General features: G+C 43.4%; 45 protein-coding genes and 3 tRNA genes (2 of these 48 running past the window's edge). 17 read left to right on the forward strand and 31 right to left on the reverse strand.

Annotated elements, in window-relative coordinates; genetic code table 11:
• Together cydB and JMW90_RS14035 are read left to right on the forward strand one after the other, a co-directional pair.
• Nucleotides 1–62: the final stretch of a cytochrome d ubiquinol oxidase subunit II gene (gene cydB, locus JMW90_RS01835; RefSeq protein ID WP_201561417.1), read on the forward strand. It extends 955 nt beyond the left edge of the window; only the last 62 of its 1,017 coding nucleotides appear in the window; the start codon falls outside the window, past its left edge; the stop codon is at nucleotides 60–62.
• 61 nt (nucleotides 63–123) lie between these two features.
• Entirely contained in the window at nucleotides 124–240 is a 117-nt protein-coding gene (locus JMW90_RS14035; RefSeq protein WP_020443792.1) for a hypothetical protein, read from the forward strand.
• Nucleotides 241–495: 255 nt separating this feature from the next.
• Here the strand turns inward: JMW90_RS14035 and murU are convergent, their stop codons facing one another.
• Both murU and JMW90_RS01845 read right to left on the reverse strand, forming a co-directional pair.
• Nucleotides 496–1,224, reverse strand: coding sequence for an N-acetylmuramate alpha-1-phosphate uridylyltransferase MurU (gene murU, locus JMW90_RS01840; protein WP_201561418.1), 729 nt, complete (start codon nucleotides 1,222–1,224; stop codon nucleotides 496–498).
• A gap of 83 nt (nucleotides 1,225–1,307) precedes the next feature.
• Entirely contained in the window at nucleotides 1,308–2,435 is a 1,128-nt protein-coding gene (locus tag JMW90_RS01845; RefSeq protein ID WP_227691827.1) for an aminoglycoside phosphotransferase family protein, read from the reverse strand.
• A 326-nt stretch (nucleotides 2,436–2,761) separates the two neighbouring features.
• Here JMW90_RS01845 and JMW90_RS01850 point away from each other — a divergent pair, with 326 nt between their 5' ends.
• A complete protein-coding gene (locus tag JMW90_RS01850; RefSeq protein WP_201561420.1) occupies nucleotides 2,762–5,731 on the forward strand; it encodes an LPS-assembly protein LptD in 2,970 nt (989 codons plus the stop codon).
• Between the two features lie 192 nt (nucleotides 5,732–5,923).
• The gene (locus tag JMW90_RS01855; RefSeq protein ID WP_201561421.1) at nucleotides 5,924–7,321 is read left to right on the forward strand and encodes a peptidylprolyl isomerase; all 1,398 of its coding nucleotides are present in this window, start codon (nucleotides 5,924–5,926) and stop codon (nucleotides 7,319–7,321) included.
• A 454-nt stretch (nucleotides 7,322–7,775) separates the two neighbouring features.
• On the opposite strand, the gene JMW90_RS01860 is transcribed toward JMW90_RS01855, so the two are convergent.
• Nucleotides 7,776–8,906, reverse strand: a complete 1,131-nt coding sequence (locus JMW90_RS01860) for an endonuclease/exonuclease/phosphatase family protein (RefSeq protein WP_201561422.1) — start codon at nucleotides 8,904–8,906, stop codon at nucleotides 7,776–7,778.
• Between the two features lie 584 nt (nucleotides 8,907–9,490).
• On the opposite strand from JMW90_RS01860, the gene asd reads away from it, so the two are divergent.
• On the forward strand, nucleotides 9,491–10,624 hold the full coding sequence (gene asd / locus JMW90_RS01865) for an aspartate-semialdehyde dehydrogenase (protein ID WP_201561423.1): 1,134 nt from the start codon (nucleotides 9,491–9,493) through the stop codon (nucleotides 10,622–10,624).
• A 77-nt stretch (nucleotides 10,625–10,701) separates the two neighbouring features.
• Here asd and JMW90_RS01870 read toward each other — a convergent pair whose 3' ends face one another.
• Nucleotides 10,702–11,322, reverse strand: a complete 621-nt coding sequence (locus tag JMW90_RS01870; protein ID WP_265089211.1) for an SOUL family heme-binding protein — start codon at nucleotides 11,320–11,322, stop codon at nucleotides 10,702–10,704.
• A gap of 288 nt (nucleotides 11,323–11,610) precedes the next feature.
• On the opposite strand from JMW90_RS01870, the gene tgt reads away from it, so the two are divergent.
• Both tgt and JMW90_RS01880 read left to right on the forward strand, forming a co-directional pair.
• A complete protein-coding gene (gene tgt, locus JMW90_RS01875; protein ID WP_201561425.1) occupies nucleotides 11,611–12,762 on the forward strand; it encodes a tRNA guanosine(34) transglycosylase Tgt in 1,152 nt (383 codons plus the stop codon).
• A 124-nt stretch (nucleotides 12,763–12,886) separates the two neighbouring features.
• Nucleotides 12,887–13,588, forward strand: coding sequence for an IS1 family transposase (locus tag JMW90_RS01880; protein ID WP_201561426.1), 702 nt, complete (start codon nucleotides 12,887–12,889; stop codon nucleotides 13,586–13,588).
• Between the two features lie 127 nt (nucleotides 13,589–13,715).
• On the opposite strand, the gene JMW90_RS01885 is transcribed toward JMW90_RS01880, so the two are convergent.
• From JMW90_RS01885 to rimO, 13 genes are all read right to left on the reverse strand, one after another.
• Nucleotides 13,716–13,847 carry a methionine/alanine import family NSS transporter small subunit gene (locus tag JMW90_RS01885; protein ID WP_201543419.1) on the reverse strand — a complete coding sequence of 44 codons (132 nt, stop codon included), beginning with the start codon at nucleotides 13,845–13,847 and terminating at the stop codon, nucleotides 13,716–13,718.
• 52 nt (nucleotides 13,848–13,899) lie between these two features.
• Nucleotides 13,900–15,417: a sodium-dependent transporter gene (locus JMW90_RS01890; RefSeq protein WP_201561427.1), complete on the reverse strand. Its 1,518-nt coding sequence runs from the start codon at nucleotides 15,415–15,417 to the stop codon at nucleotides 13,900–13,902.
• Between the two features lie 299 nt (nucleotides 15,418–15,716).
• On the reverse strand, nucleotides 15,717–16,496 hold the full coding sequence (lpxA, locus tag JMW90_RS01895; RefSeq protein ID WP_201561428.1) for an acyl-ACP--UDP-N-acetylglucosamine O-acyltransferase: 780 nt from the start codon (nucleotides 16,494–16,496) through the stop codon (nucleotides 15,717–15,719).
• 177 nt (nucleotides 16,497–16,673) lie between these two features.
• Nucleotides 16,674–17,183, reverse strand: a complete 510-nt coding sequence (fabZ, locus tag JMW90_RS01900) for a 3-hydroxyacyl-ACP dehydratase FabZ (RefSeq protein ID WP_227691829.1) — start codon at nucleotides 17,181–17,183, stop codon at nucleotides 16,674–16,676.
• A gap of 113 nt (nucleotides 17,184–17,296) precedes the next feature.
• Nucleotides 17,297–18,313 (reverse strand): UDP-3-O-(3-hydroxymyristoyl)glucosamine N-acyltransferase, encoded by a 1,017-nt coding sequence (gene lpxD, locus JMW90_RS01905; protein ID WP_201561486.1) that lies wholly within the window; start codon nucleotides 18,311–18,313, stop codon nucleotides 17,297–17,299.
• Between the two features lie 139 nt (nucleotides 18,314–18,452).
• A complete protein-coding gene (gene bamA / locus JMW90_RS01910) occupies nucleotides 18,453–20,876 on the reverse strand; it encodes an outer membrane protein assembly factor BamA (RefSeq protein ID WP_201561429.1) in 2,424 nt (807 codons plus the stop codon).
• A gap of 261 nt (nucleotides 20,877–21,137) precedes the next feature.
• Nucleotides 21,138–22,511, reverse strand: a complete 1,374-nt coding sequence (gene rseP, locus JMW90_RS01915; protein WP_201561430.1) for an RIP metalloprotease RseP — start codon at nucleotides 22,509–22,511, stop codon at nucleotides 21,138–21,140.
• Between the two features lie 58 nt (nucleotides 22,512–22,569).
• Nucleotides 22,570–23,778 carry a 1-deoxy-D-xylulose-5-phosphate reductoisomerase gene (gene ispC, locus JMW90_RS01920; RefSeq protein WP_201561431.1) on the reverse strand — a complete coding sequence of 403 codons (1,209 nt, stop codon included), beginning with the start codon at nucleotides 23,776–23,778 and terminating at the stop codon, nucleotides 22,570–22,572.
• 107 nt (nucleotides 23,779–23,885) lie between these two features.
• Complete coding sequence (locus JMW90_RS01925) at nucleotides 23,886–24,695, reverse strand: phosphatidate cytidylyltransferase (RefSeq protein WP_201561432.1); 810 nt, start codon at nucleotides 24,693–24,695, stop codon at nucleotides 23,886–23,888.
• 175 nt (nucleotides 24,696–24,870) lie between these two features.
• Nucleotides 24,871–25,629: a polyprenyl diphosphate synthase gene (gene uppS / locus JMW90_RS01930; protein WP_379607490.1), complete on the reverse strand. Its 759-nt coding sequence runs from the start codon at nucleotides 25,627–25,629 to the stop codon at nucleotides 24,871–24,873.
• 233 nt (nucleotides 25,630–25,862) lie between these two features.
• The gene (gene frr, locus JMW90_RS01935; protein WP_201561433.1) at nucleotides 25,863–26,417 is read right to left on the reverse strand and encodes a ribosome recycling factor; all 555 of its coding nucleotides are present in this window, start codon (nucleotides 26,415–26,417) and stop codon (nucleotides 25,863–25,865) included.
• A 126-nt stretch (nucleotides 26,418–26,543) separates the two neighbouring features.
• Nucleotides 26,544–27,269, reverse strand: a complete 726-nt coding sequence (pyrH, locus tag JMW90_RS01940; protein ID WP_011280800.1) for a UMP kinase — start codon at nucleotides 27,267–27,269, stop codon at nucleotides 26,544–26,546.
• Nucleotides 27,270–27,452: 183 nt separating this feature from the next.
• The gene (rimO, locus tag JMW90_RS01945) at nucleotides 27,453–29,042 is read right to left on the reverse strand and encodes a 30S ribosomal protein S12 methylthiotransferase RimO (protein ID WP_201561434.1); all 1,590 of its coding nucleotides are present in this window, start codon (nucleotides 29,040–29,042) and stop codon (nucleotides 27,453–27,455) included.
• A 134-nt stretch (nucleotides 29,043–29,176) separates the two neighbouring features.
• Between rimO and JMW90_RS01950 the strand changes: the two genes are divergently transcribed.
• The 3 genes from JMW90_RS01950 to JMW90_RS01960 all read left to right on the forward strand — a co-directional run bounded on the left by JMW90_RS01950 (nucleotide 29,177) and on the right by JMW90_RS01960 (nucleotide 32,785).
• A complete protein-coding gene (locus tag JMW90_RS01950; RefSeq protein WP_201561435.1) occupies nucleotides 29,177–30,553 on the forward strand; it encodes a two-component system sensor histidine kinase NtrB in 1,377 nt (458 codons plus the stop codon).
• Nucleotides 30,554–30,730: 177 nt separating this feature from the next.
• Nucleotides 30,731–32,470 carry a sigma 54-interacting transcriptional regulator gene (locus tag JMW90_RS01955; protein WP_201561436.1) on the forward strand — a complete coding sequence of 580 codons (1,740 nt, stop codon included), beginning with the start codon at nucleotides 30,731–30,733 and terminating at the stop codon, nucleotides 32,468–32,470.
• Between the two features lie 230 nt (nucleotides 32,471–32,700).
• Nucleotides 32,701–32,785, forward strand: a tRNA-Leu gene (locus tag JMW90_RS01960).
• 366 nt (nucleotides 32,786–33,151) lie between these two features.
• On the opposite strand, the gene JMW90_RS01965 is transcribed toward JMW90_RS01960, so the two are convergent.
• Nucleotides 33,152–34,171: a serine/threonine protein kinase gene (locus JMW90_RS01965; protein WP_201561437.1), complete on the reverse strand. Its 1,020-nt coding sequence runs from the start codon at nucleotides 34,169–34,171 to the stop codon at nucleotides 33,152–33,154.
• A 68-nt stretch (nucleotides 34,172–34,239) separates the two neighbouring features.
• On the opposite strand from JMW90_RS01965, the gene JMW90_RS01970 reads away from it, so the two are divergent.
• Entirely contained in the window at nucleotides 34,240–35,214 is a 975-nt protein-coding gene (locus tag JMW90_RS01970; protein WP_201561438.1) for an ATP-binding protein, read from the forward strand.
• Between the two features lie 14 nt (nucleotides 35,215–35,228).
• Here JMW90_RS01970 and JMW90_RS01975 read toward each other — a convergent pair whose 3' ends face one another.
• The 5 genes from JMW90_RS01975 to gyrA all read right to left on the reverse strand — a co-directional run bounded on the left by JMW90_RS01975 (nucleotide 35,229) and on the right by gyrA (nucleotide 41,705).
• Nucleotides 35,229–36,374 carry a ribonuclease Z gene (locus tag JMW90_RS01975; protein WP_201561439.1) on the reverse strand — a complete coding sequence of 382 codons (1,146 nt, stop codon included), beginning with the start codon at nucleotides 36,372–36,374 and terminating at the stop codon, nucleotides 35,229–35,231.
• A gap of 32 nt (nucleotides 36,375–36,406) precedes the next feature.
• On the reverse strand, nucleotides 36,407–36,715 hold the full coding sequence (locus tag JMW90_RS01980) for a hypothetical protein (protein ID WP_201561440.1): 309 nt from the start codon (nucleotides 36,713–36,715) through the stop codon (nucleotides 36,407–36,409).
• A gap of 86 nt (nucleotides 36,716–36,801) precedes the next feature.
• The gene (locus tag JMW90_RS01985) at nucleotides 36,802–37,470 is read right to left on the reverse strand and encodes a glutathione S-transferase (RefSeq protein ID WP_201561441.1); all 669 of its coding nucleotides are present in this window, start codon (nucleotides 37,468–37,470) and stop codon (nucleotides 36,802–36,804) included.
• A 243-nt stretch (nucleotides 37,471–37,713) separates the two neighbouring features.
• Nucleotides 37,714–38,784 (reverse strand): EamA family transporter RarD, encoded by a 1,071-nt coding sequence (gene rarD / locus JMW90_RS01990; protein ID WP_201561442.1) that lies wholly within the window; start codon nucleotides 38,782–38,784, stop codon nucleotides 37,714–37,716.
• Nucleotides 38,785–38,894: 110 nt separating this feature from the next.
• Nucleotides 38,895–41,705 carry a DNA gyrase subunit A gene (gyrA, locus tag JMW90_RS01995; RefSeq protein WP_201561443.1) on the reverse strand — a complete coding sequence of 937 codons (2,811 nt, stop codon included), beginning with the start codon at nucleotides 41,703–41,705 and terminating at the stop codon, nucleotides 38,895–38,897.
• Nucleotides 41,706–42,232: 527 nt separating this feature from the next.
• On the opposite strand from gyrA, the gene JMW90_RS02000 reads away from it, so the two are divergent.
• The gene (locus JMW90_RS02000) at nucleotides 42,233–43,129 is read left to right on the forward strand and encodes a methyltransferase domain-containing protein (RefSeq protein ID WP_201561444.1); all 897 of its coding nucleotides are present in this window, start codon (nucleotides 42,233–42,235) and stop codon (nucleotides 43,127–43,129) included.
• A gap of 64 nt (nucleotides 43,130–43,193) precedes the next feature.
• Here JMW90_RS02000 and JMW90_RS02005 read toward each other — a convergent pair whose 3' ends face one another.
• From JMW90_RS02005 to JMW90_RS02035, 7 genes are all read right to left on the reverse strand, one after another.
• The gene (locus tag JMW90_RS02005; RefSeq protein ID WP_379607496.1) at nucleotides 43,194–44,540 is read right to left on the reverse strand and encodes an ABC transporter ATP-binding protein; all 1,347 of its coding nucleotides are present in this window, start codon (nucleotides 44,538–44,540) and stop codon (nucleotides 43,194–43,196) included.
• Between the two features lie 158 nt (nucleotides 44,541–44,698).
• Nucleotides 44,699–46,384, reverse strand: coding sequence for an ABC transporter permease (locus JMW90_RS02010; RefSeq protein ID WP_201561446.1), 1,686 nt, complete (start codon nucleotides 46,382–46,384; stop codon nucleotides 44,699–44,701).
• A 69-nt stretch (nucleotides 46,385–46,453) separates the two neighbouring features.
• On the reverse strand, nucleotides 46,454–47,578 hold the full coding sequence (locus tag JMW90_RS02015; protein ID WP_201561447.1) for an extracellular solute-binding protein: 1,125 nt from the start codon (nucleotides 47,576–47,578) through the stop codon (nucleotides 46,454–46,456).
• A 393-nt stretch (nucleotides 47,579–47,971) separates the two neighbouring features.
• Entirely contained in the window at nucleotides 47,972–48,721 is a 750-nt protein-coding gene (locus JMW90_RS02020) for a 16S rRNA (uracil(1498)-N(3))-methyltransferase (protein WP_201561448.1), read from the reverse strand.
• 20 nt (nucleotides 48,722–48,741) lie between these two features.
• Nucleotides 48,742–50,337 carry a 3-deoxy-D-manno-octulosonic acid transferase gene (locus JMW90_RS02025; protein WP_201561449.1) on the reverse strand — a complete coding sequence of 532 codons (1,596 nt, stop codon included), beginning with the start codon at nucleotides 50,335–50,337 and terminating at the stop codon, nucleotides 48,742–48,744.
• Between the two features lie 122 nt (nucleotides 50,338–50,459).
• Entirely contained in the window at nucleotides 50,460–52,001 is a 1,542-nt protein-coding gene (locus JMW90_RS02030; protein ID WP_201561450.1) for a tetratricopeptide repeat protein, read from the reverse strand.
• Nucleotides 52,002–52,103: 102 nt separating this feature from the next.
• Nucleotides 52,104–53,747 (reverse strand): cardiolipin synthase, encoded by a 1,644-nt coding sequence (locus tag JMW90_RS02035; RefSeq protein WP_201561451.1) that lies wholly within the window; start codon nucleotides 53,745–53,747, stop codon nucleotides 52,104–52,106.
• 281 nt (nucleotides 53,748–54,028) lie between these two features.
• Here JMW90_RS02035 and JMW90_RS02040 point away from each other — a divergent pair.
• The 3 genes from JMW90_RS02040 to JMW90_RS02050 all read left to right on the forward strand — a co-directional run bounded on the left by JMW90_RS02040 (nucleotide 54,029) and on the right by JMW90_RS02050 (nucleotide 55,224).
• A tRNA-Val gene (locus JMW90_RS02040) sits at nucleotides 54,029–54,104 on the forward strand.
• 54 nt (nucleotides 54,105–54,158) lie between these two features.
• Nucleotides 54,159–54,235: transfer RNA gene (locus JMW90_RS02045), tRNA-Asp, on the forward strand.
• A 509-nt stretch (nucleotides 54,236–54,744) separates the two neighbouring features.
• Nucleotides 54,745–55,224: a hemerythrin domain-containing protein gene (locus tag JMW90_RS02050; protein ID WP_201561452.1), complete on the forward strand. Its 480-nt coding sequence runs from the start codon at nucleotides 54,745–54,747 to the stop codon at nucleotides 55,222–55,224.
• 274 nt (nucleotides 55,225–55,498) lie between these two features.
• Here JMW90_RS02050 and orn read toward each other — a convergent pair whose 3' ends face one another.
• Nucleotides 55,499–56,086, reverse strand: a complete 588-nt coding sequence (gene orn, locus JMW90_RS02055; RefSeq protein WP_201561453.1) for an oligoribonuclease — start codon at nucleotides 56,084–56,086, stop codon at nucleotides 55,499–55,501.
• A gap of 220 nt (nucleotides 56,087–56,306) precedes the next feature.
• Here orn and rsgA point away from each other — a divergent pair, with 220 nt between their 5' ends.
• Nucleotides 56,307–57,410: a ribosome small subunit-dependent GTPase A gene (gene rsgA / locus JMW90_RS02060; RefSeq protein WP_201561454.1), complete on the forward strand. Its 1,104-nt coding sequence runs from the start codon at nucleotides 56,307–56,309 to the stop codon at nucleotides 57,408–57,410.
• 146 nt (nucleotides 57,411–57,556) lie between these two features.
• Nucleotides 57,557–57,671, forward strand: partial view of a rhodanese-like domain-containing protein gene (locus JMW90_RS02065; RefSeq protein WP_201561455.1) — the start only. 335 nt of this gene lie beyond the right edge of the window; the window shows 115 of its 450 coding nt (coding positions 1–115); it begins with the start codon at nucleotides 57,557–57,559; its stop codon lies off the right edge, out of view.

The following is a 57,671-nucleotide window of genomic DNA, read 5'->3' on the forward strand; positions in this document are numbered from 1 at the left end:
GTTATACCGCCTTTGCCTACTATACGTTTAAAGGTAAAACCGGTCACGAGCACATGTATTAATAGCTATTAAGCAGTATTCTATATTCTAAGTTTTCAGGAGAACACTGTTTAGGAGAATGTCATGAAAAATCTTAGTAAAAAGCAATCTCAATGGGCATGGTTTATTGGCTTATATATCGCAGGTTTTCTGACGATTTTTACCATTGCCCAGCTGATTAAATTGGCAATGGGCGTATAAATATTTGTTCCATTAGCCATTCATAAAAACCGGAGCGCTAATTTTTTATTAGCGCTGCGGTTTTTTAATGGTGTTAATTCCCACTGAATTTTCCAGATAATGCTATAGTCAGAGAAAAGTAATATCGATACATCAAGTACTGCTGATATTAATTTTTCTTGCTTGCTGTGCCTATGCAGACAGAGGCTGCAAAAAATTTATACCAGCAGCACTGTAGCGTTTTTGAGATATTTTAACTATATAACCCATTGTTAATTAAGCACCGCAATGTGCGCTTACACCTTTATTTTCTATAAAAGTATTTACCTGCTCTAGTCGCTCAGGCGTGCCAACGTCTATCCAATTATCAAGCATGATTTCAGCCGTCACTTGAAATTTTATCATCGCGTATCTAAGTAAGGGTCCAAGGGCGGCAGACTGACCTGACACCAAGCCATCAACCAATCGCGGCGACACGACACTGATGCCGGCAAAAGTATATTTATCGCCATCACCAATTGTCTGCTCGCTTGCCAAACCATTATTAATAGCGAAGTCGCCACCCTCATTATGCTCCGGATTATCAATCAATAATAAATGGGCGCGCTGGTCTGCACCTAGCTCATAGGTGATTAATTGACTAAAATCAAATGTCGTCCATATGTCAGAGTTGACTAAGATAAATGGCTCGTCTTTTAACTTCCCAGTTTGTAGCGCTTTAAAAATACCACCTGCTGTCTCTAATGGCGCGTCAGCTTCAAGTGACCAATGCAACTGTACGCCAAACTGCGCGCCATCGCCAAGCGTGTCCATCAACTTATCAGCCAGCCAAGAAGCATTAATCGTAATGTCGGTTATGCCAGCAGCTTTGAGTGCTTTAATATGCCAAACAATAAGGGGCTGCCCGCCTACTTCAACCAAGGGTTTTGGCGTCTCAAGGGTCAATGGACGCAGGCGCGTGCCCTTACCTGCTGCCAAAATCATGGCTTGCGTTATTACCGACATAAATAATCCTTATTTTTGGCAAATTTATACAAGGTGACTGCTTATCAATAGCTTTGAATACATTGGTATTAAATATACGAGCGTTAAATATATTGCTGCCCAAATTTGGTTTGATAGGCGGGCAATACTGTATTCATCATCCATTGATTAAATGGCAAAATAACTTGTTGTAAACGCTTACTGCCTTGCGTAGTTAGTTGAGTACTTAACCAGTCTAATTCAAATAGAAAGTCCCGCACCACTTTAGGAATATCGGCTAAATAGCGGCTTTTGCCATCACGCTCATAAAGCCGGATAAAAATACCTAACACTTTTAGATGTCGTTGTACGCCCATGATATTGACCTGACTTTCAAGTTGCTCAGCACTGTCTGCTGTTACCAGTCCCGCCTGTTTTTGTAACTGCCAAAAGTCATGAATCCACTGCGTTACTTGCGCTTCCGACCATTCGACATAGGCATCACGCAGCAATGATACCAAATCATAGCTATGCGCGCCAATCACGGCATCTTGAAAATCAATCACCCCTAATCGCGTGTTATCCGCCTGATCCTGCATCAAATTGCGGCTATGATAATCACGATGGACGATGACTTGTGGTTGTAATAGAATCTCTTCTATCAAGGCTAATTTTAGGTTTTCCCATAATGACGTATCAAGTGTCACGCCGATATGTGGAATAAACCACTCGCTAAATAAGTCCATTTCACGGGTTAGCATTGCGGCATCATAATCAGGCAATTGATACTGAGATTTTGCTGTCTCTACCGGTATCTGTTGCAGCGCAGCTAGTGTCTGCATTGCTAATTGATAGTAGTCATTTACTTGCGCAGGCGTAGCACCAACCAATAAATGAGCGAACTCTACCGCGCCAAAATCTTGCAAGACCAAAAAGCCTTTTGTCACATCTTGCGCGATCAGCGTCGGCACATTGATGGCTTGCGACATGAGCTTTGCTACATTAATAAACTGCTGCATCGCGTCTTGCTCATCAGCCGAATCCATGACAATATAACGCGCTATTTTTGTCGTATCATCCGTACCACCAGCTACTAGCTGAATACGGTGGTAACGGCGAGCACTGGCATCACCCGGTAAGCTCTCAAGGGTAAAGGGTTGATTCTCGAACACTTGCTGCAACCAGCACTCTAATGACTCTTGGCGCGTATTAATGGCAGGTATCGTAGGATTTAATAGTGTTTTATCGGTCATAAAAAGCATCGCAGGTTAAATATAAGTCGTAAATGACTAAATGAGTGATAAGTAGGACAAATACTTGCTAAAATAGTGGGCGCTTATTGCACAGTCGCTGCTCTCTTAAAAATTGCATGGCTATCTAATAAACTTTGATAATTTGATAAATAGTGTAGCTGATTTGGTTTTTTTTGACTATGATTAGTCGTCATTATATGTAAAACGTCCCAACTTTTAAGATTATATTATTTATTATTCGTTTATAAAGCGCTGTAGCTGTCTAAAATAGGCTTGATAGACGATATATTGCAATCCAATAGGCTCTACAAATCATAGGTGTGCCCTTGTTATATTCTCCGCTTTACCAAAGCATCCGTTTGATTTTATTTGGCGCGCTAGGCTTATCGAGCCTGACCGTTAGTGCCGCTATCAATCAGACTGACTCGATGATGCCTGAGCCATTGGTGGCTGATAGCTCAAACCAGTATGCCGATGACGTAGCAACTGATGCCAATATTGATGCTGGTTTTAATAATGAAATCAATCAAGACATCCGCTATCAAAGCGACAGTCAGCAGTCAGCAGCCTATAAAAAAGCCAGTTTGAGTAGTGAGGCTACTTTAGGTAATGACGCGGCTGTAAATAATAGCAATATCACTGAGATTAATGATCGTAACAAGACGAGCCAAGATAGCCGCGTTGCCCCAGTAAATACAGGCAACCCATCAAAAGCTGGTAATCGTCGAATTGATACCAATGATGAGAGTATTCAAGAAAGCCTTAAACGTTTAGCAGAGTTTTATGAGCTGACGCCAGAGACGAGCGCTTCAACAGTAAACAGCAATCAAAATAGCCTGACACCTGTAACCACCAACATTCCAACTGTCGGCAGCAACCTGCAACTGCTGCCAAACACTGTCGATAGCGCTGAGCGCTGCGAAGGTCAATGGGTTTATCCTAAGAAAAATCCCAATTATCAACGGGCTATCAATGAAGCAGGCGCCAGTAATGGTCAACCAGCACCAAATTTAAACGGTCTGCCCAATAATCAAGCGCCGCTATTTGCAGAATCAGATTATGGCTACTACGATAGTGTCGATTATGCCGAGCTATCAGGTAATGTCATCATTGACCAAGGGACTCAGCATATTGAAGCCGAAAAAATCGTACTGGACTTAAGTAACGGGGTGGCGGCAGCGCAAGGTAACGTGATGTTTACGGATCAAGCCACCGGCAATGCTTCTGCGACTGGAGCACAAGACCGCACTCAACAAAACGGTAGAACCAGCCTCACTGAAAAAGCGGCGCAAGGTGGTCTCATCGGTGTCGCTGACGATTTGAATTATAATACTGAAACGGGGCAATCTACTGCTACGAATGTCGCTTTTGCCAGTGTTGAGCTACAATCACATGGTTATGCCAAGCGCTTAAACCGACCGAATGAGAGCCAGTATGAATTGGATGAGGTCATGTATAGCACCTGTCCTCCGACCAATCGTAAGTGGCAATTTGATGCCAAAAGCATAGATTTAGACACCGAAACAGGACGCGGTGAAGCCTACAATACCACTTTCCGTATTGCCGATGTGCCCGTATTTTACCTGCCATATTTTAACTTTCCGATAGACAGTCGACGCGGTAGTGGGTTTTTATTGCCCAATGCAAGTATCAGTAGTGAAAATGGGCTTGAAATTGATGTACCTTACTACTTCAATCTAGCACCCAACTATGATGCTACGCTCAGCACGCATATCTATAGCACCCGTAATCCCATGCTATCTGGCGAGTTTCGCTATTTAACCGAGAATTATGGCGAGGGTATCTTTAATGGTTCCTATTTGCCTAATGATAAAGAATACGATGGCGAAGACCGCCGCAGTTTATTTTATGATCATTATTGGTCATCTACCAGCATTCCACGTCTGAGTGGTGAGGCCAAATACAGCTACGTGTCAGATGCCGACTACCTCAATGATTTTGATACGCTAGGGTTATCAGATAACACCCTAAATCTACCGCGCCGCGCGCAGTTGAATTATTATAATGATTATGTCGATGGTGAGCTAAAAGTAGAAACCTTCCAAACACTTGATGCGCTGAATGGTAACGGGCAGATATTGCAAGATAAAGACAAACCTTACTCACGCCTGCCGCAGCTCAAACTTGATTATCGCCTGCCTTGGGCGAAGAATTTTGATATTACTGGCGTAAGTGACTCTGCTTATTTTAAAAAATCCATCGATGATGGTTCTGAGAGTGAAAAAAGTGGCACGCGTTTTTATAATAAACTCAGCGCCTCTTACCCTATGGAGAATTCATGGGGTTATATCAAGCCAAAGCTAAGCTTACAGCACCTGTTTACCACTTATGATCAAGACAGCTTGGTGGACAATTCATTGGGTAAAGATGATGGCAGCCAATCAGTGTTTGTTCCCCAAGCCAGTATTGATGCAGGTTTGCATTTTTATCAAGCAGGTTCGCCGTTTGGTGCATTTGACGATACCTTAGGCGGTTATCGCCTGCTTAGCCCACGTTTAAAATATACCTACTCGCCTTACCAAGACCAAAATGATATTCCAAACTTTAATACTCGTATTGCCTCCATCAATTATGAGCAACTGTTTTCAGACAGCTGGTTCTTGGGACATGATCGCTTGCAAGATTTACACGCTTTTACCCCAGGCATTAACTATCGTTACATCGATGCAACGGGCGTGACACGTTTTGATGGTAGCATTGGTGAGCAATTTTATCTCGATGATGGACGCGTTACGCTTGATAATACAAAACCTGTCTTTACCTCATCCTCTTCAGGATTGGTTTGGGATACCAGTACCCAGCCTTACAATAATGTCTGGATTGATGTGAGTGGCGCGCTGACCAACAGCTATGATTTAAATCATATTACCACTGAATTACGTTATCAGCCCTCTGACAACAGCCTATTTAATGTAGGCTTTATCAAACGTCAACGTGATGAAAACACCAACCAGCTGCCATTGTCGGCATTGACAGCGTCAGCAGTTTTCCCAATTAATAACAACTGGCGTGTATTGGCCCAAGGTCAATATGACTATAATCGCAATCAGATGCTCGATTCACTGATTGGAATCGATTATGAGGATTGCTGTTTTGGCTTTGCGGTGTATGGTCGTCGTTACTATAATGACTTAAATATTGCCGACAAACCCACACAAGCAATTATGGCAGAAGTGAGATTGAGTGGTCTTGGCAGCGGTAGCAGTCGTCTAACGCGCTTGCTGGCTGATAAAGTGTTAGGCTTTGAGCCTGTTCAAAGCGCATGGAAAGATTAAAAACATAATGAGAGACAAGCCTAATTTATAGCCTATTATGTGTGGTATAAAATGATTTGAATTCTATTATAAACAACCTTAGCCACTACTTTAGTATTAATATTTTTAGCATTAACATTGTTTGATACTTAAAGTATGGCGAGTGGATTTAACCGATTACCATCCGATGCAATGACATTGATGAGGAGCATCATGAGATTTTTTTCTTTACGCCAAACAAGCCAAGCAGTAGTCCTATCTATGGGTTTAATGACTGCTCTTACCCTGAGCGTTAGCGCCCAAGCAGCAACGGTGAACGCTGCAAAAGCGCAAGCGACGACAACTCAAAAAAATAGCGTGGCTCGTTTAACGCCTGCCAATAGTACAGATGGCATCATTGCATTGGTGAATGAAAATGCGATTTTAAAAAGTGATCTTGTTGCTGCTATTGCTCAGACACAGGCACGTGCAAAGGCTGCAGGCGAACCTATCGCCAATTCAGCACAGTTACAGTCAGAAGTATTAAACGCCCTTATCTTGCGTGAGCTACAGCTGTCTTTGATTAAACGTGTTGGGTTAAATCCTGACGAAGCGGCTATCAATAAGCGCTTGGAACAAATAGCAAAAGCGGAAGGGCTAAGTAGCATCGCAGCTTTACAGCAGCGCTTAGACTCAGCGCAATCGGGCAGCTACGCGACTTTGCGCGCGCAGCTGATTGAAGATACAGCGATTCAAGCCTTACAACAGCGTCAAATCACCAATCGCGTGCGCATTAGCGAACAAGATATTGACGCATTTTTGGCATCACCTGAAGCCAAACGCTTGAATCAAAGTGAGTATCAGACTGTCCATGTCCGCGTTCCATATATAGATGACTATAGCCGCCTATCAGAGGCGCAGCGTAACGACGCCTTAAAAGTGGCGCAAAATCTACGTACGCGCCTTCTAGTGCCAAATGTCGATGTGGCTGAAGCCATTGTAGCCAGTCAAGGCAATTACCCTATCCCACTACAAGGTGGTGATATGGGCTTTCATAAAGCCGCTGCCCTCCCAACTGAGCTATCTAGCGAGATTACCAAGCTTGAGGTTGGCGCTGTGAGTGCCCCTTTAATCACGCCTGAAGGCATTGACATCATCAAGCTTGCTAATAAAAAAGCCAGTGATACCATGCTTGTCCCTCAGTGGAATACCAGCCATATCTTGGTCAAAGTTGATGAGCTGCAAACGGACGCCCTTGCCGAGCAAAAAATCAATGACCTCTATAGCCAGCTACGTAATGGGGCAGATTTTGCAAGTTTGGCATCAACCTATTCAGACGATCCTGGTTCAGCAGGACGTGGTGGCGATCTAGATTGGGTTGGTGAAGATCAAATGATTGGTCCGTTTGAAACGATGATGAAAAACACCGCAGTCGGTGACTATTCTGCTCCGTTTAAAACGCAATTTGGTTGGCACATACTTAAAGTTGAAGGTAAACGTCAACAAGATGTCAGCGATGAGTATCGTCGTACTATGGCACGTCAAGCACTATATCAACGTTTAGCACCGCAGGCGAAGGAAGATTGGTTGCAAGAGCTACGTGCTGGCGCTTATATTCAAGTATTGGGTTAATCCATGCTTAACTAATAGCTGATAAAACGTGTTGAAAAAGGGTATATGCTAATGCAGATACCCTTTTTTATTACTCAAAATAATACCGAACATATGAATATTCGAGTATAAGAATAACGAGCAAAAACCTATAGATCAATATCTTACACACAAAGAAAAGCCCCGAACCTAGGGCGATTGGTTCAGGGCTTTGGTATTTCATATTGTTATTATTATCTCTTCCGTGTTGACTCATCCTAAGTCATAAACAGTAATCCATGAGCCAGTGGGCTGTCCTGTCCTATTATTGATACTGTCTCAACACCACATCCTTGCGTATCCTTGTGTTGATGGGTGTATTCTAAGACAATTAATGTGCTGCAACTAGAGGCTAAAGACCTTATTTGATGTAAGCATTTGCTTACGTCTTTATCGAGCAATTCAAGAAAGTTTATGACCTAGTTTAGCTTTGTTATCAATTGCTATTATTCTGTGCTTCTGCGTGCTCTTTAGATAGTTTACTGCCCTCTTTTTTACCCGCTTTGATTTTATTCTCTGTTTCTTTAGAGTCTTCTGCTTGTTCACTAGGAGCATTGTCTTCCTGTTTACTCGCCTTTTCTGGCTCATATTGCAATGTTGTCAGCACCGGAAAGTGATCAGAGCCAATCGAGGGTAAACGTTGAATATCAATAACCGTAAAACAAGGACTATGAAAAAGATGATCGAGCGCCCAACGTAAAAATGGATAATCGACGTGAAAGGTATTGATAAAATGCCGCCCGATACGAGGATCTAGTAGACCTGAAATACGCTGAAAGCGACGAGTAGTCTTTGACCAAGCGACATCATTAAGATCCCCTGCTAGTATGGCAGTCTGCTCATTGTCTTTAATATGCTTGCCAACCATCAGCAGCTCTGCATCGCGGGTAGTAGATTTGTCTGCTTCCGTTGGACTTGGTGGCATCGGATGCAAGCAGTACAGCCAAATGACGCGCCCGCCCTGCAAACGCAGCTGAGTATGAATAGACGGTATGTCATCGATGATTAGATATTTAACTTCAGGGTCTATCAGCTCAAGCTTAGAATAAAGATGCATACCGTATAAATTGTCTAAGGGTACTTTTACGGTATATGAATAATCGGCTTCGATTTGATTCAGCGCCTTCTCCCATTTCTCATCACTCTCTAAAGTAATCAAAATATCAGGCTGCTTCCGTTGTACCAATTCAACCAATTTGTAGGTGTCGTCATTGGTCGTCAATACATTTGAGACCATGATTTTTAACTGATGTTCTTGCACATCCGGCTTGTCTTTAGCATTTAGTACTTCTTTTTTCCATAGCATGGTGTACGGCAATACCATTCTAAACTGAAAGGCTAAGGCAATACTCAACGCCCCAAACAGCAGCCACTGTACCAATTGCCAGTCTGAGCCAAATGCCACCATACCGATCCATGCAATGATCCCTAGTATCATGATTTGGATACGAGGGAAATCCACACCGCGTACCCACCAGTTGTCTAGCGGCAGCCAGCCCCATATGGTGACAAATGTGACAAGCCCTGCCAGTCCTTGTGCACCATAGTATAGAAATGAGAAATCCATAATGTGTATCGACCACTTATCAAATGAATGGCTAAGCCAGTGATTGTATTTATTATTACTGTTCTGCATTTATGATAGCAACATAAGCAGCTTATAGATCATAAATCATGCAGACTTAGCATATGGGCTTACTTTAGCATGTCAAACGACCAGCACCTACTACTGAACATTAATTATCCAATAGACACTATAAAAAATTACAATGATAATGCTTGCATTTAGGCTTATGCTATAGTCGATCGTAAACAAAAGAAATGTAAATATTATCAAGCACTAGGTTAATTTTCATTGCTTGCTGTGCCTATGCAGACAGAAGATGCGAATCATTAACCCCAGTAGTTATGTACCCTTTTAAAAGTGGATTAACTATATTGAGCAAAGTTCATACTTTACTAAGAATTGCTATCATTTCTAGTTTATTAGCCTATTTTGAGTCCTGACCATAACTCAAAGTTATCACCAGCATAGTTAATAGTGTTAGTAAAACCCGCGAAACCAGTCAAAAAACCTTGCTTTTTGGGGCTATTCACGGCATTGTTATTGGTTGGCGATGCAACAATTTATTGTAAAAAGGATTGAGTTTGATGAGTAATTTAACAGTGGGCTTGGTAGGCTGGCGCGGTATGGTCGGGTCAGTATTGTTACAACGTATGATGGAAGAAAAAGACTTTGACGGTATTACACCGGTGTTTTTTTCAACCAGTAATGCAGGCGGTGATGCGCCAAGTTTTGATGGTATTAAGACCAGCCAACTACAAGATGCTCATGATATTGACGCCCTTACCGCTTGTGATGTCATTATTACCTGCCAAGGTGGCGACTATACCTCAAAGGTCCATCAACCACTGCGTGACAGTGGCTGGACTGGCTATTGGATTGATGCGGCAAGTACATTACGCATGGAAGATGACAGCATCATCATTCTTGATCCGGTTAACCGTAGCGTTATCGATAGTGCACTTGCTGAGGGTAAAAAGGACTTTATCGGTGGTAACTGTACCGTTTCATTAATGCTAATGGCGATTGGTGAATTGTTCAATAAAGGCTGGGTCGAATGGGTCAGCGCCATGACGTATCAAGCCGCTAGTGGTTCAGGTGCCAACAACATGCGCGAGCTTATCGCAGGTATGGGTATATTGCATGATGCCGTCAAAGACGAGCTTGCCAATCCTGCCAGCGCCATTCTTGAGATTGATAAGAAAATTGCTCAGACTCAACGCTCAGACGATTTCCCTAAACAATACTTCGGCGTGCCATTAGCCGGTAGCTTAATTCCTTATATCGATTCTCAGCTTGAAAACAAACAATCTCGTGAAGAGTGGAAAGGTGGCGTTGAAACCAATAAAATCCTTGGCAACTCTGAAGCAGATAAGATTGCTATCGATGGCATGTGTGTGCGCGTTGGCGCCATGCGCTGTCATGCACAAGGCTTAACCATCAAGCTTAAAAAAGATATTCCGCTAGAAGAAATCGAAGCGGCATTGAAAAATAGCGGTAACGAATGGTTGGACGTGGTAGAAGACGATAAAGAAGCGACTATGAATCGCTTAACGCCTGTGGCAGTGACCGGTAATTTGACGGTCGCATTAGGTCGCCTGCGTAAGCTGAATATGGGACCTGAGTATCTAGGCGCATTTACCGTCGGAGACCAACTATTATGGGGCGCAGCTGAGCCATTACGCCGTATGCTCAATATCATCCGCGAGCAAAACAGCTAAACCAAATTTTCTGAAATTAGATATAAAAAAGACAGCAAATGCTGTCTTTTTTATGGGTTATTTTTATTAATAATAGGTTATTTTGGTTGATAAGCAATCATAATTTCATTACGGCGCATAAAAGGCAGTGTCCAAGGTGGATTATAACGTGCCAGTTCAGGGGTGCCTATCACTGTTAATTTTTGCTTCTGCATCCAAGATTGTAATTCTGCTGTTTTGGCAGCCACCCTTTCACTACCAGCAAGTCCTGAAAACTTAATAACGCCATAAGTCTGCGCTGGCACTTTGATAATTTTGATGTCTGGATTATTTGGTTTGGGTAGTGTCTGCATCGTATATTGACTCAGCATAGTAAATTGTACTCGCCATTTACCATTGTTTTGTTGCTGCTCTTGTTTAATAGACACTGGAGCGGTCATGGCAATTTTTTGCGGCTCATTATCGTCGTTTTTATTTCTAAATTGCTTTGCTTCAAACTTCATAGCTACAGGCGCTGTCATGCTAATCTTGCTACTTTCTCCACTTGGCGCCGTATTATTACCGAATATATAATCTGCCAATACCTTAAATCCTGCACGACCGGCCGCATCTTGGTCACCAGACACCCAAGTTTGCGCCACCAGCTGATTCTCATAGCGACGTAATTCAAAGTTTTCGGTTTTTGATAGAAGGGTATAGTTTGGTTCTTCGGTAGCCATAGCTACTCCTGATATCGATAATAAGCTACTTAACAATAAGCTGCTCTTTAAGTAATTTCTTTTGGTCATGACTTATCTCCATTGCCCAAAAGCATATAAGGTATTAATACGGGGATTTTTAGTCTGTTTTACACTTTAGCAATGACTTGATCACGATGTCTGTAGCTTTTAGTTATAGTCGACTAAAAACACCCCATGAAATCTAGACCAAATAAACATCAATAACCAAAAAAAGCCTAACAATGCTATAATTAGCACCATTTTCATAGCTCATATAGCGGTTATCTTATGCAATTTGTCTTACATAAAACAGCCAGCGGCGTCACACGCGCACGCCGCGGCACAGTCCATCTCAATCATGGCGACGTACAAACGCCGGCCTTTATGCCAGTCGGTACTTACGGTACTGTTAAAGGTATGCTACCACGTGATATCGAAGCGATTGGCGCTGATATCATCCTTGGCAATACCTTTCATTTATGGCTGCGTCCTGGTACCGATATTATTGATAAGTTTGGTGGTCTGCATAAGTTTATGCATTGGGATAAGCCGATTTTGACAGACTCAGGTGGCTTTCAAGTATTCAGTCTGGGTGCGATGCGTAAAATCACTGAAGAAGGGGTTACCTTTAAATCGCCTATCGATGGGGCCAAAGTTTTCTTATCACCAGAAAAATCGATGCAGATTCAATATAGCTTGAATTCAGATATCGTGATGCAGTTTGATGAATGTACGCCTTATCCAGCAACCCACGACGAAGCCAAAAAATCTTTAGAATTGTCACTACGTTGGGGACAACGCTGCGTTGATGAGCATAAAAAGCTTGGTAGTACCAATGCCTTATTTGGCATCATCCAAGGCAGTATGTATGCCGATTTGCGTAAGCAGTCACTTGAGGGTTTGCTTGATATTGGCTTTGACGGTTATGCCATCGGTGGCTTATCTGTTGGCGAGCCAAAAGAAGAGATGATAGACGTCCTAGATTACATCGCCGATGATATGCCAGCTGATAAGCCGCGTTATTTGATGGGTGTTGGTAAGCCTGAAGACCTCGTTGAAGGAGTACGACGCGGCGTTGATATGTTCGATTGCGTGATGCCAACCCGTAACGCGCGTAATGGTCATTACTTCGTCACAGGCGACGCTGAAAATGCGGGCGTGGTACGTATACGCAACAGCCAATACCGCACCGATGAAGGTCCATTAGACCCTGAATGCGACTGTTATACTTGTCAGAATTTTAGTCGTGCTTATTTATCGCATTTGAATAAATGCAAAGAGATGCTGGGCGCGCAGTTAGCGACCATTCATAATCTGCGTTACTATCAACGTTTGATGCAAGGTATCAGAGACGCCATCGAACAAGATAAATTTGATGAGTTCGTAACTGAATTTTATAATAAACGTGGTCAGAGTGTTCCTGAGCTAAATCTGCGTTAATTTACTTTGACTAGACTCTGACTTAATAACAAACCTGTTATTAAAATATATGGTGGTGTATCAGAAAGTATGCTGAGGAAATAAAGGAGGGTGACAGCCAAAGCAAGATGATATATTTGAAGTTATGAAGACACAAATAGATATCAGCTGCCCCGACTGTCACAGCTCCAGTTTAAAGAAAAACGGCATAAAAAGCTATGGTAAGCAAAACTACCAGTGTAAGGACTGCAAACGTCAATTCATAGGTGACCATGCCTTAACCTACCAAGGCTGTCACTCTAGAATAGAAGATAAGATACGGCTGATGACGGTTAGAGGTTGTGGCATCAGAGACATTGCTGTTGTCATGTCTATCAGTATTGGTAAAGTATTGAGCACCATAGGCTCATCCGTGTATGAGATTGCGCCTAGAAAGAGCTACTATGAACGTTTAGAGGTTGATGAGTTTTGGACTTACGTGTATCGCAAGAAACGTAAAGTCTGGCTCATCTATGCTTATGACCGTGCTACCAATGAGATTGTCGCTTATGTCTGGGGCAAGCGTGACTTAAAAACGGCTAAGAAGTTAAGAGCACGTCTTAAGCAGCTTAAAGTCAGTTATGACTCTATTAACATGGATAACTGGGATAGCTTTATAACCGCATTTAAGACTGATAATAAACAAATTGGTAAGCAGCATACGGTAGGCATAGAAGGTAATAATTGTCGCCTAAGACACCGATTGCGTCGAGCCGTTAGAAAGACCTGTTGCTTCTCAAAAAAGCTTGATAACCACTTTAAGACGTTTGATTTGGTGTTCTTTTATATCAATTATGGTTACGTCTGATAACAGCATACTTTTTAGAACACCACCAAATATATTAAGTACAAAAATGCCAGTCGGCTTACACTGACTGGCATTTACTTTTAATGATTAAAAACCTTTATGCTTAAAAAATTTAATACTTGAATACTTAAAAATTATCATCTGGCACTTGACTCATTGGAACATCTGGGTTGTTTCTTAGATGTATGATGGAAGCAATCAAGCCGCCCCATATAAGTACCATTGATATAATCATAAAAATAATAGCTGAGGTGCTCATAATAAATTCCTATTGAAATGTTAATCTATCTGCTAACTATTTAGTTTATTGGCTAGCGCGCCTCATCAATTGCACGAGCTTTATCATCTTCTTCATCATGGATACCCTTCATACGGCTTAGTATAAATGCCCCTAAACCAAAGAATACGACGGCGCCCCAACCAAATAGTAATAGGATAGTTGAAGAATAACCTTCATAAGGTGTTTTAACCAAATCAATAAACTTAAGACCCAAAGCGATGGTAAGTACCGTTGGGGTAATAACGGTTAGCATGAATATCCAAGCGCCGCCTAATTTGATACTAGAGATACGATTGCTGTGAGCCAATAAATTTGGAATTTTATTACGGTTAAACCAAGTAATTAATACAATTGACATTAAACCGCCAGCAACGATACCGATATTATTAGCAAAATGATCAATGACATCTACTAATACCAATGAGCTACCAGTAGAAAATGCTGAGATAGAGATGACCGCACACACACCACATATTACCGCAACTGCTTTTTTACGTGACCAATCAAATTTTTCTTGAAAAGCAGAGATGGGTACTTCTAAAATACTGATCAGAGAGCTAATACCAGCAACGACCAAAGAGCCAAAGAATAAGAAACCAATGAAATCACCACTTGGACCCATAGTAGAAATGATTTTAGGGAATACGAAGAACGCAAGTCCAACACCGCCGCTAGCAACTTCAGAGACATCTTGACCTGTTGATACGGCCATAAAGCCAATAGCAGCAAAGATACCAATACCTGCAATAAGCTCAAACGAAGAGTTCGCAAAACCAACTACTAAGCCGGCACCTGTTAAATTGGTATTTTTCTGTAAGTATGAGGCATATGTCACCATAATACCGAAACCTACTGATAGAGAGAAAAAGATGTGTCCATAAGCTGCTAGCCAGACGTTGGGATCTTTCATTTTCACCCAGTTTGGCTCAAAAAAGGCATTTAAGCCGACGATAGCACCCGGTAAGTTGACTGCCTTATATACCATAACGCCAAACAATACTAGCAACAACGGCAGACAAATTTTATTGGCGAGTTCCACACCTTTACGGATACCACCAAACATAATTAATATGGATAATGCCCAAACGATAACCAAACCTATGAACATCTGTGGTACAAATACGGAGGTTAAGTCTCCTGTATGTTTTACAAAGTCACTGACGAAAAAGTTCGTGGTGTCTTCACCCCATTTTTGTCCAAACGAGAAAAACATATAGCTACCAGCCCAAACAATAACGGCTGCGTAATAAATGGCTATCACGAAAGATACTAGCGTCTGCCACCACCCTACAAACTGTCCAGATGGTGAGAATTTTTTGTAAGCCCGAGGCGCTGCAGTACGATATTTATGCCCTATAATATAATCTAAAAATAATAGTGGAATACCTGCTGTCAGTAAAGCAATAAGATAAGGCACCATAAATGCCCCACCACCATTATCATAAGCCACATAAGGAAAACGCCATATGTTACCTAAGCCTACCGCTGAGCCGATAGCGGCTATGATAAATCCAGTTCTACCAGACCAATTTTCCCTTTGCTGTGCCATGTACCACTCCTAAAATTTATCAATAGTCTCTTTGATCATCTTTAGTATTTGTATTAAGTTAAATGAATTGAGATAACCAAAGAGATCACAAGTCAGCTGTTAGTTAAAATAAGTTGCTGTAACCTTACTACAAACCATAAGTAAGTTTCTGCTGAGGAGCCAAAAAAGTCAAGTGGTCGTAAATATAACAAGCCATAACTGATTAGTTATGGCTTGTTATATTTACAATTCATATCAATAAGCTTTGGTTTCGCTTGTGAATCTTTATCGAACACACTGCCTGTTTTATAACACACAAATTAACGAACAACCCCGCGTCGGCTTTTCTGTAGTGAATCAATTAAAAACTCGATTTTCGGCTCTTTTGGTAGCAAATCTTGCTTTAATACTTCAAGGGCTTGCACTGTCGTTAAACCAGATCTAAAAACAACACGATAAGCTTGACGCAACACATCGATACTATCTTTAGACCAGCCTTTGCGGCGCATGCCTTCTATGTTAAGACCGTGCGCCTTAGCAGGATTACCTGAAACCATAGTAAAGGCTGCTACATCTTTTAAGACCAACGTTGCACCACCAACCAAACTATAATCATCAATGGTACAAAACTGATGAATGCCTGAATTGCCACCGACAATAACATGATTACCAATGGTAACGTGACCGGCGACGCCAACATTATTAGCCAATACATTATGATTACCAATTAAGCAATCGTGAGCCACATGAGTGTTGACCATGAGCAAGTTATGACTGCCAATCTTGGTCAAGCCACCATCTTGCTCAGTACCACGGTGCAAGCTACAGGCTTCACGAATGGTATTATGATCGCCAATCTCAAGCCAAGTGCGCTCACCTGCGTATTTTAAATCTTGCGGATCTTCACCGATACTAGCAAATTGATAAAACTCATTGTATTCACCGATACGGGTCAGTCTAGTGACAACCACGTGGCGATGCAATACCGTATGGGCACCAATCGTAACCTCATCACCGATGATACAGTAAGGGCCAATGGTTGCGGTTTCATCAATCGTAGCAGACGGTGAGATGAGTGCTGTTGGATGGATCTGACTCATAATAGAGGCCTTTGTATCATCGAATGCAAGCAAATTAGTAAAACAAATACAGACAGCTGAGTGGTATTAATTACCCTATAACTGTCTCTATTAAAAAATAAAATGATGATGCTAATAAATAGATATTCACATCATGGTCTAAATATTTTATGCATTATTTCAAGTTATCCATACGGTTTATTGCTCTTGGCGGGCAATCATAATCTGCGCACTAACCGCAAGCTCATCTTCAACATGCACAGTACAATCGAACTTATAAATACCTTGCTTTTGCATCACAATTTTAGAGCGGATAATCAGCTGATCACCAGGGATAACACGGCGCTTAAAGCGCACTTTATCAACCCCTGCAAACAGATATAAATAGCCATCTTCTGCCGTCAATCCTGCACTAATAAAACCAAGAACACCTGATACCTGCGCCATGCACTCAACCATTAATACGCCTGGCATAATAGGCTCATCAGGAAAATGCCCATTAAAAAACTCTTCGTTAATGGTGACGTTTTTTATGCCCGTGATACATTCACCTGGTGTACAGGCAACTATCTTATCCACCAATAAAAATGGGTAACGATGTGGCAAATAATGTTTCAAAGTATGATAAGTTAATGGCAACGCTAACCCTTGTTCAGCCAAGCTTTTGATGTCTTCTGCTGTTGGGTTATCAATATTGCTAGTGCTCATAGTAGCGCTTCCTTGCTGTATTTAAAGTCTTGCTTGAAATTAAAGCTTTGCTGGGTTTTGAATATGGCAAATAATCTAAGTATCAGTTTTCTTTAACTATGAATCTTTAAATGCTAGTTGCGACCAAGCTGGCGAAAACGAACAGCAGCACGGCGCCAGTTAGCAGTTGGCATAGCAGCCGTTCCAGAAGAGTAGGATCCGGCAGTGGTGATTGACTTGGTGACCATGGTCATAGCAGACAAGGTAACATCATCTGTGATGTCAATATGACCTGTAATACCAACCGCACCGCCGATAATACAGCGTTTACCAATACTGGTACTACCCGCGATACCTGTGTGAGCAGCGATAGCCGTACCATCACCGATACGGACGTTGTGTGCCACTTGTACGAGGTTATCAATAATAACATGATTTCCAATCACCGTATCATCGATAGCACCGCGATCAATACAGGTATGACTGCCAATGCGTACATGATTACCTATTAGTACACGCCCTAACTGCGCAATACGTTCCCAGCCTGTGACACTAGGATTACTGGTGGGTGCAAAGCCAAAGCCTTCTGAGCCGATGCTAACCCCAGCGTACAATCTTACGTGATGACCAACGACACAATCATGTCCTATTACCACTTGAGGTTTGATGACGCCATCTGTGCCAATGGTGGTGTTGTCTTCAACAACCACGTGAGCTTCAAGGACACAGCGGTCACCAATCTGTACCTGCTCACCGATGACACAAAAAGCGCCGATAGTCACATGATTGCCAATAATGGCACTGTCGGCAATGACGGCTGTCGGATGAATACCGCTAACTGAATATTGACGAGCGAAAAGTTGACTCACACTAGCATAAGCCAAATAAGGGACAGCAACGATTAAAGCCACCGTATCATTTGGCGCTTCGTTATGATGCTCTTCAGTGATGAGTACTGCACCAGCATGAGTATTGGTCAGACTAGAGAGATAATGAGGATTACTCAGAAAACTTAGCTGCCGGCAGTTTGCCGTGGTTAAATTACCAATACCCTCTAAGGATAGACGGCGCTGCTCAGGGCTAAGCTCAGCCTTGTTAAGAACAGGCTGACGCTGCTCAATCTGGGAGATGAGTTGCTCAATCGTTATCATAGTAAGTATTAGTATTGGCATGAATAAGAGGGTCGCCAAGTTGAGATATCATCTTGACGACCGGCTAAATATAACGAACGCTTTATTTGTTTACAGGGTTAAATAATAGCAATCAAACCCTGTAAACAATAAGACATAACTAGAAAGTGTTACCAATTTGGAACTGGACTTTCTCAGTCTCATCGTCTTCTTTATCACCGATAGGTACGGCATAGCTCAAAGAAATCGGACCAATTGGCGTATACCAAGTAACGCCTAAACCGGCACTAAAGCGCATTTTGTTGTCTTGCGTTAATAGAGTTACACCCGTATCTTCGCCGGTAGCTGGATCAATAAAGGTACGATCTTCTTTGTCAGTGGTATCAAATACCTGACCACCTTCAGCAAACAGTACCGGACGTACTTGATCTGCCCAGTCGCCTTTAAATGGCATTGGTAAAATCAATTCAGTACCAAAGCTGACTAACGCATTACCACCAACCTCTTCATCTTTAAAACGAACATCATCGTTTATCGCATCATTATAGCTTTGCGATTTAGGACCTAGCGTTGAGGCTTCATAGCCACGTACCGAACCATAACCACCAGCATAGAAGTTTTCATAGAAAGGTAAATTGTTACCATAGCCAAGCTTGGTATAACCGCGTGCTATCCAGTCTTTGTAAATAGGTTGGTAGATATTGCCACGATAGACCAGTTTTTGATAACTGGCATCACCCAGACCAATGGTCGCATCGACTGTATGACTCATGCCTTTATTTGGGAATACTGGGCGGTCTATGGTGCTGTAATCCCAACCGAATAGTAAGTTGTAGCTTTGATAATCATTTTTAAAGCCCGTACGACCAGAGAATTCATCTTGCTCGTTATTGAATTTCTCGAACGTACCACCGTCATCTATGATCTGCTGAACGCTTGACACACCAAGACGGCTACCGCCACGTACTGTGGTGTTATCAACGTTTAAGCCAGCACTTACACGTTTGGTTTCATCAACTGGATAGCTATAGTTCAGCGTCGCGCCATAAGCATCGGTAACATAGTTACTGACGTTTCTGTCGTCGTATTTGGTTTCACGGTAATAAGCGCTAATACCTTGTGATACACCATTTTCTGTGAAATACGGATCCGTATAACCCAAGCTATAAGAATCACGCGTCTCTGAGCGTGACAAAGCAGCTTTCACACGGTCACCAGTGCCCATAAAGTTGTTTTGCGTGAGATCTAACTGGAAAGTAACACCACCACTTTGTGAATAACCTGCCGCAATGGTTGAGCTACCAGACGGCTGCTCTTCAACCGTATAGTTTATATCCACTTGGTCTGGCTGATTTGGAACCGGCTTCACATCGACGTTAACATTTTTGAAGAACCCTGTACGCATAAGACGCGTACGTGATAACTGAATTTTGTCACTAGAAGCCAGTGACCCTTCTAACTGACGCATTTCGCGGCGTAGTACTTCATCTTGGGTTTTTAAGTTACCCGTAAAATTGATACGGCGAACATAAATAGGACGTGCAGGATCAATATAGTAATCGATATCAACGACTCTGGTCTCATCATTGATACGCGGTACTGGTCTGATTTGCGCCAAATAATAGCCCTCATTACCATAACGGCTCTTTAAAGCGGCCGTGGTAGCATCAAGCTTGGCTTGTGAGTACTTTTCTTTGGCATCAAAGGTGACCAGCTCTTTTAGCTCACTGGTTTCAAAAGTCGGCTTACCTAAGAAATTAATTTCGCCAAACTGATATTGCTCGCCTTCACTAAGACTGACCTCAATAAACACACTGTTCTTATCTTCACTGATGTTGAGCACCGCATTGTCTACCGAAAAGCGCACATAACCATCATTTAGGTACAGGGCTTTTAGATTCTCTAAACTTGCCGCGAGCTTTTCTTTCGCATAACGATCAGATTTAGATAATAGACGTGTCCATGAAGACTCTTTGACTGCAAAGACTTCTTTAATCTCTTTATCACTAAAGTGCTTATTGCCAATAACATTAATATCGACGACCTTGGCAGGCTTGCCTTCAATAAAGCGCACGTCAAGTTTGACGCGGTTACCATCGAGCAGGGTCTGATCGACTTCAATATTACTATTATAATAACCTTGGCTAATATATTGCTGCTGCAGCTCGTTTGCAACGCCTTGCAAGGTTGCTTGCTTAAGTACATTACCCACAGCAAGACCTGCATTATTTAAGCCTTGCTCAAGCCCTTCTTTTGGGATGAGTTTGTTGCCATCAAAGTTAACTTCTGCAATCGTCGGACGTTCAATGACATCAAAGCGCAGCTTGCCACCTTCGATACGGCTTTGAATGTCAGCAAAGTTTTCTGTCGCATATAGCGCTTTGATACTGGCAGCCAGATTTGCATCATTGACCGTATCCCCTATCGAAATAGGCAGCACCGGATACAAACTATCAGGTGTTAGACGTTGTAGACCATTAAAGCCAATATCAGTGACCACAAATTCTGCGGCCTGAACCGGCATACTCATCATTGCTACAACTAACGGCAACCCAGCCGCGCTCATAAATAAAGGCGTACGCATAAACACTATCCGTCAATAAAAAACTTGCTTAAGTTAAGTTAAAAAGCACACTTGTCTTGTCTCTTTTGTGTGATGTTGTGAACACGCAGAGGACAGACTCAGAACACTTTATATAAAACGCGTCATAAAATAAACTAAAAAATAAAATTAGTACAGCAGTAAGGCGATAAAAGAAATCGCTTTGCTACTGATAATCAGTGTTTGATAAGCATAAAACCATTAGCCTATCGCATCTTACCTTGTCAGCAGTATGATATGTCATCAAAAAAGCCGACTGATATCATTACCAATTGCTAACACCATGAAACCTGCCAGCAAGAGTAAACCGATATTTAATCCTACCATTTGTACGCCTTCAGAGAGTGGCTTGCCGCGTATCAGCTCAATAAGATAATACACAATATGACCACCATCTAATACTGGAATGGGCAACAGATTCAAAACCGCAAGGCTCAAACTGATTAAAGCCGCGGTAGATAACACCATCTGCCAACTGATATCAAAGCTTTGTTTGGCAACTTTTGCAATGGTGATCGGACCTGATAAATTATCAAGACCAATCATACCTGATAGCATTTTACCCATTGAGCTGACCGTCATGACAGCCAATTGTTCAGTTTTCTCAAATGATTTGACTAATGACTCGCCAGGACCATAGACGACAGTGGTTTTGTACGCATCAGGAATGACAATTTCAGACTGTGCCACCATAGCACCAATTTGTCCATAATCGTTACCTAAATTGTCTTTTTTACCTTGCGGCATAATCTGCAATTCGACCTGCTTATCATCACGCAATACGCTAAATGTCAGCAACGTCTCAGGATTATCGCGGATAATACGAGTGGCGCTGATCCAGTCGTTAATCACTTCATCGTTAATAGCAGTGATACGGTCACCAACCTTTAAGCCTTGAAGACTAGCAGCGCCATCAGGAGTCAAATCACCAACTATCGGTGCGATGTTCGGTTGCCACGGTATCATACCAAAGCTTGATAGCGCATCTTTGCCTTGCGCCGCGCCCTGCATGAACTCTTTAATAGGTGCTTGATAGGTCTTGGTTGCACCCTTGTCTATTTCTGATTGCAACGTCACACTGATATTAGTTGTCTCACCCATACGCCCAGCAAGGCGATAGTTAATGCCTTCCCACGTCTGCACCTCATGACCATCAATAGCCACAATTTTATCACCGACTGGCAGCTGCGCCATCGCTGCTGGGGTGTCCGGCAACACTTGACCAATTTTGGTAACCAACTGCTCAGATGGGGTCATAAACAACACCCAAAACAGCACAATAGCAATGACAAAATTCATGATAGGACCAGCGGCAACAATCGCTATTTTCTTAAGCGGATGCTGACGATTAAACGCCAGATGCTGCTCATCGGCTGCCACCTCGCCTTCACGCTCATCGAGCATCTTGACATAGCCGCCAAGTGGTAGGGCTGAAATACGATAATCAATGCCGCTTTTTTTGCTCGTCCAACCAAAGAGCTTGGGACCAAAACCGATAGAATACGTGAGTACTTTAACGCCGCAAAGTCGCGCCACTATGTAATGACCCCACTCATGCAAGGCAATAAGCGGACCTAAGACAAATATTGCCGCAAGCAGCGTTAATAAAAACGTCATGATCTTTTCTCAGTTTTTTGTCTTAATATCATTATAAAGGCGCTAGCGTTTGATACATCTAAGCCAGTTTTGCCACCAACTTATCAGTATACTGACGTGCTAGATTATCAATCGCCAAGATCTCATCAATATCGGCAGTCTCGTCTAATAGTGGCACCTGTATCTCGTTTAATGCTTGCTCATTAATATCGGCAATATCTGTCAGGCGAATATGATTTTCTAAAAATGCAGCAACTGCCCTTTCATTAGCAGCATTTAATATGATAGTGGCATGAGTACCCGTTTGCATCGCTTGACGGGCAAGGCGCAAGCAAGCAAATTTTTGCAAATCTGGTTTAATAAACTCTAAACCACTTAGCGCAAATAAGTCCAATGGCTGCGAGCCACTCTCAATACGGTCAGGGTAGCTGAGCGCATGAGCAATGGGCGTTTTCATATCTGGGCTGCCAAGCTGCGCCAAAAAGCTGCCGTCGCTATATTCTACCATTGAGTGAATGATACTTTGTGGATGAATGACCACATTTATCTTATTTTCAGGTAAATCAAACAAATGGCAAGCTTCGATCAGCTCAAGCCCCTTGTTCATCATCGTGGCAGAATCGACGGATATCTTTTTCCCCATTGACCAGTTGGGGTGTTTAACCGCTTCAGCAACACTCGCTTGCTGCATCTGCGTAAATGACTGTTGTAAAAAAGGTCCGCCAGATGCCGTCAGCCATAGCTGACGCACACCATGGTTTGGTCGGTGGATTTGGCTGTTATCCTGCTGAATCGCTAATGGCAAACACTGAAAGATAGCGTTGTGTTCAGAATCAAGCGGCAACAAAGTTGCATGATGGGTTTTGACCGCATTGATCATCACTTGACCCGCCATCACCAGCGCTTCTTTATTGGCTAGCAGGATACGCTTACCTGCACGGGCAGCGGCTAAGGTAGAAGGCAGTCCAGCTGCGCCCACAATAGCTGCGACGACCGTATCAGTTTGCGTATCGGTTGCAATATCCACCAAACCGGCAGCGCCGCCGACTACTTCGATATCAAGACCTGCTGCACTCAAACGCTGTGCGAAGTCATCAACTGCTGCGGTTGGTACACTGACACGCTTAGGCGCAAACTGCTGACAAAGCGCAAGCAGCTTGTCTAAACGGTGATAGCCAGATAAAGCATAAACGTCATAATGCTGTGGTTGTGCCGCCAAGATGGCTAATGTACTGTCGCCAATCGAGCCTGTCGCGCCTAATACGGCGATACGTTGGGTCATAACCATGGATGCCTATAGATAATAATGTAAGTCATACTATAAAAAGTAAATCAGCCGCTAAGGTTATATTCTATCAAATGACGCCCTAAGGCGTTTTGATAGCTTTAGGCAAATTAGACGACCATCAAACCAAATTGCTGTATCGCCCAAAAACCCAGTGCAAATATCGGCGTGGCAGATAGCAGTGAATCAATACGGTCAAGTATTCCACCATGCCCTGGCAATATAGTTCCTGAATCTTTGACATCAGCGCGGCGTTTGAGCATAGACTCAAACAAATCGCCCAGTACTGATGCCAAAATCGTCAGCGCAGACAATGCCACAAAAGCGATGAGCGCAGTGCCCGTTAATTGTAATTTAAAGACACTTATGATCACTACGACCAGCAGCCCTGTGACTAAGCCACCAGCAAGCCCTTCCATACTCTTATTGGGTGAAACGTTCGGTGCCATTTTGCGGCGACCAAACTTGCGCCCAACAAAGTAAGCACCACTGTCTGCACACCAGACCAATAAAAATACATACAGTAACCACCATGCCGACAATTGCCATAAGTAAAACATAGCCGTAATTGAAGCGGTTAATATCACTACCCCCATTAGTGCCAACTGCTTACCATACCATTTGGTAGACGTTGGGAAAACTCGTACCCAAGACAGCGCCATTAACCATATGACGAGAGAAGCTGCCCACCAAAACAGCCAGGTGACTTTAAACATCAGTGACACTAATGTCAGCAGCAACACCAATAGCACAAAGACCGCTGGTTGACGCCATTTTGGCATCAGTTTCGTCCATTCATGGGCGGCGATAATTACCCCTATCGCCAAAAGTGGCGCAAACAATATAGGCGTTTGGCTCGCAAACATTGCAATACCAACGATAATAACGAGAACAATTGCCGTCTTAATTCGTTGCCACATACTTATTGAGCCTTATAATAATGAAGAACATTTGGTCAAATTGCGTGATAAATATTTACTATAGATAATGACGTATCATAGCCAGCTGCTGACTATAATAGCGTATTGATAGTGACACGCGCTATTGAAAGTGCTCCAAATTGACAAAAGTCGTCTAATGCTCTTAACATAACCTCTAAGATATTTGCTGAGCCGTCACTACTTGCTCGCTGGTTTTGCCAAAGCGGCGTTGACGTTGGGCAAAATCCTCTAGCATTGCTGCAAGCTCATCGACACTAAAATCTGGCCACAATGTTGGGGTAAAAAACAGCTCTGCATAGGCTGATTGCCATAATAAGAAGTTGGAAAGACGGTACTCACCGCCGGTACGTATCAGCATGTCCACTTCTGGCGCATCTGCCAATTGCACATACTCTCCTAGCTTTTCTTTATTAATATCATCGATTGACAACTGACCTGCCTGTACTTGCTGTACCAGCTGCTTTGCGGCATAAGCGATATCCCACTGTCCACCGTAACTGATGGCAATGACCAATGTCATGGCATCAAAATCAGCGGTTTTTGCTTCAGCATCCGCCATCAATGTTTGCAAATCATCACTAAGCTGACTGCGGTCGCCGATAAAACGCAGACGAATGCGGTACTTAACCATACGAGGCATTTGCTCATTGATGGTTAAGCTCAGCAAATGCATCAGCAATGCCACTTCACTTGGGGGGCGCTGCCAATTCTCACTTGAAAAAGCAAAGACGGTCAAAACCTCAATGCCCGTACTGACGCAGTACTCAACAATAGGATCTAGCGCATCTTTGCCAGCGATATGTCCCTGACCTTTGCCCAAATTATGGATTTTACCATAGCGGTTATTGCCGTCCATGATGATAGCGATATGGCGTGGAAGAAGGGCTGGAGCTAAATCATCTGACATAGACATAGGCTAACTTGCTTATTGTTGAGGTAAAATAATCATAACGCGCGACATGCTATATAAAAGCCTAGCACGTATTTTACAAATTATTAAAAAGTATTGATACAAAATACTCAGTCGTCTACATAGCAACAAACAGCCAATATCATATTGCTATTGGCTGTTTGCTTTAAGCGGCTGCTATTAAAAATTACGGCACGGCGTTTTGATAGTGGTCATTTTCTAGTGATAAAAGATACTTATACTTGCATCAAATCGCTTTCTTTTTTGCTTAGACGGCTATCAATGGTCTCGATATATTTGTCAGTGATTTTTTGAATATCATCACTGGCACGGCGCTCGTCATCTTCTGAAATCTCTTTTTCTTTTGCCAACTCTTTGATGTCATTCATCATATCACGGCGGATATTACGGATAGATACGCGGCTGTTTTCTGCTTCGCCACGTGCCAATTTTTGCATATCACGGCGCGTCTCTTCTGTTAATGCTGGCATTGGCACACGAATCACATCGGCTGACATTGGGTTCAGCCCCAAATCTGCTTCGCGAATAGCCTTGTCAATCGCTTGTACCATGGTACGGTCAAATGGCTGTACCAGTAAGGTACGCGAATCTTCAACGTTAACGCTCGCCACTTGGTTCAACGGCGTATCAGAACCGTAATAGCTGACCATCACACCTGTCAACATACCTGGATGCGCGCGACCCGTACGAACTTTACTAAACGTGCTTTCAAGCGCTTCCAAGGTTTTCTGCATGCGCGCTTCGCCGTCTTGTTTAATCTCTTTAATCATGAGGTATCCTTATTTATCGCTACCGACAAATCATTTATTGTTAATTATAAAAACTATTCAGGTGTTACCACAGATAACTAGCTGTCTTACTTCTACTTATCTTTTGTCCTGTTTTTGCGTACGATATTAATGATAGACGCGTGTGCCTTCATTTTCGCCCATCACAACATTTAACAAAGCATTGGGCTTATTCATATCAAACACTTGTAATGGCACATCATGCTCACGGCACAATGCAATGGCGGTTAAATCCATCACGCCAAGCTTTTGCTCTAACACCTCATCAAAGGTTAAGCCGTCGTATTTAACCGCATCAGAATGTAGGCTTGGGTCTTTATCATAGACACCGTCTACTTTGGTCGCTTTTAAAATCAAGCCCGCTTCGATCTCAATACCACGTAAGCAAGCAGCGGTATCAGTGGTAAAGAATGGATTGCCTGTACCGGCAACAAAAATGCACACTTCACCGTTTTTGAGATAACGAATGGCATTACGGCTGCTATAGCTTTCAGTCACTTCACCAATCGGTAAAGCTGACATCAGGCGTGTTTTGATATTACGGCGCTCAAGCGCATCACGCATTGCCAGACCGTTCATGACGGTTGCCAGCATACCCATTTGATCGCCCGTGACGCGCCCAACCAAACCCTCTTTTTGTAATTGGGCACCGCGATATAAGTTACCGCCGCCAACCACAATACCCACTTGTACACCAAGTCCGCGCAAATGAGCGATAGACAAGCTCATCTTATCTAGCACTTCAGTATCAATACCCATATCTTTCGTACCGGCTAAGGCTTCACCAGAGAGTTTTAGCAAGATACGAGAATAACGCGGGGTTTTGTCAGACATGAGGTCACCTTGTCAGTATTGAATTATAAGTAAAGTTATCGGTAAAATACAAATAGAGTTTGCTTTGAGACTTGAGGGCATTGTCCTACTTAAGGATAAGCAGGTACAACTGTCAAATTGCGCTAATTGTAGCAAAAACTGCCCGCTATTGGGCAATTTTTGCTGACATATTGTGCGTGCGCTTTAGGCTTGATAACTGGCAAATAAGTCATATTCGCTAGCATCATCGATAGTAACCGTTAAAAACTGTCCAACTTTGACCGCAGCAGTAATATCATCGACATAGACATGACCGTCAATCTCTGGCGCATCGGCATAGCTACGACAAATGGCAACACCCTCATCAAAATCAATTTCATCCACCAAGACCATCAAGGTTTTGCCGATTTTTTCTTGCAGTTTTTGTGCTGAGATATCTTGCTGTAATGTCATCAAGCGCTCATAGCGTTCTTGTTTGATATCTTCTGGCACATGATTGGGCAAGTCATTGGCAACCGCACCTTCAACTTCAGAATACGTAAAGGCACCAACGCGGTCTAGGCGTGCTTCAACCAACCAATCAAGCAGACATTGGAAATCTTCTTCTGTCTCGCCAGGGAAGCCAACGACGAAGGTTGAGCGAATGACGATATCAGGACAAATCCCACGCCATGCGTGAATACGTGCCAAAGTATTTTCGCTATGTGCTGGGCGCTTCATCGCTTTTAGGATGCGATGACTGGCATGTTGGAAAGGAATATCAAGATAAGGCAGTAGCTTCTTTTGACCCATGAGTTCTACGACTTTATCCACATGCGGATACGGATAAACATAGTGCAAGCGCACCCAAATACCCAAATCGTTTAACGCTTGGCATAAGTCATAAAACTTAGACTTTAGCGGCATCCCATTCCAAAAGCTGGTTTTATACTTCAAGTCCAGACCATAAGCAGAGGTATCTTGCGAGATAATCAGCAATTCTTTCACGCCAGCGTTTTTCAGTGCCAGCGCTTCATTCATCACACTGTCAATCGGACGCGACACCAAGTCCCCGCGTAAACTTGGAATAATACAGAAGGTGCAACGGTGGTTACAGCCTTCTGAGATTTTCAGATAAGCATAATGGCTTGGGGTTAATTTGATACCCGCCTCATTAATCAAATCTATTTTTGGGTCATAACTGGCATCCAAACTACGGTCAGGCTTGGGCACATGCAGTGCGACTGCTCTAATCACTTCATCATAAGCATGAGCGCCCGTCACGGCTAGCACGGCAGGATGCATAGCGCGGATTTTATCTGCTTCTTTACCGAGGCAACCCGTCACAATCACTTTACCGTTTTTGCTAATCGCTTCACCGATGGCATCTAGCGATTCTTGTACCGCTGATTCAATAAAACCGCAGGTATTAACCACAACCAAATCTGCACCGTCATAGTCGCTCGCAACTTGATAACCATCACGGCTAAGCTCGGTGATAATACGCTCACTGTCTACCAAGGCTTTTGGGCAACCGAGCGATACAAAACCAATCTTTGGCGCCGCGGTTACTGGACTAGAGGCTTTCGCGCTACTGGTTACATCAGCACTTTGGGCAATACTACGGTTTTGGTTATGATTGGCTTTATGATGATAAGGTTGAACACCAGCCGTCGAGCTTTGCACAGGCGTCGCTGTCAGCTTAGCAGGATTAAAGAGAGTGGCAGTGTCTTTTGGCATAGAAGCTGATGAGGTAGAAGCTGGCTGTGAAGGGGAAATAGTCGCATTAACGGACTCGGTGAAAATTTTGGGCATGGCTAACCTTGCTTGAGATAAATTGGCTGTGCGCATTGTACGTTTTTTTTGCAAAAATCGCCAGTTTTGTCGCTCTATAGTGTTGATTTATGGTTAAATATTATATCGAGCATCTATTTATCTAGGTATTACTCATGACCGCTGATTCTATAAGCGCAAAACCAACGCCTGACTTAGCTTTTATCTCACAACATTTATTTACAGCAATCCTATGGGTTGATGATGAGCTGGCTATTGTATGGCTCAATGCCCAAGCAGAGCAACTGCTTGCCGTTAGTAGCGGACGCTTGCTGGGTCAATCTATATTGACGCTGCTTGCACCAGAGGAGCTAAAGTTAAAAGACAGCCCCATGATTGATAAAGAGGATGGTAATGAAAAAATCCGCTCTTTGACAGAAAGATTTACTCAAGCGAAGAATTATCAACAACCCTTTATCGATCATGATCATATAACAAACACTCCATTAAATGGCAACTTAGCACTCTCAATTGACTATAGTGTCACGCCTGTCATTTATGAGGAGCAGAGCTACTTTATTATTGAGATGTGGGGGAAAGACCGCCAAAGTCGTATCTCAGAGGAGCAACGTCAGCAGCAGCAATATGTCGTTGCCCGTCATATGCTGCGCTCTGTTGCCCATGAAATCAAAAATCCGCTGGCCGGTATTCGCGGTGCCGCGCAATTATTGCAGCGCCAATTTATCAAATTTAGTGAAAGCTCTTTGAATACTCACGCTGCTGATACTGACCATCCGAGCCTTATATCCACTCTCTCTTCAAACCCTGATAATAATCGTCAAAAAACTGCTGAAAAATTACGCAGCTATACTGATATTATCATTTCAGAGACGGATCGCTTAACTCAGCTGATTGCTCAATTTCTTGGTTCTAATCAGCTGCCCAATTGGCAATCTCTCAACGTTCATGAGCCGTTAGAGCACGTCTTGGCATTGATCATCCATCAATATCCGCAAATAACACTGCAACGCGATTATGACTTATCGTTGCCTGAATTGTTTGCGGATAAAGACCAGCTGATTCAAGTCTTCTTAAATTTAATCAATAATGCCTGCGAATCTATGACGGAATTTGCACAAGCCTTGCCGCACCATGCACCTTCAGAATCAAGCGTTTTGGCATCAAATATTATCTCTTTCGATACTAACAATGATTATCAACCTATCCTACATATTCAGACTCGAGTTGTCTTTCAGCATACAATTTCTGGGCAGCAGCACAAACAAGTACTACAAGTTACTATCACTGACAACGGTTCAGGCATTGATTCAGATATTATCGGACAGATATTTTTCCCTATGGTGACCAGTCGCGCGCTAGGAACTGGGCTTGGTTTATCCATTGTGCAAGATATCATCAGCCGTCATCATGGTATGATTGACGTCAGCTCTATTCAATCACAACGCGTTGATTCTAATCATCAACGCCTCAATAACAGTCAGACCCGTTTCACCCTTTACTTGCCTTTTCATCAACCAATTGCTGAAAATTAATGCAGCTATAGTCAAAACACTCTAAAAACGCTACGGTATTGCTGGTACAAATTTTTTGCAGCCTCTGTCTGCATGGGCACAGCAAGCAAGAAAAATTGATACCAGCAGTACATCATGTGTCGATATTACTTTTCACTGACTATATTTTCACCCTCTCATGCTTATTAGGCTAAATACATGACTCAGTATAATGACACCCAACACCTTACAAGCAATGAGCAAATGCCAATGGGCACAGTCAATAAAAATCCTGATAATGAGCCTGCCACTTTATGGCTCATTGATGATGATGCAACGCTACGACTGGTACTTGCAGATACTTTTGAAGACGCCGGATTGACGGTTATCAGCTTTACCCAAGCACAAGCCGCATGGACACGCCTTAATGATATTCTGCAAGTGTCAGAGTCAGCCGAATTATTACCTGATGTGATATTGACGGACATTCGTATGCCGATGATGGATGGTCTATCCTTTAGTGATTGGGTACACAAGCACTTTCCTAAGCTGCCGATTGTCATTATGACAGCGCATTCAGATCTCACTTCTGCCATTAGTAGCTATCAGACAGGCGCATTTGAATATCTACCAAAGCCATTTGACTTGGACGATGCGGTTGCAACGATTTATAAGGCCATTAATTATCAGCCGAATCTGTTGGTATCAAATGATTCAATCGAGTCTAATACGAATATACATACTGACATCGCATCCGTTGCTGCTGTGAAGTCTACTGTTAAAGAACACCCTACTAGCAAGCCACACTCAGCCAAATCTGCTAAAAAAACCACCAAATCTGCTGAAACTAAAGCTCAAGAAAAATCTAGTACACAAGCTAATCACAATCCCAGCGGCATCATTGGTCAGTCACAAGCCATGCAAACGGTGTTTCGTGCCATTGGCAGACTCGCGCACTCACCGATTACTGTTTTAATCACTGGTGAATCAGGCACAGGTAAAGAGCTGGTCGCTAGCGCTTTGCATCAACACTCACCGCGAAAAAATAAAACCTTTATCGCTCTGAATATGGCAGCAATTCCCCATGATTTGATTGAATCTGAGCTGTTTGGTCATGAAAAAGGCGCATTCACTGGCGCCACAACCTCACGCCAAGGTCGCTTCGAGCAAGCGGATGGTGGTACGTTATTTTTAGATGAAATCGGTGACATGCCTTTTAGCACCCAAACGCGACTGCTACGCGTGCTGGCAAATGGTGAATTTTTTCGTGTGGGTGGACAGCAGCCGGTCAAAGTAGACGTACGTATTATTGCCGCCACCCATCAAGACTTAGAAGAATTGGTCAAACAAGGCAGATTCCGTGAGGATTTATTTTATCGCCTTAATGTTATTCGTCTGCCATTGCCGCCTCTAAGGACACGGCGAGAGGACATACCAGCATTAACGACTTACTTTATGCAGCGCGCTGCTGAGCAGATGAATACGGCGCCAAAACATCTGCATCCGGCGGCAATGCAAATGATACTGTCTTTTGAATGGCGCGGTAATGTCCGCCAACTTGAGAATGTTTGTCTTTGGCTGACAGTGATGGCGACCGGCGACACGGTTATGATTGATGACTTGCCGCCAGAGTTGCTCGAAAATAGCGCGGCTACCTTAGAAAACCAATATCCCATATCTTCAGAATATATGACTGAAAACCAGCATTTGCAAAGCCAACATGCTTTTGGCACTCAAAGCTGGCAGCAAGCATTAGCCGTTTGGGCTAAGAATTCACTACAAGCGGGTGAAACCGATATTCTGCAGACGGCAACACCTGAGTTTGAACGGGTCTTGCTGACCGCAGCGCTCAATCATAGCGGTGGCAAAAAGATAGCCGCTGCCAATTTACTTGGCTGGGGACGCAATACACTGACACGTAAATTACAGCAATTAGACCTCTCATCATATCAAGAGTAAGATGAGCGTTAATACAGCAGTAAAAAGTGTAAATTAAAAAGTTAGCAATATCAATTATTTACGATTTTTAAGAAAAATATTTGTTAAATAATTAAAAATAAGGGCAAATAGGACTTGCCAAACCACTCGAACTCTATATAATAGCCAACCACTGAGACGCACTACCGAATCAGTTATTTATCTCAATGGCGTTTGAAATTGAACACCAAAGATGATAAGGTAACGAAAATGGGGCTGTGGCGGAATTGGTAGACGCACCAGATTTAGGTTCTGGCGCCGTAAGGTGTGAGAGTTCGAGTCTCTCCAGCCCCACCATTTTCGGATAGTACATCTTAGATCAAATATTAAAACCTGCTTTTTAGCAGGTTTTTTTGTATCTGAATTTTATGCTCTATAACGATAGAGTCAGTGAAAAGTAATATCGACACATTATGTACTGCTGGTATCAATTTTTCTTGCTTGCTGCGCCCATGCAGACAGAGGCTGCAAAAAATTTGTACCAGCATGATGCTATTCTGAGCGTAACTCTTTTATATTGAACTCACTATATAGTCAGATGAAAATAGAAATGTTATGAAAATTTAAACGCGCTATTGGTATAAATTTTACTGGCGTGCTGCGTTCCCAGAGGCTGCGCAAAATTCATACCAATAGCGCTATAACAATTTTGTAGTAAACTCACTATAGCTTCTCTAAATCCCTCAACACGTCTTTCATATTTTGATAGCGCTTGCCCGTCCGCTTTGCCAATGCCTTGTCAACAATTCCTTGATAATTACGATATTCTAAAGGTAAGCTCGGCACAGACTGTTGGCAATGCCTAGTCGCCCAATCAATCATTGAATCACTACTTTGAGCATCAACGGCAAACGGTCGCTCGCCGACTAATATTTCATACATCAGTATCCCAAACGCATAAACATCACTTTGAGTAGTTGTGCCACACCCTTGCCAGCGTTCAGGGGCGAGATAGGCAGGCGTGCCAGCAGGAGTTGCCTTACTTGGCAGATGACAGCGTGCCGCCAAAGCAAAATCCGTCAATAATAAATCAAAGGTGATACGGCTAATATCCGCATTATTTGGCAAAAAACCTTCTAGAAAAATATTACTGGGCTTAATATCATTATGTAGCCAGCCTATATTATGTAAATGGTGAATAAGATAAGCAGATTGCAGGATACACTGATGTTTTTGTGCTTCTGTTAATAACACATACTTTTGAGCACTCAGCTGATTTGCCAAGCTGCCATTAGGATAATAAGGTATGACAAAGATAGTCAGCTGCTGCAACTGCCCTAATATTTGCAAAATAATATTTTCATAGGCTAGTAGTGGTGGTGCGATAGCGGAAAGGCTGTTTTGAAGACTGTTTTGAAAAGCGCTTTGATTATTTGATAAGTTATTGATAGATTTCAGAACCTCAGCTTCATAGGTTAAGTCAGCCGAATTTTGACTAGTATCAGCACATAACTGCCATTTAATCATCACCCTCCCAAGCTGTGAATGTTGTGCACGTGTTAAGCCTTGACAGTCAAGCTCGCTACTATTACCTTGCTGGCTCAGGCGTTGATGCAATATCTCGCTATAATTTAGGCTAGAAAAGAATACAGTCAAAGCTGGCAGGATCTGCTGCGCTTGCGTTCGCAACGTTTGTTTTGTCCCTGCTGGTACGACACAAGGAATACTGGCACTATTTTTCATGGTAAAGTGATGCCTTTAGATATCTAGTATGCCAACTGTTATTTTAATTTTTATAAGCGACTGAGTTTATGCCCCAATCCACTAAGCCCGTTATGAATTATGCCCTGCCTGACCCTTTATTAGATTTACTCGGGCAGTATTTACAAGAGCGGGTCACGCCAACCATTGAGATTGATCCTGCGCAGCTGGCTTATCGCTGGGTCGGTGGGCAGACTGGATATTTAGAGCCGCTGGCAGTCAATTTATTTTTGAATTTAGATGACTTACAGGGTATCGATACCCAAAAATCAAAACTGGTACAGAACACACGCCAGTTCCTAAAGGGCTATCCTGCCAATCATGTGCTGATGACAGGGACACGCGGCGCTGGCAAATCATCACTGATTCGGGCATTGCTACAAGCCTATCATAACGAAGGTCTGCGCATCATTGAAATTGCCCGCGATGATTTACGGATGCTTGATAAAATACGGGCTGCGATTAAAGCATTGCCAGCTGACTGCACCTGTCGCTATGTAGTGTACTGTGATGACTTGGCATTCAATGGTCAAGATGAAAGCTACCGCACCTTAAAAAGTGTGCTCGATGGTGCCCTTGATTCAGAGCAAGATAAGTTATTGGTCTATGCCACCAGTAACCGCCGCCATCTGTTGCCGCAGCTGATGAAAGACAATGTTAATATTTATAATGGTCAAACTGATGAAGTCAACCCTTATGAGACCATCGATGAGACGGTGTCATTATCTGACCGTTTTGGCTTATGGCTATCCTTTCATCCGATGGATCAAAACACTTATTTACACATCGTGCATCATTACTTATCTCTTCAACAAAAAGTCGATGCTAAAACACATCATGATAACATGCACGGCGATGAAGAAAATAAAGGGGCGGACAGCATTGATGAGCTACCCACTCATATCAGAGCAGCTGCTTTACGCTGGGCATCTGAACGCGGTGGACGCTCTGGTCGAGTGGCGTATCAGTTCAGTCGTCATTGGATAGGTCAGACACAATTGGCAGCTGAAGACAATCACCCTTAAAATGCCATTAAAAATCAGTTGTTATGATCGCGTGCAGAGCCTAAATACTGCACGCTGCCACTCTCTGTCTCGCCTGCCAAGTCTGCCAAGTCTGCTGATCCATTCACCATATATTGGGCAAAGTCATGTGCTAGCCATAAATTACCTTGGTAAACACTTTCAGACTCCAAGCGAATATGTGCCATATTTGGCGTGCTGCTAGTTGGGTTGTCAAAGCTCTGATAACGCGCGCTAAAATGGGTCATAATCAAGTTTCTGACCCCGACTTGCTCAGCAAATCGACCCAGCAGCTGCGCGCTACTATGCATTGGATCAAAGTCTGGATTTTTGGCTTGAATCTTCGCTAAAACGTCACTGGTATACGTGGCTTCATGCACCAATACATCCGCGCCGACCACTGCCGCTTTTAAGCGCTCCGGCGTATCATTATCCCCCGCTATCACAGCCCGAGTCTGTGATATTTCATTATCGACATAATCTACTGAACGGAGCATACGACCATCGTCCGTCATAACGTCCTCGCCCTGTTGTAGCTTGCCCCACAGTGCGCTGGCTTGGATGCTATCTGCAATCAGCTTGTCCGTATTAAGACTACGACGAGTGATAGTTTGCGTGATACCAAAGCCATAAGAGGCGACTCGATGTGATAACGGCGTGATATCAATCTCAAGCTGATGTTGATTGTCTAAGCGGATAGTGACTTTATTCTGGTTAATGGGTTCAGATAGCAAATCTTCTATCGTCATAAAGTTAATAGCAAAGGGAAGGTGCAATTCGGTAGTCAAAATAACAGCATCCAGCAGTGTGGCAATCGCTTTTGGCGCAATCAGTGTCAGTGGCTCGCGGCGCCCTGACATTGCCGCACTCGCTAGCAGTCCTGGCAGACCATAGCAATGGTCGCCATGTACATGAGTAATGCAAATCACGGCTAATTGATGTAAAGATAACTTGGTATGTAATAGCTGATGCTGGGTACCTTCACCGCAATCAATCAATAACCACGGTCGCGATTTGCTATTTTTATTATTGGATTTATTTTTATCTTGCTGACGAATCGAGCCAATCAAATAAGGATTAAGGCACTCGATGGCAAGCGCCGTCACGTTACGCTGTTTGGTTGGCACCCCAGCTGAAGTACCCAAGAAAGTAAGTTTTAGCATCGCTTATCTCTTTGATGTATCACAATCAACCTTTATGATAACTGGCATATCAGTGTTCTTTTTCCTTCAATCATCTGCCCACCATTGGCCGTGCATTCATTGACCATATTGGACTCATAAGACTTCCAGCCTCCATAAAAGCTGGCAACACATAGCATAACCACTAGCAGTTTTTGTGACCATGCTTTGATAGAGACCTGCTGACTATTTACGTTACTATTCACATTACTATTGACGTTACTATTCACATTACTATCAACCCCATTCAGTGGTTGTTCAGCAGCAATGTCGGTATGGTCGGTATCAGAAATGTCATTATTCGACTTATTCAAGTCTGTCATTTTTTATCCTAAAAAAGGTTTTGTCTATAAATAAACAAAACCTTTTATTGTTATATTACATCAATGGTTGATAATAAGCGCCGCCCTTAAAACTGAATACGACCGCCTTTCTCTTCAGCGCGTTTAAATGCGTCACGTTCCTGACAGCGTTTGAGCCAATTTAATACATTGGTATATTTGCCATCGTTTAATCCTGTACGTGATTTGGCTGCGATTACCGCAAAATACATCTGAATATCAGCGGCGCTAAATTCTGACCCAGCAAACCAATGATTGTCTTTTAGCTGTTGCTCCATCATGGTTAACACACTGTTGATACTGTCCTCAATCATACTGCTTTCGACCTGCTTTTGGATATTTTTGCTGATAGGTTTGACTAGCATTGGCGATCTTGCCACCACTTTGGTGAACACCAAACGCATGACCAAGGGCGGCATTATTGACGCTTCACAAAAGTGCATCCAAAAAGTATAGGCTTCCCACGCCGCTTCATTATCACCAGAAGGCTTAAACAGCTGTTCTTTATCATAGTGTCTGAGCAAGTACTCGATAATAAAGCCGGACTCAACCAGCGCGCGGTCGTTCACTTCTAATATCGGGGCATGACCTAATGGATGAACTTTCTTTAGGCTATCTGGCGCAAGATAAGCTTTGGTACGCTTATAGCAGGTCAATTGATAGTCTACCTGCAATTCTTCTAATAACCACACAATACGAAATGAACGTGAATTTTCTAAATGATGAAGATGTAACATAAACTATCCTAATAATAAGTTTTGAGTATTCAGTAACAGGTTTTATAAATTTATTTTTTCAATAATTTTTTCAATAAAAAGAGGTTTGATGAATCAAACAACCCGATTTAAGTTAATAACAGCACTTTATAATAACTCAGTTACTGTCTGAATTATAGCTTTGCTATGTAGCTTGACTTACCAAGCCACCTTTATCGACCAATGCTACTTATCATTAATTCAGTCAATACATTAACTCAGTCACTACTTTGAATCTAACGCTTGTATTTTACGCGTGATTTTATCTATTCGCTGTTGGTATTTCCTGATTTTACGGAAGCGGTGCGCCTTTAATACTCCTTCTATACGGTGGTCAATAAAACGGCGACGCGGTGGGAAACTCCCAACTTGTGGCTCTCGGTAACCATGCAAACGGTCGTCACGGCGGCGAATAAGATACCCTTTCATACTATCAGCAATCATGATAAATAACGCTACAGTAATCATGCCATACATAAATAATGAGCCGCCTTCATCCAAACTTTGATTTAACACAGTGAGGGATAATACAAATAGCAGCATGGGCTCTATGTAGCTGAGCGCGCCAAATAGCGACACTGGCAGCTTACTACTAGCGACCATAGTCAGTGACATCGCAAGCGCACTAAAAGCGCCTAGCAGCGGCAATAGGTACCAAAATTTGGTATTTTGCGCCGCCACACTAAAGCCGCCGCTGCTATAAAGCATAATCAGCACCACTGGCGTCAGTAACGTCAAATCTGATAGCAGTCCTGTGATTGGCGGTACAGCAAGCTTACGACGTAGCAAATAATAAGGCGGATAACCCAAGCACGCAAAGGCTGTTACCCAAGATATACTGCCATATTGCCAGATATCATAGCCAATGCCGAGCGCAGCACATATCGCTGCTAGCCATTGCAAAGCACTCATATGCTCATGATAAAAAAAACGCCCAATCACAATCATCACCAGCGGCAATAAAAAATAACCCAAGGTCACATCAAGACCAAAGCCATTCACCGGTCCCCACATAAATAGCCAAATCTGCCCACCTAAAATTGGGGTCGGCAGTACAAAAATAATCCACTCTTTTAGACTCTTTAACGTTTTTAGATAATCAAAAACATGCTGCCACTGTTTTGTAAGGCTGACCAATAGCACAAGGCTCAAGAGCATCATCAATACGCGCCATGAAGCTACCTGTGTACCCGTTAATGGCAGCATAAATAGCCCAAATAAAAACATCAAAGAAAACAGAAAACTTGATGATACTGAGGCTAAGGTTCCCTGAACGGTTTGATTGGTCGTAAGCATAAAAACAGCCTTAAAAAATAAAAAAAACAAAAGCCTCCAACGATAACGTCAGAGGCTTTTTTTAGAAAAGGTCATAAAAGAATAGATCAAAAAGCTAACTAATAAAAACCTTATTCGTCAGTGTCAGTATCAGTATCAATATCAATATCAGTTTCTGAATGAATAGGCTCATTAATGTCTACTTCGGTAGCATCATTATTTGCCGCATCAACATCCATCTGTTCTTGACCTTCTACTTCAAACGTTCCGTCTTCTTTCATCGCATCAATCAGCTCATTGTCGCCTTCTTCGTGCTCAACACGCGCCATAGCAACCAGCTTCTCATCTTTTGATAAACGAATCAAGGTGACGCCTTGGGTATTGCGACCTGAGCTGGCAACATGCTGCACCGGTGTACGGACCAACGTACCTTTGTCTGAGATTAAGATAATATCGTCTTCAGGCTCTACCTTAGTTGCTCGTACAAGCTCGCCATTACGCGCGCTTGTTTTGATTGCAATCACGCCGCCACCACCACGATTTTGCGTGTTGAACTCATCAATAAAGGTGCGTTTGCCAAAGCCGTTTTCACAAGCAATTAAGATTTCGCGGACGTCATCTTCAATCACTACCAACGATTTGATAAATTCATCAGCAGTCAGGCGCATACCGCGGACACCTTTCGCCGTACGACCCATCGCACGAGCATCCGTCTCATTGAAGCGAATGGCTTTACCACTTGACGCAAATAGCATGACCTCTTGGCTACCATTGGTGATACGAGCGCTCACCAATTTATCGCCTTCCTCTAGACCAACGGCAATCAAGCCGTTCGAGCGAATATTAGCAAACTGTTTTAGCTCGACACGCTTCACCGTACCGTTTGCCGTTGCAAAAAATACAAAAGGCGGCTCTGCTTGCGTGCTATCGTCTAATAGATCATCACTATCTAGTATGGCATCTGCTGATGTCTCACCTTTGCTAGATAACTCTTCTACGATTTTTGGAATAGGCAATATCGTTGTGACCGTTTCATCAGCATTTAAGCCAATAAGATTGACCAGTGGACGACCACGGGCGCCGCGGCTGGCAATTGGTACTTCAAAACCACGTAAACTAAAGACGCGACCCGTATCGGTAAAGCACAGTACGGTTGCGTGCGTTGAAGTCACGATTAAATGATCAATCACATCGTCTTCTTTCATCGCCGTCGCTGATTTGCCTTTACCGCCACGTTTTTGCGCCACATAGTCGTCAATGGGCTGAGTTTTCGCGTAACCAGTACGCGATACCGTCATTACCACGGTTTGCTCTGGGATCAAATCTTCACGGTTAAAGTCCATGCGTGAATCGATAATATCGGTGCGACGCTCATCACCAAAATTATCACGAATCTCAATCATCTCATTAGAGATAATGGTCATTAGCTTATCAAAATCGCCAAGAATCGATTCTAAATGGGCGATTTCACGCAGTAAGTCTTGATATTCTTCAGTTAATTTATCTTGCTCAAGACCCGTTAGGCGATGCAGCTGCATGTCTAAAATGGCATTGACCTGCTCAAGTGATAAGCGATAGCTTTCTTGATTATCAATCAGACCAAACGGCGCTTTTGGATCTTCGCCTTCGATAAAGTCAGGGCGTACTGACTGGCTGCCTGCAGCGGTTAGCATTGCTACAACACTGCCTGAACCCCAAGTATTACTGAGTAAATTTTCACGAGCCAAGCCGCGGTTTGCAGACGCTTTAATCGTCGCAATAATCTCATCGATATTAGCAAGTGCAACGGTCAAACCTTCGAGCAAATGACCTCGTACACGGGCTTTATTGAGCTCAAAAATCGTACGGCGCGTCACCACTTCTTGACGATGGCGGACAAATGCGGCAATCAGTTGACGCAAAGTCAATAATTTCGGCTGACCGTTATCGAGCGCCACCATATTGATACTAAAGCTCGATTCTAGCGGCGTTTGCAGGAACAAGTTATTAACAATAACTTCAGCAGTCTCACCGCGACGTAAATCGATAGCGATACGCATGCCGTCTTTATCAGACTCATCACGAATCTCGGTAATGCCCTCTATCTTTTTGTCACGTACCAGCTCTGCGATACGCTCAATCAGCTTGGCTTTATTGGTCTGATAAGGCACTTCGGTGAATACAATACGCTCACGGTCACGGTTGACACCCGTTTCACTCATTGGCTCAATAATATATCGACCACGTACATGCAAGCGACCTTTACCGGTGCGATAAGCATCTAAGATGCCCGCACGGCCATAGATAATACCGCCCGTTGGGAAATCAGGACCTGAGATATACGACATCAGCTCTTCAGCAGATATTTGCGGGTTCTCAGCATAAGCCAAACAGGCGTTAATCACTTCTGTCAGATTGTGCGGCGCCATATTGGTCGCCATACCAACCGCAATACCGGTAGCGCCGTTAATCAATAAGTTAGGAATACGCGCCGGCAACACGCTTGGCATACGCTCAGAGCCATCGTAGTTATCCTCCCAATCGACGGTATCCTTGTCCAAGTCAGCAAGCATCTGATGGGTCAGCTTGGTCATACGCACTTCGGTATAACGCATCGCTGCCGGTGGATCATCATCGATTGAGCCAAAGTTACCTTGACCGTCAACCATTGGATAACGCAAGCTAAAATCCTGCGCCATACGTACGATGGCATCATAGACGGCGCTATCGCCATGCGGGTGATATTTACCGATGACATCGCCGACCACACGTGCTGACTTCTTATAGGCTTTATTGTAGTCATTAGACAACACATGCATGGCGTACATCACGCGGCGATGTACGGGTTTGAACCCATCACGCACGTCAGGTAGCGCGCGCGAGACGATCACGCTCATCGCATAATCCAAATAGGACTGCTTCAATTCGTCCACAATGGCAATAGGACTGACCGATTCGCTCATATACACTCCCTCACTCACATCCACTCTTTAGCATTGGCATACATAAGCAATGATGGCAACAATAACGGCACAAAAGCGCCGTTATATGATAAACACAGTGACCATCGAAAAAAGCTTAGCAACCACTCAAATCTATAGAGAATTAGCGATAGTTTTAATGTTGAATAAAAGAAGCTATTTTAGCACAAACTTGTTGATTTAGGGGCATCTAGATGCCATTAAAATCAAGTAAAACCGCTTATTAGTCGCTACTTTATGAGACAATTATCACGATTAAAAACCCTTTACCGACAGCATTGTCCTGAGTTAGTGATTTTACCAGTTTTGCAATTGAACTTACTGACTGTTAAGCAATATGAGACACAGAGTATTTGGGTTTAACCACACATATTTTATCTTTGTACTTGATAAATACAATGGATTCAATTTGAAGATAATACCCTAAAGAGGCTAAAGCTGCGCTAGATTAGCGCCCTGCTTTATTGTACGATACGCCATCATAAACCTTCCGATATAGACAGCCTTTTATGCCGATAAACCCTCAAGATATTAACCATAACGATGCGGCAGATTCTACAGAAAATCCGACAATACAAGCGATAGAAAAAGTTGCGCGTAGCGACCGTAGCTTTGATGCGATTGCCGACCATTTTGAAAAAAAAGTCTATGGTGGTTTGAAAGGAGATATTCGGCTGGCGGTGTTGCGCCGTGATATTTTTGACTATAGTAAACAGCTGAGTCAAACGCTTGGGCGACCGTTACGTATTTTGGATGTCGGGGCAGGATTGGCGCAGATTGCCATTGAGCTTGCTACTCAAGGACATACGTTGGTCATCAATGATATCTCAGCCAATATGTTAGAGAAAGCCAAAGCAAGCGCCATGCAATGCGGTGAACTATTTGAAAGTAAAGGGAAACTAGATATCACGTGGTATGTATGCCCGTATCAAGAGCTTGAAAAAAATCTTGCTGAGCAAACAGAGAAGTTCGATTTGATTATGTGTCACGCGCTGTTTGAATGGTTGGCAGAGCCTGCTAAGGTGATGGACTTTTTTGACCAGCAATTATCCGATAATGGAGCAATTTCGCTGTGCTTTTATAATCCAGCAAGCTTTGATTATCGCAATCTTATTATGGGCAATTTTAATTTGCTCGATAACACGGATTATAAAGCGGACAACAAAAAAAGCCTAACACCCAATCATCCGGTTGCAAAGGAAGAGGTAGAATCTTGGTTAGAGGTGCATCATTATCACACGGTACTTGCCAGTGGTCTGCGCGTGTTCCACGATTATTCACCGCTGAAACGTGGCGGTCATAACGACCCTGAGGCAGTCATACGTATGGAGCTACGCTACTCACAGTTAGAGCCATACAAGTGGCTTGGGCGCTACTTACATATATTGGCAACTCGAAAAAATTAACGCTGATAGTGGCTTTGATTAATCGTTTTTAATCCGAACGGTTAAAAACCACTTGTGATAAACGCTATCGTATTTCTTCAATCCTCTCTGCTCTATCATATTCTGACCAAGTCGTGGCATTGATGTCTTTTTCATCAAATACCACGACATGCTCTAGTATCGGTAATATACCGATTTGCGTGCCGATTTCATGATTATGATGACTGGCGACTAAGGACAATACGGTTTGACCATCATCTAGTTGCAAGCGATAGAGGTAGTTGGCACCGCGAAATACCCGACCGATCACTAAGGCGGTCTGCGTACTGTCATCATCATGGATAATATCGTCGGGACGCACCAATACTTTAATCGGCGTACCATTCGGATAATCATACTCACAATACTGCGGCTGACCGGACGCATCATAGACTTCCATCCGCCGATAAATATCGCCAAGCGCCGTCTCGACATGACCTTCTTTGATGATACCGTCTATCATCGTCCCTTCGCCGACGAATTCAGCGACGAATGGGCTAATCGGCTCATGATATAGCTCACTTGGGGTTGCCCACTGTACCAGTTTGCCTTTATGCATAACCCCAACTTTATCAGCAAGCGCAAATGCTTCGTTTTGATCATGAGTGACCAAAATTGCAGTGGTATTGGTACGTTTAAGAATATCACGAACATTCATTGCCAGTGATTCACGGAGTACCACATCCAAATTTGAAAACGGCTCATCGAGCAGCAATAGTTTCGGCTTTGGCGCTAATGCACGAGCCAGCGCCACCCGCTGTTGTTGCCCACCGGATAGCTCACTTGGACGCTTATCGGCATGTTCAGACAACTCAACAAGCGCTAGCATCTCTGCAACACGGGCTTTTTTGTCGGCAGCCGACCATTTATTCAGACCAAAGGCGATGTTTTTTGCCACACTTAAATGCCCAAACAGCGCATAGTCTTGAAATACCATCCCCATGCCGCGCTTGGCAGGTGCAACGGCAAATGAGACACGCGCCGCTTGCTCTGTTAAACGCTGATTGTTTAAGCTGATTTTGCCGCTACGACTCTCCTCTAACCCTGCAATGGCCCTTAGTGCGGTGGTCTTACCGCAGCCGCTATAGCCCAAAAAGCAGCCAATCTCACCTTGCTGCAAATCTAGCGATAAGCCATCAACTACTATGGTATCGTCATAACCAACTATCAGGTCTTGTACACTAAAATACGGCTGTATGGCAGTGGTTTCATTATATTGACTGGATGAGCTGTCTGAACCAAGTGCCCTTTGTTGTAACTCTCTATCCGCTAAAGCTTGCGCCATTTGTGCCTTGGTAATGATGGTAATGGGCGGTTTTTCCACATGACGCTGTCGTGCTTTGCTTTGAGCCTTTACGGGCTTAGAGTCTACTGGATTTATTGAATCGTTCATCAAGTCAGTATACATAGACGGTACCAGTCAGCTATTAGTGAAGAAAATCCATCATAAAAATATTGAAAACGCTAAAATCGTGAAAAATAATAATTGAAATCAGTTGGCAATTTAAAAACACGCTTTTAATCAAGGAAAACTCAATTCAGAAAAATACCTTAGCCTTGCTTATCACTTTGACGCAGCAATATCCAAACAGGAATAAGACCGACCAGCACAATCAACAAACTTGGTAATGCAGCGCGAGCCCACATGCCTTCACTGGTCATCTCAAATACCCGCACCGCCAGCGTATCCCAGCCTTGACGCCGCGTCATCAAGGTAATCGGCATCTCTTTCATCACTTCGACAAAACCCATCAACAACCCCGTTAGCACACCAGGGCTCAATACGGGCAACATCACTTGTCGCCAGCGCTGATAAGGGCTGTCACTGAGCAGTTTAGCAGCCGCTTCTTGATTGACAGTCAAGCGCTGAAGCTGACGATCTACCGGCTGAAAGCTCACCGTCATAAAACGCGTCGACAGAGCAAGTAGCATCACAATCACACTACCCGATAAAAACTGCTTGGAGGTCACACCAAAAGCAATCAGCTGATTATCCAGCCACGCAATCGGAATAAAGATACCAACTGCCAATACCGTACCTGGCACCACATAGCCCAAATTGGCTAAGGTGGTCATAAGCTTAGTAGATTTATCAGGATATTGACGCTTGATCCACGCAATTATAATCGCTAAAAAAGCAATAAACGCGGTGGTCATACTGGCAATCATGAGGCTATTGGTGACAAAATCGATGTAACGTTCATCAAAATCTTGCTGAAAATTTGCCGCCGTCCAATAGATAAGCTGTGCAAACGGTATCAAAAAGGCGATTAAGAATACTAGCGTACAAAGCAGCGTCATAGCAAGCTTAGCAGGATTACTGGCTTCAAAACGCTGGCTACTACCTTGTGTGATGGTATTACCTCGTTTTGCTTGCCAATATTGCTCAAACAAAACAACGATAAAGACGACGCCAATTAATAGCGCTGCCAACTGCGCTGCTGTCGTTAAACTAAAAAAACCAAACCATGCTTTATAAATAGCAGTAGTAAAGGTATCGACATTAAACACTGACACCGCGCCGAAGTCTGCTAGCGTCTCCATACTTGCCAGTAGCAAACCACCGATGACCCAAGGCAATGCTTGCGGTAATGCCAAGCGAAAAAACACTCGACCACGACTTAAGCCGAGCATCTGCCCAGCTTCAATCGCTCGCCTACCTTGAGATAAAAAGGCTTGGCGGGCTAGCAAGTACACATACGGATAAAACGCCAATGACAATATCAGTCCTGCACCCCAGACATTGCGTACTGATGGGATGGCAGCCGTAACACCAAACTCTCTTAACGCCGTTTGTAGTGGACCACTAAAATCAACGATACCGACTGTGACAAATGCCAACACATAAGCTGGCATCGCCAGTGGCAACATCAGTGCCCACGAAAAAAACCGCTGTCCAGGGAAGCGGTACATGCTGGTGACCCACGCTAATACCGTGCCAATCGTACCAGAAATTACTGTGACCATTAATAATAAAATAGCTGTATTTTTGAGGACTTGTGGCAATACATACTCACGCATGTGCCCCCAGATATCAGCAACTGGCTGTGTCCATGACAATAACACAATTAAAATCGGTACTAGCATAAACAACGAAATCAGTCCTAAGACTGATTTCGAGATGACACGTTTACGGGTAGCATGGTCTTGGCGAATGGATTTACTCGTATTGCCTGTCTCATTGCTTTCATTGACAGTATGGTTCTGACTTGCAGACGATTCTGGCATTGTTATCATAAGTTGTTACCGTGTCATACGCATCATAACTCTATTAAATAACTGACAGATTAAATTATTGGCAGACTTTTATTTATAGCCTGCTTTGTCCATCATTTGAATGGCTTGGGTTTGTAATTCACCAAATTTCTGTACATTGATATCATCTGGTTTGAACTGACCCCAAGATCTAAGCATCTCTGACTCATCAATCCCAACTTTTACTGGGAATTCTTTATCAGCACTGGCATAAAGACCTTGTGCGTCATCAGAGGACAACCATTCCATCAACTTCAATGCACCCTCTGCATTGTCTGAACCGGTTACTACGCCAGCACCTGAGATATTAACGTGCGTGCCTGTGGTACCTTGATTTGCCCAAAATATTTTTACTGGGAAATCAGGCTTTTCATCAAGCAGGCGACCATAGTAGTAGCTATTGGCAATACCCACTTCACACTGACCAGCAGCGATCGCTTCTAGTAGGTTGGTATCATCACTGAAAACGTCAGTAGCTAAGTTATCAACCCAACCACGGATGACCGCTTCTGTTTTTTCAGCACCCAAATGCTCCATCATGCTCGCAACCAATGACTGGTTATAAACCTTTTTCGAGCTACGTAGACACAATTTGCCTTTCCATTTTGGATCTGCCAAATCTGCATACGTTGATAACTGATCAGCGCTCACTTTACTTGGGTCATAAAAAATCGTACGAGCACGTAATGACAAACCTGTCCAACGACCTTCTGGGTCACGATACTTAGCCGGTACATTTGCTTCCAAAACGCTAGAAGCAACAGGTTGCAGTAAACCTTGCTCTGCTGCTTGCCATAAGTTACCTGCATCAACGGTCAAAAGCATATCGGCTGGGGTATTTTTACCTTCAGCTTGCAGACGCGCCATCAGTGGACCATCTTTGTCTGTAACCAGCTCAACCTTCACACCCGTCTGTTCAGTATAACGATCCAACAATGGTTTGATTAGCTGCTCGTTACGTGATGAGTAGATAGTCACTGTCTGTCCATCAGCGGTAGTCGCTTCTTCTTTTGCTACTTCTTGCTCAGTGCTTGGCGCAGTCGTTTCGGCATCAACAGTTTCTTCTGGCGTCGATGGCTTACTACAGCCGGCAAGGACCAACATCATGCCAAATACGGCAACTGGTAAAGTAAGCTTAGTAGAAGTTAAATTTGCACTGATCACATTCAATGACATGGCTTTCCCCATAATAGCGCGACGGATAGGTAGGATAAAACGACATTAAAAATCATGGATTGATAGGACTAAAAAGACCCTAATGTCTGGAAAGACATATACTAATGGAAATGAGATTAATTATCAATACATTTATTTGGCACCGCTATTAGCATCAATAATCGCTGATTTATGGTGTGTAGAGGGCAGCTTTTAAAGTAGTTTTTAAGCGATTTTTTGTTTTATAGCGCTGAGTTTTGCCGTATTTTTTAATTAAGTTTTACATCAGTCATATATAGTCAAAATACTCTAAAAACGCTACGCTACTGCTGTGCCCATGCAGCCTCTGTCTGCATGGGCACAGTAAGCAAGAAAAATTGATACCAGCAGTACATAATGTGTCGATATTACTTTTCACTGATATAGTAGCCATTGCCCCAAAATAGCATTGACCGCCGCCTCTGTGCGCAATATACGTGGACCTATATGCACCGCTTGGCAGCCTTGCTTTATGAGCAGCTCAACTTCATAATCAATCCAGCCGCCTTCTGCACCGATAAATACCATGCTTGGCAATACTGAGCTGTGAGGTGGTTCAGAGTTTTCTAGTTGTTTTTGCACATATTGTGAAAACGATAATTCAGCATAAGGGTGCGCGATAATAGCCCGATTGGTGATTAACTGCGCCAATTCGTCTTCAACAAAAGGTTTAAAACGTTTTTGCAAGCTGATACGCGGCGCGACCGTATCAACGCCTTGTTGCAGCCCTTCTAATACAAACTCATCAAGGCGACCGAGCATCGGGCTTTGCCAGTAGCTTTTTTGTGTACGATAACTATTAATCAAAATGATATCGCGGACGCCAAGCGCGGTCATGTCCATCATCAGGCGGCGCAATACTTTTGGGCGCGGTAATGCCAGCACTACCGTTAGGTTAAGCTTAGGTGGCGGTGCTATCGTTAACTTTACCTCACATAACTCAATACGCTCAGGCGTTATATCAGCAATGATTGCGCTGCCAAGATTACCTTTTAACTGCCCTATTTTTAGGGTATCGCCTACTTTTGCCGCCAATACTTGACTGATGTGCTCAACTTGCTTGGCTTCATTGATGTGTGCAGATTCATTAGAAAAGTTTGCAGCTGGTAATAAGATACAGTTCATAGTGGCTCTTATTTTAAATCTTAGTTTAAATCTTGGCTAACATCTTGAATATTGTTTTGCATAGCATACTGCTCGATAACCTTTTCAATCATCGATAACTGACGACCCAATACGGCCTGCTGCTGCTCAGTCATCTGCGCGCCCGTTTGTCCTGCCTGTTTAGCCGCTACTAAATGACTCAGCCAATATTTTAGTTGTTGATAAATCAGCGTCTTATCATCGACAGATTGTGGGTTTTCATTCTCTTGCTCAACACTATCAATCGCCTGATAAAAAGGGTTGTTTGGCTGATATAACGCCCCGACGCTTGCCAATTTATCCACGACGCTTTGGCAAGATTGAGTGTGAATACCCATTAACACCGGTGTCGCCACACTTGCTGGCTCAACCGGATTATGCCCACCAACATTGACCAATGAGCCGCCCACCAACGCCACATCGGCAAGGGCGTACCAATTCATCAACTCACCCATACTGTCCGCCAGATAAACTTGGGTATTGCTATCAATGGCCTCTGCTGCACTACGCCGTGCCATACTCAAGCCTGAATTTTGAATCAGCGCTGCTACTTCATCAAAACGCTCTGGATGACGTGGGACGATAATAAGTAGCACCTCGGACAATGCAGGGTTTGACAGTAATTGCTGCTGCCATGACAGAACCGTATTCTCTTCACCACTGTGAGTGCTAGCTGCCACCCAAATTGGGCGATTACTCCTGCCCAAATCACTTGCCGTCACACTCGTTTTTTCTACTAACTCTGGCTGCTCGCTATTTTCAGTATCAACATCAATCGCCTTTTCATCATCTGCCTCATGCATATTAGACAATTTAGGCGTATTGATGACCCATTTTAGTGAGCCTGCCACGCGGATTTGAGCACTATGTGCGCCCAATTGGCGAAAGCGTTTGGCGGAGTCATTATCCTGCGCAATGATTAAGCTGAGATTTTTCATCATACTGGTACTGACGGCACCAATCTTTTGATAGCTTTTAAAGGATGCTGCTGACAGTCGTCCATTGACCAAGACACTTGGAATATGATGCTCAGACAATTTGGTTAAGATGTTTGCCCATAGCTCTGTTTCTACAAACAGGGCAGCAACAGGTTGCACATGAGTCAAAAAGCGCTCAATCACCGCCGGACTGTCAACCGGCACATAGCTGTGACTCAATCGACCTTGCGCAATCTCTTCTGCAAATCGACTGGCACCACGCGCAAAACCAGTCTGGGTAGTATTGGTCAGCCATATCCGATAACCACGAGCCAATAGTGCATCCAATAATGGCGCAACGGTATTGGTTTCCCCTAGCGAGACCGCATGGCACCAGATGGTGTGGTTTTGATTATTAGCATGGATGCTGCTATGTAAAGTCGCATCTGGCATACAAGTGTTTGTCGCTACAGGAGGCGCAGGATAACGTTTACCAAAACGCTGCTCAACTTCTTGCTGATAATTATCACGCCTATGTGAGCGGCGCCATACTTGCAGCCGATATAGCGGCTTTAATACGCCTATGCCCACTTGATAATATACAGGCGGTTTATAAGCTGTCCGGCTTTGCATAGGCAAGGCATTATTGGAAGGATTTTTTGAGATGTCAGAAGATGGCATGCAAAAGCCCAGATAATTAATGGAGCAGATAATAGGAGTCGCGCATAAAAAACGCACCAATTCTACCTGAATTTATTGCTGAACAATACGCTTTTAAATTCAGAAATATGAGTCATCGTTTTTTAGACCAGAATAATGATGAGTAAGGCTATCACGATAATCACTGCAAACAGTAGCTGATAGCGCTTAAGACTATGCTGCTCTTGCTTTTGGCTGTTGATTAACACCTGCGCTTGTTGCCACTGACTGACCAAGCTTGCTGCTTCTATGTGACCGTTTTCTGCGGCTTGCTCGAGCCAATATTTGCCGATCTCAAGGTCTTGAGTCACCCCTACGCCTTGATAATACATTTTACTCATTAAACGCTGGGCTCGACTGTCATTTTTGCTCGCTGCTTGTTTCACCCATTCAACCCCGGCTGCTATCCCAACCCCTTTATCCGCGCCTTCGTTTGCTATCAGACCTTCGCCAAGCAACTCATACATTGCTAAGCGCAACATTGCAGCGCTGTTTCCTGCATTGGCAGCGTCTTCTAATCCCAACAAGGCTTGCTGCTTTGCTTGCAGATGCGCCTCTGAAAAGACAACTTGCTGACGGGGTTTTTCTTGCTTTGCAATATGACGCTCAAACTGGTCTAAAACTTTACAAGCCTGCTTATATTCAGTCTTGCCAGTAGTCTGTGTGACTTCTATCTCATGTAGCTCTGTTAATAATTGGCTAAACATCTCTGGCGTTGGCGAATTTTTTGCGACTGGCGTGGTCTTTACTGGTTCTAGTATAAATGTTGCCGCTGCTATGGGCGCTACCGCTGCGTTGGTTATTTCTATATCTTTTGCTAATGGCATTGATGTAATTGTAGTAGCTGCTATAGACGATACATTACCCACCTTGTCATCTGAAAGTTGATTTGTCGCCATCTCTATGGACGACTTACTATTCGAATAAAGGGATGTGCTGCTATTTTCAGGGCTTACTTTCTCAATAAATGCCTTTTCATTTGCTGTTTGGGTGTTTGGTTTATCGGCTATGGTCGCATCAATCAGATGAGGCTGATGATTCACCGCTTTTGGTAATCTGGCACTGACCGCTTGGTATAAGCCGCTAGCGACTTGAATACCTTGCGCCGATTTAAACGCGCGGTCGATATGACCAAACAGACGCACCCCTATCGGTTCTAAAGCAAAGAAAAGCGGCATAGTACCTTTATCACTGCTATTTTCAGTATTAACATCAGTATTAACATCAGTATTCACATCAGTATCAGCGACATAAAACATCGCCATATGCTGATAAAAGTCGTCTGTCGTCAGTACTAACTCAGGATAGCGGGCATCTAGCTCAAATTGACCAAACCACCTTGGCGATTGTTGCCATTGCTGCGCCAATACCCTACCAGCATAAAACGCCAAAAACACCATAAAATTACGATAGCGTTCGTCTTTTAATAACGTTACTTCATCCCAAATGCCTGCTTTGACCATATTACGGCGTATCTGAGACAGTAACGTATCTATACGCTGCAAGCTTGCTAGCGATTCATCCAAGCTACAGTGATGCAAATCTACTTCATAAGCAATACCGCCTGCCACAGCACGCCTTGCCAAAAAATCTTGCCAATAACCTGCTGCAATATAATCAAGGGGCGTTAAGGGCGATGCAGACATAAGAAGCGCGTATCCTTTAAAAAAGTAAATCAATCATAGAGGCCATGAGCGAGAGGCAGTCATACAAAATATAGTGCTTACCTTAGCTTAAAATATGCAGTGCTACAATAATGGACTGAATAAGCGTATCACATTATCAAACAATCGCTCAGCCTTATGTCGCTGTTGCCACTCATCCAAGCCCAAAAAACGACAGCTTTGTAAATACGACTCTTGGCAAGCGGCAACTTGGGCGACCATTTCAGGCGTATAAATTGCCAAACTGACTTCCATGTTCAAATAAAAACTGCGCATATCGATATTGACAGTACCAAACAGACAATAATCATCATCAATAACCACCGTTTTGGCATGTAACAGACCGCCTTTAAACAAAGCAATGGTCACGCCCGCCTCTAATAGCTCTTGATAATACGCTTGCGAGGCATGCTGAACCAAAAACGAATCGACCTTTTCGGGGATAATCAGCGTGACTTTGACGCCGCGCTTGGCTGCCGTTACCAGTGCACTTGATAAGGCTTCGTCCGGCACAAAGTATGGCGTTGTGATACAAATACAGTGGTTGGCGCGATGTAAAGCCGTCACTAAGGTACTATAGATAACATGGGCAGTCACTTGCGGCGCTGAAGGAATCAGCTGTGCGACCACGCCTTTTACCACCGGCATTTGCGCAATCACGGTCGACATCGCTCCAGTACAAGGCAATTCTGTATTCTCTGGCGCGTCATCCAATACTTTGATGCGACTATTAAGATCGTTAATCGTCGGATTGCGCACATACAGCTTACGCGTATAGCTATTGACTCGTTGATGCAGCGCGTCTAGATTGTCACTATTTTCAGCGCCAATATCGGTCACCACTACTTTTGCCATTGCCGTCGCAATGCTAATGTTATTATCGCTGACACTGCGTATCGCCACATCAATCCATTCACCGACGTCTTTATTCTGCTTAAAAAACTTAGGGTCAACCAAATTAAAGCTACCGATATAACCAATATACTCATCAATAACCACGATTTTGCGATGATTACGCAAATCTGAGCGCTTGAACAAGGTTTTAAACAGCCCTACTGGCAATGACTGATGGACAAAAACGCCTGCTTTTTCTAATTTTCGATGGGCGTTACTGTTAAAAAAGCTAAAACTCCCCACACTATCAATCAGAATATGACATTCAATGCCGCGCTGAGCGGCTGCCATCAACGCCTCTATGACATCAAGCACTTGCCCCTTGGGGTACATAATATAAAACTCCATCAAAATAGTGCGCTGAGCAGCATTGATGTCGTCAATCAGACGTTTAAAGATAATATTAACGTGCGTTAGTAGCTGCATGTCATGGTCTGAGAACACCCCAAACCCTGTCCAGCGCGTACCAATCTGGCTAACGCCGCGGTAATGGGTCGGCAACACCTCTTGACCTTCATCAAACACCAAGCGCTCTCGCTGCGCCATCTCATTCATCAATAGCCTCGCCTGATCCATGCGCTGACGATAACGTCGACCAATCATCGGCTCACCGACCAGCACATAAGCAATCAGGCCAAAAATTGGCAAAGTAAACAAAACCGCTATCCATGCGATTGCCACCCCAATATTGCGCTGCACCGAGACAATGCGCAAAGTCATCACAATCATAAGAATAATATGAAACATCAGACCAAGCCCAGCAAAGTCAGTCCATGACCATGCTGCCACTTGCTGCTCAGTAGTAGATAAAGCTTCTATTGTTTTCGCCTCCAACCTTTAATAGCACACTATAATCAAATATCACCCATCAAGTATAGAGGCTTTTATCCGCCGCGCAACAGATAACTATTAGTTAAATAGGTAGTTGCTATAGGGACTGTCACATCACCTAACCATACTCTCAAACCCCCGTTTAGCACTCATTTTATAAAAAATGTGAAATAGTATTTGACAGCCTTAGGTAAATCTATATAATACACTCCCACAGCAGCAGAGCTTAGTGACAAACTTAGAGCTCGGTTGATGTTGAATAAATTGCACTGCAATTGTTCGAAGGGTGATTAGCTCAGTTGGTAGAGCGTCTGCCTTACACGCAGAATGTCGGCGGTTCGAATCCGTCATCACCCACCACTATTTTAGCGAAGTGGACCTCTTCATACAGGTGAAACGTTAAAGATGACCTAAGCAGCGGTAGTTCAGTTGGTTAGAATACCGGCCTGTCACGCCGGGGGTCGCGGGTTCGAGTCCCGTCCGCTGCGCCATATTTAAAACTTAGTTTTAATACAAAAGTTTCAACCTCAAGTATTTATATTTGAGGTTTTTTTGTGTCTGTGTATTTATACAAGTTATTGATTTATAAATAATTATTACTGATAAATCATTATCACCTCAAAACTGACTGACGCCTTACCCTCTTCTCTTATCTGTCTTTGATAGCAACCCATCTTCATTGTTAGCGTCACCATTTCAATACTCGGTGACCAAATGGTGACCATCCTTATCCGTTTACATGACATACTCATGATTTGATGAATGTTCATTAAAGAAAATGTTATGTTGTATGTCGCCAAAATAATTTTTATACCGGTCAATCGTCAACCCTATTCATGAGGACAGTGTTTGGAGTCGGCTAACCAATAATAAGATCAAATGCCCACCTGTGCTCATATGGCTGCCTCAGGCAAATACGGAATGAGTGGATATTGAGCATACTGTACCGTGACAAATAATGAATAAAGTATAATTTATTGAATCATTAAGGGTCTTTATTATGAAACGTACCAATCAATTACAGCCTTTATCTCGCCAGCATCACCTTGGGCTTAACTTATCTCGCCATGCTAAAGAATGTACTGATGAATCTGCAGAGATTGCCAAGCATTGGCATCATCTCACCTCTTATATAAGCGATATGAAAGCTCACTTTGAGATTGAAGACACCTTAATCGCCCATGCTTTAGCGCCTTACCGCGCCTCGCACTCTGACGTTGCCTCGGTACTTGATACGCTTGATGGTCAGCATCAGCAGCTCTATAAATTGATAGATGAAACCGAGCGTTCACAGAAATCTATCGATAAAGAGGTAACTGCGGCGCAAGTTCAAGCATTAGGCACGCTTTTATACGACCATATTCGTTTTGAAGAGCGAGAGTTATACCCAATGGTAGAGAAATATCTAACAGAAGCAGAACTGGACGCTGTTTATACAGCAAGTCCAGACAGTATTAAGCGTGCCGATGAAAATCGCTGACTGCAATAATATAGTTAAAATATCTCAAAAACGCTACAGTGCTGCTGGTATAAATTTTTTGCAGCCTCTGTCTGCATAGGCACAGCAAGCAAGAAAAATTAATACCAGCAGTACTTGATGTATCGATATTACTTTTCTCTGACTATAAGATAAAACGTTGATAACATCTTACTTTTAAGTGATTCAAAAAAAGTCCTCAGACAAACCAGCCCAATAATGGCGCTAGATTCGTTTGAAGACTTTTTTCTTATCATGCTACAGGTTAGCTTATATTCTAAGATATCAACTTAAAGAAATGCTGGCGATAATGTTTTAGCTCACGAATTGAATCACGAATATCATCTAACGCTAAATGACTGCCGCCTTTTTCAAAGTTTTTAAGAATATCAGGACGCCAGCGGAAGCACAGCTCTTTGATAGACGACACATCAAGATTACGATAATGGAAGAATCTTTCTAATTCTGGCATTTGACGCGCCATAAAGCGGCGGTCTTGGCAGATTGAGTTGCCGCACATTGGCGACTTACCACTGTCGACCCATTTATTCAAAAACTTAATGGTTTCAGCTTCCGCCTCAGCCAAGGTCACCGTACTACGGCGCACACGGTCAACCAGCCCTGATTGCCCATGCTGCTTGGTATTCCAGTCATCCATACCGTTTAACTTTTGATCGGAGACTTTAATCGCGAAGACAGGTCCTTCAGCAAGGATGTTCAAATCTTCATCGGTGACAACGGTGGCTATCTCGATGATCTCGTCGTTTGAGGTATCAAGTCCGGTCATTTCTAGGTCAATCCATACCAGCCCTTTTTTGCCTTGGTTTTTGATTTTAATTTTATTGGGATGGTCGCCGGTGGTCATAAAATATCCTATGGTCAATAAAGTTTGAGACAAGTTAACAGCACTGTTAGTAAAATAAGTCGCCTATAAATGCTTGTACTTAAACAACAATCACTGGCAGCTATTGATTTGTAAACACCAAAACATTACAAAATCTCTGCTAAGCGTCAGCGCTTTAGGCTGTATGTTAGCAAACTTTCACGCTACACTGAGCAATATTTTTTTAATAGGTCACAAACCCATGGCATTAATCCGGCAACGCAAACTGACTAAACAGCAGATTCGTCGCATCGACAAGCAGCAGCTGTTAAGTCAAGACAGCATCGATGACAGTTTGATGGATGGCGTGGTCATGGCACATTATGGCAAGCAGCTGGAGGTACAAGTGACCAGTTTGCCAGTAGTGATGCCGGTGCAGCCTGACATTGCGCCTGATGATCCTGAGCCATTTTGGCAAACCATGGCATTGGGTGATATTTGGCGCTGCCATGTGCGTACCAACTTGCCGATGTTAGCGGCGGGCGATCAAGTACGCTGGAGCGCTGATTCTAATACAGGCTTTGGACGTATCGAATCGGTCAAACCACGTACCTCACTTGTCTCACGTCCTGACCGTTATCATAAGCTTAAGCCTGTCGCCGCCAATGTCGATATTCTTGCTATCGTATTTGCGCCACTGCCTGCTGCCGCGCCGACACTTATTGATCGCTATTTGGTCGTTTGTCATCATGCAGGGGTCAAGCCCCTACTGGTGCTCAATAAAGCCGATTTATTGGCAAAAGAAAACGGCGTCGATACCAGTAAATTATTGGCACAATATGCTTCGCTCGGTTATGAGAGCGTTTTGACCTCAGTCGATTGCCCCGAAAATGTCGCCGATAGCGATGAGCAAGAAGGACTTGATGAGTTGAAGCGCTACATAGATAAAAAGTTGGTGATTTTTGCGGGTCAATCTGGTGTGGGCAAAAGCAGCTTAATCAATGCGCTACTACCTGAATCAGCACAAAGCGTCAATATCATCTCTGATAACTCAAAACTTGGTCAACATACCACCACCACCAGTCGCTTATTGCCCTTTAATCCCGATGATTTGACCCAAGGTGGCATCGTCGATACCCCTGGTATACGTGAGTATGGTATTTGGCATTTGACGCCTGATGACATCATATCAGGCTTTGTTGAGCTTGCGCCATTATCTGGTGACTGCCAGTTCCGCGACTGTCGCCATACTCATAATAGTAAAGGCTGCGCGTTGTGGGAGGCAGTTGCTGATGGCAAAGTATTACAGCGCCGCGTTGAAAACCTTGTGACGCTAAGAGAAGAGGCGGATACCAAACCTTATTGAGCCATATGACGACTTATCCATCGTTAACGACGATGATGACCATCACACGTTTACTATGGCTAGGCTAATCGGTATAATAGCGCCTTGTTCAATCCATTAGGCTGTCTTCTCAGCGTAATAGAACACTTATTTTTTGGAGGTATGGTTTGGATCGTGCGCTGGAATTTGTGGGCAACCACCCGTTTTTATTTGGTATATTAGCCGTGCTAGCCGTGCTATTTTTTGCTATTGAAAACAAACGTAGCGGTAAAAAGATTTCAC

Origin of the sequence: Psychrobacter glacincola, from assembly GCF_904846215.1 — a bacterium.
Taxonomy (GTDB): Bacteria; Pseudomonadota; Gammaproteobacteria; order Pseudomonadales; family Moraxellaceae; genus Psychrobacter; species Psychrobacter glacincola.

What these genes read in the sequence shown, in the direction of transcription:
- JMW90_RS14035 (WP_020443792.1), top strand. Translation starts at nt 124, where the DNA reads ATGAAAAATCTTAGTAAAAAGCAATCTCAATGGGCATGGTTTATTGGC.
- murU (WP_201561418.1), bottom strand. Translation starts at nt 1,224, where the DNA reads ATGTCGGTAATAACGCAAGCCATGATTTTGGCAGCAGGTAAGGGCACG.
- JMW90_RS01845 (WP_227691827.1), bottom strand. Translation starts at nt 2,435, where the DNA reads ATGACCGATAAAACACTATTAAATCCTACGATACCTGCCATTAATACG.
- JMW90_RS01855 (WP_201561421.1), top strand. Translation starts at nt 5,924, where the DNA reads ATGAGATTTTTTTCTTTACGCCAAACAAGCCAAGCAGTAGTCCTATCT.
- JMW90_RS01860 (WP_201561422.1), bottom strand. Translation starts at nt 8,906, where the DNA reads ATGGATTTCTCATTTCTATACTATGGTGCACAAGGACTGGCAGGGCTT.
- asd (WP_201561423.1), top strand. Translation starts at nt 9,491, where the DNA reads ATGAGTAATTTAACAGTGGGCTTGGTAGGCTGGCGCGGTATGGTCGGG.
- JMW90_RS01870 (WP_265089211.1), bottom strand. Translation starts at nt 11,322, where the DNA reads ATGGCTACCGAAGAACCAAACTATACCCTTCTATCAAAAACCGAAAAC.
- tgt (WP_201561425.1), top strand. Translation starts at nt 11,611, where the DNA reads ATGCAATTTGTCTTACATAAAACAGCCAGCGGCGTCACACGCGCACGC.
- JMW90_RS01880 (WP_201561426.1), top strand. Translation starts at nt 12,887, where the DNA reads ATGAAGACACAAATAGATATCAGCTGCCCCGACTGTCACAGCTCCAGT.
- JMW90_RS01885 (WP_201543419.1), bottom strand. Translation starts at nt 13,847, where the DNA reads ATGAGCACCTCAGCTATTATTTTTATGATTATATCAATGGTACTTATA.
- JMW90_RS01890 (WP_201561427.1), bottom strand. Translation starts at nt 15,417, where the DNA reads ATGGCACAGCAAAGGGAAAATTGGTCTGGTAGAACTGGATTTATCATA.
- lpxA (WP_201561428.1), bottom strand. Translation starts at nt 16,496, where the DNA reads ATGAGTCAGATCCATCCAACAGCACTCATCTCACCGTCTGCTACGATT.
- fabZ (WP_227691829.1), bottom strand. Translation starts at nt 17,183, where the DNA reads ATGAGCACTAGCAATATTGATAACCCAACAGCAGAAGACATCAAAAGC.
- lpxD (WP_201561486.1), bottom strand. Translation starts at nt 18,313, where the DNA reads ATGATAACGATTGAGCAACTCATCTCCCAGATTGAGCAGCGTCAGCCT.
- bamA (WP_201561429.1), bottom strand. Translation starts at nt 20,876, where the DNA reads ATGCGTACGCCTTTATTTATGAGCGCGGCTGGGTTGCCGTTAGTTGTA.
- rseP (WP_201561430.1), bottom strand. Translation starts at nt 22,511, where the DNA reads ATGACGTTTTTATTAACGCTGCTTGCGGCAATATTTGTCTTAGGTCCG.
- ispC (WP_201561431.1), bottom strand. Translation starts at nt 23,778, where the DNA reads ATGGTTATGACCCAACGTATCGCCGTATTAGGCGCGACAGGCTCGATT.
- JMW90_RS01925 (WP_201561432.1), bottom strand. Translation starts at nt 24,695, where the DNA reads ATGTGGCAACGAATTAAGACGGCAATTGTTCTCGTTATTATCGTTGGT.
- uppS (WP_379607490.1), bottom strand. Translation starts at nt 25,629, where the DNA reads ATGTCTATGTCAGATGATTTAGCTCCAGCCCTTCTTCCACGCCATATC.
- frr (WP_201561433.1), bottom strand. Translation starts at nt 26,417, where the DNA reads ATGATTAAAGAGATTAAACAAGACGGCGAAGCGCGCATGCAGAAAACC.
- pyrH (WP_011280800.1), bottom strand. Translation starts at nt 27,269, where the DNA reads ATGTCTGACAAAACCCCGCGTTATTCTCGTATCTTGCTAAAACTCTCT.
- rimO (WP_201561434.1), bottom strand. Translation starts at nt 29,042, where the DNA reads ATGCCCAAAATTTTCACCGAGTCCGTTAATGCGACTATTTCCCCTTCA.
- JMW90_RS01950 (WP_201561435.1), top strand. Translation starts at nt 29,177, where the DNA reads ATGACCGCTGATTCTATAAGCGCAAAACCAACGCCTGACTTAGCTTTT.
- JMW90_RS01955 (WP_201561436.1), top strand. Translation starts at nt 30,731, where the DNA reads ATGACTCAGTATAATGACACCCAACACCTTACAAGCAATGAGCAAATG.
- JMW90_RS01965 (WP_201561437.1), bottom strand. Translation starts at nt 34,171, where the DNA reads ATGAAAAATAGTGCCAGTATTCCTTGTGTCGTACCAGCAGGGACAAAA.
- JMW90_RS01970 (WP_201561438.1), top strand. Translation starts at nt 34,240, where the DNA reads ATGCCCCAATCCACTAAGCCCGTTATGAATTATGCCCTGCCTGACCCT.
- JMW90_RS01975 (WP_201561439.1), bottom strand. Translation starts at nt 36,374, where the DNA reads ATGCTAAAACTTACTTTCTTGGGTACTTCAGCTGGGGTGCCAACCAAA.
- JMW90_RS01980 (WP_201561440.1), bottom strand. Translation starts at nt 36,715, where the DNA reads ATGACAGACTTGAATAAGTCGAATAATGACATTTCTGATACCGACCAT.
- JMW90_RS01985 (WP_201561441.1), bottom strand. Translation starts at nt 37,470, where the DNA reads ATGTTACATCTTCATCATTTAGAAAATTCACGTTCATTTCGTATTGTG.
- rarD (WP_201561442.1), bottom strand. Translation starts at nt 38,784, where the DNA reads ATGCTTACGACCAATCAAACCGTTCAGGGAACCTTAGCCTCAGTATCA.
- gyrA (WP_201561443.1), bottom strand. Translation starts at nt 41,705, where the DNA reads ATGAGCGAATCGGTCAGTCCTATTGCCATTGTGGACGAATTGAAGCAG.
- JMW90_RS02000 (WP_201561444.1), top strand. Translation starts at nt 42,233, where the DNA reads ATGCCGATAAACCCTCAAGATATTAACCATAACGATGCGGCAGATTCT.
- JMW90_RS02005 (WP_379607496.1), bottom strand. Translation starts at nt 44,540, where the DNA reads ATGAACGATTCAATAAATCCAGTAGACTCTAAGCCCGTAAAGGCTCAA.
- JMW90_RS02010 (WP_201561446.1), bottom strand. Translation starts at nt 46,384, where the DNA reads ATGATAACAATGCCAGAATCGTCTGCAAGTCAGAACCATACTGTCAAT.
- JMW90_RS02015 (WP_201561447.1), bottom strand. Translation starts at nt 47,578, where the DNA reads ATGTCATTGAATGTGATCAGTGCAAATTTAACTTCTACTAAGCTTACT.
- JMW90_RS02020 (WP_201561448.1), bottom strand. Translation starts at nt 48,721, where the DNA reads ATGAACTGTATCTTATTACCAGCTGCAAACTTTTCTAATGAATCTGCA.
- JMW90_RS02025 (WP_201561449.1), bottom strand. Translation starts at nt 50,337, where the DNA reads ATGCCATCTTCTGACATCTCAAAAAATCCTTCCAATAATGCCTTGCCT.
- JMW90_RS02030 (WP_201561450.1), bottom strand. Translation starts at nt 52,001, where the DNA reads ATGTCTGCATCGCCCTTAACGCCCCTTGATTATATTGCAGCAGGTTAT.
- JMW90_RS02050 (WP_201561452.1), top strand. Translation starts at nt 54,745, where the DNA reads ATGAAACGTACCAATCAATTACAGCCTTTATCTCGCCAGCATCACCTT.
- orn (WP_201561453.1), bottom strand. Translation starts at nt 56,086, where the DNA reads ATGACCACCGGCGACCATCCCAATAAAATTAAAATCAAAAACCAAGGC.
- rsgA (WP_201561454.1), top strand. Translation starts at nt 56,307, where the DNA reads ATGGCATTAATCCGGCAACGCAAACTGACTAAACAGCAGATTCGTCGC.